Origin of the sequence: Streptomyces racemochromogenes, from assembly GCF_044129415.1 — a bacterium.
Lineage (GTDB): Bacteria > Actinomycetota > Actinomycetes > Streptomycetales > Streptomycetaceae > Streptomyces > Streptomyces racemochromogenes_A.
The window spans coordinates 1-41,509 of sequence record NZ_JBBDHD010000063.1; the positions used below are offsets into that span (position 1 = coordinate 1).

Below are 41,509 nucleotides of genomic sequence, written 5' to 3' on the forward strand. Positions count from 1 at the left end.
ATGACGACCTCCGCATCCCTGCCCGCACACCCCGCACGCCCGGCGTCCGGCGACTCCGTCACCGACAGGCTCGTCACAGCCGGTGACGGCGCTTTCGTGTGCCCGCCCAGTGACACGCGTCTCGCTCGGGTTGCGGCAGGGGGCTGTCCTGACCGGGCCGATCAGGAGATATCTTGATGTCGAGCAATGTTGCAGACGAGAGACGCAGACTGTGGAGCGGAGCATCCGGTGACTGACTCGACCATCATCTACACGCACACTGACGAGGCCCCGGCCCTCGCGACGTATTCCTTCCTGCCTGTGATCCAGGCCTACGCGTCGACGGCCGGTGTGAATGTCGAGACCCGTGACATCTCCCTGGCCGGTCGGATCATCGCCCTGTTCCCCGAGTACCTCGAAGAGGGGCAGCGCATCGCCGACGCCCTCGCCGAGCTCGGCGAGCTGGCGAAGACCCCCGAGGCCAACATCATCAAGCTGCCCAACATCTCGGCCTCGATCCCGCAGCTGAAGGCCGCGATCGCCGAGCTCCAGGGCCAGGGCTACGCCCTTCCGGACTACCCGGACGACCCGAAGACCGACGAGGAGCGCGACGTCCGCGCCCGCTACGACAAGGTCAAGGGCAGCGCCGTCAACCCGGTCCTGCGCGAGGGCAACTCCGACCGCCGCGCCCCCGCCTCGGTGAAGAACTACGCCAAGGCCCACCCGCACCGCATGGGCGCCTGGACCCCCGAGTCGAAGACGAACGTCGCCACCATGGGCGCCAACGACTTCCGCTCCACCGAGAAGTCCGCGGTCATCGCCGAGGCGGGCACGCTGCGCATCGAGCACGTCGCCGCCGACGGCGCCGTCACCGTGCTGCGCGAGTCCGTACCGGTCCTGGCCGGCGAGGTCGTCGACGCGTCCGTCATGCACGTCGACGCGCTGCGCACCTTCCTCAACGACCAGATCCAGCGCGCCAAGGCCGAGAACGTCCTGTTCTCCGTGCACCTCAAGGCCACGATGATGAAGGTCTCGGACCCGATCATCTTCGGCCACGTGGTCCGCGCCTTCTTCCCGAAGACCTTCGCCCGCTACGGCGAGACCCTGGCCGCCGCCGGCCTCTCCCCGAACGACGGCCTCGGCACCATCCTGAACGGCCTGGGCGCCCTCGCCGACGGCGACGCGATCAAGGCCTCCTTCGACGCCGAGCTCGCCGAGGGCCCGGCCCTCGCGATGGTCGACTCCGACAAGGGCATCACCAACCTGCACGTGCCGTCCGACGTCATCGTCGACGCCTCGATGCCGGCCATGATCCGCACCTCCGGCCACATGTGGGGCCCGGACGGCGCCGAGGCCGACACCCTCGCCGTCCTCCCGGACAGCAGCTACGCCGGCGTCTACCAGGCCGTCGTCGAGGACTGCCGCGCCCACGGCGCGTTCGACCCGGCCACCATGGGCTCGGTGCCGAACGTCGGCCTCATGGCCCAGAAGGCCGAGGAGTACGGCAGCCACGACAAGACCTTCGAGATCGCCGCCGCGGGCACCGTCCGCGTCGTCGACGCCGCGGGCAACGCGCTCATCGAGCAGGAGGTCGCCGCCGGCGACATCTTCCGCGCCTGCCAGACCAAGGACCTGCCGATCCAGGACTGGGTCAAGCTCGCCGTCACCCGCGCCCGCGCCACCGGCGCCCCGGCCGTGTTCTGGCTCGACGAGGACCGCGCCCACGACGCGCAGCTGATCGCCAAGGTCAAGACGTACCTGGCCGAGCACGACACCGAGGGTCTGACCATCGAGATCCTCTCCCCGGTCGAGGCCACCAAGTACTCCCTGGAGCGCATCCGCCGCGGCGAGGACACCATCTCGGTGACCGGCAACGTGCTGCGCGACTACCTGACCGACCTCTTCCCGATCCTGGAGCTGGGCACCAGCGCCAAGATGCTGTCGGTCGTCCCGCTCATGGCGGGCGGCGGCCTCTTCGAGACGGGCGCCGGCGGCTCCGCCCCCAAGCACGTCCAGCAGCTGGTCAAGGAGAACTACCTGCGCTGGGACTCGCTCGGCGAGTTCTTCGCGCTGGCCGCCTCCTTCGAGCACCTGTCCGCGACCACGGGCAACGCCCGCGCCCAGGTGCTGGCCGACACCCTCGACCGCGCCACCGGCACCTTCCTCAACGAGGACAAGTCGCCGACCCGTCGCCTCGGCGGCATCGACAACCGCGGCAGCCACTTCTACCTCGCCCTGTACTGGGCCCAGGAGCTGGCCGGCCAGAGCGACGACGCCCAGCTGGCCGCGGCCTTCGAGCCGCTCGCCAAGACGCTGGCCGAGCAGGAGGAGACCATCGTCTCCGAGCTCGTCGCCGTCCAGGGCTCCCCGGCCGACATCGGCGGCTACTACCAGCCCGACCCGGCCAAGGCCGCGGCCGTCATGCGTCCCTCCGCGACGCTGAACCAGGCGCTCGCGCTCCTGGGCTGACGCCCCCGGCGCCAGCAGTGACACGGGTCCGCCCCGGCCGGCACACCACGCCGGCCGGGGCGGACCGGTGTCCGCACCCCGGCTCAGAGCCGGTGCACCCGGCCCTCGCCGACGGCCAGGGGATGGCGGCCCGCCGCCAGGATGCGCACCCCGGGAGCCACCGAGAGCAGCCGCCGCAGCCAGGCCAGGGCCTCGGGGGAGAGCCGGTCGCTGTCGTCCAGCACCAGCAGCATGTCCCGCTCGGCGAGCCAGGAGGCGGCGCTCGCGGTGCCGCAGGGCAGGAAGGGCATCCCCGGCAGCCGGCCCAGCGCCGACACCAGGTCGTGCACCCCGCCACCCGCGGAGAGGCGGACCACGGCCGCGCCGTCGCAGAAGTTGGACGAGATCCGGCGCGCGATGTCGCGCACCAGCAGGCCGCGCGGCTCGCGGAAGCGGCCCGTGACGGTCAGCACCCGGCCGCGCCGGACGGCGGTGAGCAGCTGCGAGAGTTCGGCGGACGTGGCCGGGAGCGTCCCGGTCGCCCCGTCCGGTCGTACCGGTCCTGGTTCCCCCATCATCACGATGCCCCCCATTGCATGCGTGACCGGTGCGGCAGCAGGGATGGTTCCGGCCGCGTGTCGACGATTATGCGCCACTCCACCCGTATGGCCAGGGGAATGTCGTATTCCGTGGCGGTGGGGTTCAGCCGATGCCCTGCCGGTCCGGCTGGAGGGCGAACGCGGCGCGCTGCGGGCTCGCCGCCGTGGTGTGGACGGCCTCTTCGAGGAGGTCCCGATGGCGCCGCACGGGCTCGCGCCGGTTGGGTGGGGCGAGCCGCTCCAGATCGTCCAGACAGGCCGCGATCCGCCGGGTGACCTGCACCGAGCCGAGACCGTAGTCCCGGACCTCGGTCAGGGCCAGGTCCAGCAGTTCCGGCCAGCAGGGAAGGGTCTCCACCAGCCGCACCGCGCCGTCGGCGTCCCTGTGGTACGCCCGCCCCAGGGGCTGGTGGGCGAAGGCGGTCAGCAGCACCTGGATCCGGTCCAGAGCCTGGACCGCCGTCGTCGGATCGTTGACCGCGGGGGACAGGGCGCGCGAGGCGATGTCGGCCAGCTGGCGGATCCCGAAGGCCAGGTCCTGCTCCGTGGTCCGCTCCACCCCCAGCTCCAAACCCGCCTGGAGGTCCCCGTCCGACGGCGCGGGCCCCCCGGTGACCCGGAACAGGGGGGCGTGCGGAACGAGGTAGTCCCCGATCCGGGGGACGAGGTGGAGGACGAGCCCGTCCCGCCCGGCCAGCGCGACCAGCCGGGGCACGTCCACGGCCTGGAGGACGCCGGGCCGCCAGACGTGCGCGACCGGCGTGCCGCCCGCCTCCGCGCCCCGCTCGCCGGCCTCCCCGTCCCCGGCCCGCGCGGGCCCCGCGCTGTCCCGGATCAGGCGCAGGCTCTCCCGGCACACCCGGTCCATCACGTACGTGACCCTCATCAGCCGGATGGTGGAGTGCACGTAGACGACGAACAGGGCCAGGCTCAGCAGCAACAAGCCCATGGCGAGCGAGGCGCCCAGGGAGGGCACGACGGCGTCCGCGCCGCCGGTGGACGGTCCGTATTCCTGCTGCACGCGCAGGGTGTACAGGAACGTGCAGAGGAAGGTTCCCAGGGTCAGCTTCGTGACCCGGCTCTCGACGTAGAAGCTCAGCACCCGCGGCGAGAACCGGCCCGCGGCCATCTGGACCGCCACCAGGCTGATCGAGAAGACCACACCGGTGAAGGTCAGCATCGCCGAACCGACCGCGGCCGCAGCCGTCCTGGCCGCCGATCCGAAGTCCGCCGCCGTCCGCAGGAACCACAGGCCGGACAGGTCCACGTCGGACCGGCCGTCGAGGTCGTGGACGAAGGAGTCGGCCCGCACCGCCAGGGAGGCCAGCGTCCAGCCGGTCAGCAGCCCCGCGAACGGAACGAACAGGAAGGAGTTGCGCATGCGTGTGCGCAGCCGCGGGAACACCCCTCGGCGGCGCCGCACCACGGTCATCGGCATGCACGCCAAGTTAGCCCCGGCAAAGCGGTCTTCGTCGTTCCGCCGGTCCGCGTGACGTACGCGCCGCGGCCCGCCCGGGCGAACGGTTGTCCGTACCGCGGACATCGGCTCTACTGCTGTCCAGCCCCCGCAGGGGCGGGTACCGGGGAGGGACTCACGATGACAGCGGACCGGCGGACCAACGGGCGCGCGCGCACGCCCTCCTCGCACCGGCGCCGCCCGCGGTGGCGGGGCGGCAGGACGTTACCCGTGCTGCTGCTCTCGGTGTTCCTGCTGCTCGGCGCCGGCGCCGCCACCGGCATCGCCTGGGACCCCTTCCCCCGGGACGCCCCCGGGTCACTCCCGTCCGCCGCCCCCTCCGGCGAGCCCGCCTCCGGCGCCCTCCCCTTCGACCTGCCCGGCCCGGCCGTGCTGCGCTCCGGCGAAGCGGGCCGGAAGCTGGTGTTCGCCCACTACTTCCCCCCGTACCCGCTCTCCCTGGACAACGCGGCCGCCGACGCCGACTACTACACCCGCAACTACCTCGACCCCGCCGGCGAGGGCGGCAAGCACCAGCGCTACGGCGGACTGCTGCGCGACCGCCCCCTGCCCGTCCCGCCCCGGGGCGGCGACTGGGAGTACGCCAACCTCCAGCAGGAGGTGCGCACCGCACGCGCCGCGGGCATCGACGGCTTCACCCTCGACCTGCTCTCCCTCTCCGGCAAGAACTGGGAACGGGCCCGCCAACTGCTGCGGGCGGCCCACGAGGTGGACCCCGGCTTCCGGATCATGCTGATGCCCGACATGACCGCCCTGGACACCGAGGACCCCGCCGTGCTCGCGGACGCCGTCGCCACCCTCGCCGCGTCACCGGCCGCCCACCGGCTCGCCGACGGCCGCCTCGTCCTCTCCCCGTTCAAGGCCGAGCAGAAGGACCCCGCATGGTGGACCGGGGTCCTCGACGCCCTCGGGACCCGGCACGGGATCCGGACCGCCTTCGTCCCGCTCTTCCTCGACTTCGACGCCCACGCCGCGGCCTTCGCACCGATCAGCCACGGCTTCTCCGCCTGGGGCAGCCGCAGCTACGCCGGCCAGGAGGGCGCCACCGCCGACGTCCGGCGCGCCCATGCCCTCGGCAGGATCTGGATGCAGCCGGTGTCCGTCCAGGACGCCCGCCCCAACCAGGGGGTCTACGACGAGGCCGGCAACACCGCCACCCTGCGCGCCACATGGACCCACGCCATCGACGACGGCGCCGACTGGGTCCAGCTGACCACCTGGAACGACTACTCCGAGGGCAGCCAGTTCGCGCCGTCCCTGCACAACGGCCACGCCTACCTGGACCTCAGCTCGTACTACCTGACCCGCTTCAAGACCGGCGCCTGGCCGGCCATCGTCCGCGACACCCTGTACCTCACCGCCCGCACCCAGTTCGCCGACGCCGACCCGACCGGCTCCCAGTCCCTGCTCATGTCCCTGCGCAAGGGCAGCGCCGCCGCCCGGGACACGGTGGAGGTCCTCGGCTTCCTGACCCGGCCCGGGACCGTCCGCACCGCCGTCGGCCGCACCGCGGGGGAGTACGGGGCCCCCGCCGGCCTCCACTCCCGGCTGCTCCCGCTGGGGCCCGGCGTCAGCTCCGCACGGCTGGTCCGCGACGGCAGGGCCACGGCGGAGGTGGAACTGCCGTACCCGGCCGACCGCACGGTGCCGGTGCAGGACCTCCAGTACTACGCCGCGACCAGCGGCCGGGCGCAGTAGCCCGGCCCGGCCCACGAGGGGCAGACGCGGGGAAAACGGGCGCGGCACGGGCGCAGCCAGGCCAATCCCGCCCAAGCGGCCCTTTCCCCGCGCCCCGCGCGCGGCGCATCCTGCCCGGAGCCGGCCCACGAGGCCCGGCGCGCCCGCCCGTCCCCGACCCGGAGGCCCCCGTGACCGACCCGACCGCCCCCTCCGCCTTCCCCGGCGGCCCCGGCCTCTTCCGGCTGGACCCCGCCGTTGCGCACCTCAACCACGGCTCGTACGGGGCGGTTCCGCTGCCCGTCCAGGAGGCCCAGGAAGCCCTGCGCGCCCAGGCGCACGCCGACCCCGACGCCTTCTTCAACGGGGTCTCCGAACGGCTCGCCGCCGCCCGCGGCCGGATCGCGGCACGTCTGGGGGCGGACCCGGACGGCCTCTCCTTCATCTCCAACGCCACCGAGGGCGCCAACCTCGCCCTCGACGCCATCCCCCTCGCCGAAGGCGACGAGATCCTCGTCACCGACCACGGCTACGGCACCGTCGTCGAGGCCGCCGCCCGCCGGGCCAAGGTCACCACCGTGGCCCTGGACCCCCGCCTCCCCGACGAGGACGCCGTACGGGAGGCCGTGCTGGCCGGAGTGACGCCCCGCACCAGAGTGGCCGTGCTCGACCACGTCAGCTCGCCCACCGCCCGCCTCATCGCGGGACCCCGCCTGCTCGCCGACCTCGCCGACCGCGGGATCACCACCGTCGTCGACGGCGCCCACACCCCCGGCATGCTGGCCGAGCCGATCGCAGCCGGCGCCGACTTCTGGTTCGGGAACCTGCACAAGTGGGGCTACGCCCCCTCCGGCAGCGGCATCCTCGCCGTGGCCCCCGCGCACCGCGCCCGGGTCCGCTCCCTCAGCCCGTCCTGGGAGGACCACCGCGGCTTCCCGCTCTCCGTCGAGTACCGCGCCACCTTCGACTACACCGGCTGGCTGGCCGCCCCCGAGGGCCTCGACCTCCTCGAACGCCTCGGCGCCGACCGGGTCCGGGCCCACAACAGCGCACTGGCCGGCTACGGGGCCGACCTGCTCGCCCGGATCCCCGGGATGACCCCGCTGCCGCACACCCCCGGCCTGGCCCTGCGCTCCCTCCTGCTGCCGCCCGGGGTGGCCGGGACCCGGGAGGCGGCCACGGCACTGCGCGAGGAACTCGCCGCGAAGCTCCGTATCCGGGTGCTGGTCTGGCCCTGGCCGGGCGGCGGCGGGCTGCGCGTCTGCGGACAGGTCTACAACCGGCCCGAGGAGTACGAACGCCTCGCCGCGGCCCTGCCCGCCTACCTGCGCTGACCCGCCGGCGCCGTCACGGCCGGCGCAGCAGGTAGGTGTCCATGATCCAGCCCTTGCGGGCCCGGGCCTCGGTGCGCAGCTCCTCGATGCGGCCGGACACCTCCGACAGCTTCCCCGACACCAGGATCTCGTCCGGGGTGCCCACGTAGGCGCCCCAGTAGATGAACAGGTCCTGGTCGAGGTGGGCGGTGAACGCGTGCCGCGCGTCCAGCATCACCACCACGTCGTCCACGTCCTGCGGCCAGCCCTCCGCCAGCCGCCGGCCCGTGGTGATCTGGACCGGGCGCCCCACCCGGTTCAGGTTGGTGCGGTGGCGCGCCAGCAGCGCCGACACGCTGCTGATGCCCGGCACCACCTCGTGCTCGAAGGCCACCCGGCCGCGCTCCAGCACCTCGTCGAGGATCGCGAGCGTGGAGTCGTACAGGGAGGGGTCGCCCCACACCAGGAACGCCCCGGTCTCGCCCTCCGCCAGGTCCTCGGCGATGAACCGCTCGAAGATCTCGGCCCGGGCGCTGCGCCAGCCGTCCACGGTCGGGGCGTAGTCGGCCGGGGTCCGGTCGCGGTCCGGGTCGCGGCCCTCCACCAGACGGTGGCCGGGCCGGGCGTGCGCCTCCAGCATGCCGCGCCGCAGCCCCGTCAGGTCCGCCTTCTCCTCCCCCTTCTCCAGGATGAGGAATGCGTCCGCCGCGCCGATCGCCCGGACCGCCTGGAGGGTCAGGTGGTCCGGGTCGCCCGCGCCTATACCGATCACTGAGAACTTCTTCACCGGGCTATTGTGCCCACCATGCGTGTCGCCCTGTTCGTCACCTGCGTCAACGACGCCCTGTACCCCCGTACGGGGATCGCCGTCGTCCGCCTGCTGGAGCGGCTCGGCGTCGACGTGGACTTCCCGGCGGCCCAGAGCTGCTGCGGCCAGCCGCAGTACAACACCGGCTACCGGCGCGAGGCCGAACCGCTGCTGCGCCGCACCGCCCGCGCCTTCGCCGGCTACGACCACGTCGTCACCCCCTCCGGCTCCTGCGCCGCGATGGTCCGCGCGCACTACCCGCGCATCGCCCGCCTCGCCGCCCGGGAGGGGCGGGGGAGCGGGCTGGAGCGGCTCGCGGAGGACCTCGTACCGCGCGTGTACGAACTGACCGAGTTCCTCGTCGACGTGCTCGGCGTGACCGACGTGGGCGCCTACTTCCCCCACACCGTCACCTACCACCCCTCCTGCCACGGCCTGCGCACCCTCGGGCTGGGCGAACGCCCCCGCAGGCTGCTGGCCGCCGTCAAGGGCCTGGAACTCGTCGAGCTGCCGGGCGCCGAGGAGTGCTGCGGCTTCGGGGGCACCTTCGCCGTCAAGAACCCCGACGTCTCCGCGGCCATGGGCGCCGACAAGGCCGCCGCCGCCCTGGCGTCCGGCGCCGGCGTCCTGTGCGGGGCCGACAACTCCTGCCTCACCCACCTCGACGGCATCCTCCGCCGCGCCGGCGCCCCCCTGCGCACCCTGCACCTCGCCGAGATCCTGGCATCGACCGAGGAAGACCCCCTGCGATGACGCACACGCCGCCGGGCATGCCGGCGTTCCCGCCCTTCCCGCCCTTTCCCGAGGCGGCCAGGGAGGCCGTACGGGACGACGTGCTGCGCGCCAACCTCCGCCGCGCCACCCACACCATCCGCGACCGGCGGGCCCGCGCGGTCACCGAACTCGCCGACTGGGACCGGCTGCGCGAGGCCGGCAAGGCCGTCAAGGACCACACGCTGCGCCACCTCGACCGCTACCTCCTCCAGCTGGAGGCCGCCGTCACCGCGGCCGGCGGCACCGTCCACTGGGCGGCCGACGCCCACGAGGCCAACCGGATCGTGACCGGCCTGGTCCTGGCCACCGGCGAACGCGAGGTCGTCAAGGTCAAGTCGATGGCCACGCAGGAGATCGGCCTCAACGAGGCCCTGGAGGCCGCCGGGATCGCCGCGTACGAGACCGACCTCGCCGAGCTCATCGTCCAGCTCGGCCACGACCGCCCCTCGCACATCCTCGTCCCCGCCATCCACCGCAACCGCGGCGAGATCCGCGACATCTTCCGCGCCGAGATGGGGGATTGGGGCCGCCCCGCCCCCGAGGACCTCGGCGACGACCCCCGCGAACTCGCCGAAGCCGCCCGCCTGCACCTGCGGGAGAAGTTCCTGCGCGCCAAGGTCGCCGTCTCCGGCGCCAACTTCATGGTCGCCGAGACCGGCACGATGGTCGTCCTCGAATCCGAGGGGAACGGCCGGATGTGCCTGACCCTGCCGGAGACGCTGATCTCGGTCGTCGGCATCGAGAAGGTCGTCCCCACCTTCCGCGACCTGGAGATCTTCCTCCAGACCCTGCCGCGCTCCTCCACGGCCGAGCGGATGAACCCGTACACCACCATGTGGACCGGCCTCGGACCGTCCGGGGGAACCGACGGCGACGGCCCGTCCGCCTTCCACCTCGTCCTCCTCGACAACGGCCGCACCGACACCCTCGCCGACGAGACCGGCCGCCAGGCCCTGCGCTGCATCCGCTGCTCCGCCTGCCTGAACGTGTGCCCCGTCTACGAACGCGCCGGAGGCCACGCCTACGGCTCCGTCTACCCCGGCCCCATCGGCGCCGTCCTCAGCCCCCAACTGCGCGGCACCGGCAGCGCCATCGACGCCACCCTGCCCTACGCCTCCACCCTCTGCGGGGCCTGCTACGAGGTCTGCCCCGTCGCCATCGACATCCCCGAGATCCTCGTCCACCTGCGCGAACGCGTGGCCCAGGGCGGCCCCGCGACCCGCGCCGGGATCCGCGTACGCCTGCGCCCCGCGGACGGCCACACCGCCGAACGGGCCGCCCTGCGCGCGGCCCGGCTCCTCCTGGACCACCCGGGCGCGCTCCGCGCGGGTGAACGCCTCCTGGCCCGCGCCCGCCGCCTGCGCCCCCGCCGGCTCCCCGGCCCGGGCCGCGCCTGGACCGACACCCGCGCACTGCCCGACATCCCCGCGGAACCCTTCCGCGACTGGTGGCGCCGAGAACGGGAGAACCGGACATGACCACGAGGGACCGCGTCCTCGCCCGCATCCGGCGGGCCACCGCCCAGGCCCCCGACGCCCCGCCCGTCCCCCGGGACTACCTCCGCGTCCACGCCACCCGCACCCCGGCCGAGACCACCGACCTGCTCGCCGCCCACCTCGCCGAGTACCGGGCGAAGGTCCACCGCACCGACGAGGCGGGACTCCCCGCCCTCCTCGCCCGCCTGCTCTCCGCCTCCCGCACCGTCCTGGTCCCCCCGGCCCTGCCCCCGCACTGGCTCTCGGCGTCCGACGCGACCCCCGTCCCCGACCACGCGGCCTCCACCCCGCACGAACTGGACGCCGTCTCCAGCGTGGTCACCGGCTGCGCCCTGGCCATCGCCGAGACCGGCACGATCGTCCTCGACGGCGGCCCCGACCAGGGCCGGCGCCGCATCACCCTGATCCCGGACCACCACGTCTGCGTGGTCCGGGTGCCGGCGCAGGTCGTGGACTCCGTCCCGCAGGCCCTCGACCGCCTCGACCCGGCCCGCCCCCTGACCTGGATCTCCGGCCCCTCCGCCACCAGCGACATCGAACTCGACCGGGTCGAGGGCGTACACGGCCCCCGCACCCTGGACGTGGTCCTCCTCGACACGCCCGCACAATGAGGGCATGCCCACCCACATCGCCCTCACCGCCCTCCTGGTCCGCGACTACGACGAGGCCGTCGACTTCTACACCCGCGCCCTCGGCTTCGAACTCGCCGAGGACACCCCCCGCCCCGACGGCTCCCGCTGGGTCGTCGTCCGCCCGCCCGGCGCGCAGGAGTCCGCGCTCCTCCTGGCCCGGGCCAAGGACGAGGCGCAGCGCTCGCGCATCGGCGACCAGACCGGCGGCCGGGTCGGCTTCTTCCTCTACACCGCCGACTTCGCCGCCGACCACGCCCGCATGACCGCCGAGGGCGTCCGCTTCCTGGAGGAGCCGCGCCACGAACCGTACGGCTCCGTCGCCGTCTTCGAAGACCTCTACGGAAACCGCTGGGACCTGCTACAGCCCGCCCCCGCCTAGCCTCGGCGCCTCGCGGACCGGGTCCACCGCGGCCCCGGCCCCGACCCGGTGGGCCAGCTCGTCGGCCCACCGGAGGAGCCCCGGCAGGTCCATCCCGTACGCCCGCTCCACCCCGCCGAGGGACGCCGCCCCGCGCCGCAGCAACCGCGCCCCGCCGACGGCGTTCCCCCGCGCGGCGTGCGTCAGGCCCACGGCGAGCTGCGCCAGCCCCCGCCACAGCGCGGCGTCCTCCTCCGGCCCGGACTTCCAGGCGTCCTCGAACACCTCGTGCGCGTGGAACGGCATCCCGGCGTCCAGCAGCCGCTGCGCCTCCGCGACCGTCTCCCCGGGCGACCGCACGACCCCCTCGGGCTGCCGCGCCACCCCCTCGGCCCCATGGGCCAGCGGCCGCCCCAGCCCGTCCCGGGGCCGCCCGCTCCGGGCCCGCCCCGCACCATCCCGATCCCGCTCCCGACCGTCCACCCGCCCATCCTCCACCGCCCCGCTCACCCGTGCACACGCACCCCTCAACGTGGGGTAATGTTCTGCATGTGCCCGGCGCACGGAGGGGAAACCCCAGGTCGCAGGGTCGCAAGCAGTACAACGGGACGTGGCGCAGCTTGGTAGCGCACTTGACTGGGGGTCAAGGGGTCGCAGGTTCAAATCCTGTCGTCCCGACCACGCGGAAACGCAGGTCGAAGGCCGTTCTCTCATCCATGAGAGGACGGCCTTTCGTGCGTCCTCCTGTGCCAACGAGGAGTTCGTCGAACGCTTCGGCGAGCAGTCTGCTCGGGCGGCCGGTGTACGGAGGCTCCCGGTCCCGTGTGTGCTCGGTGTGCCGGCTCTGCGCCGAGGGCGCCGACACGTCGACGGCCAGGACCGCCATTGCCCTGCCGCACGGCGCACGAGGGGCGCATGGGGAGGCGTAGGGCGCGTGGTTCTCGCCAGGAGCATGTGCTGTGAGCCGTCGCGTGCGCCGTGTGCCCGGAGCGCTTCCGCCGGGGGCGCGCCGTCTGTTCTCCCTTCGCGCCGTCCGGGCAGGGTTCGGGCGCCGGGGTACCGCCATGGGTCCGCCTGAACTCCCGCACGCCCCTACCGCAGACCTCACCCACCACCCACGAGGCCTGACGGCCGCCGGCGGCCGACGCCGGCGCCCGCCGAGCGGGTTCGGGCACCCCGGGGGTGGGCGGGTGGTCGCGGGGGCGCGGGCGTCAGGTCCGTGACGCCGTGAGGACGCGGTCCCGCGTGGTGCGGGCGCCGCGACCGGATTCCGCCGGGACGCGGGGTTCCCGGGCGGTGGTCGTCGCCTCCGTGTCCGTCAGGAGTGCGATGAGGTTCAGCCGGGCTCGGGCCACGCGGGAGCGGACCGTTCCGACCGGGCAGCCGATGGCAGTCGCGGCCTCCGCGTAGCCGAGGCCCAGGAGCTGGGTGAGGACGAAGGCTTCACGGCGCTCGCTGGGGATGGAGGCCATGAGTTCGGCGAGGGCGATCCCGTCCTCGAATCCGGGGATGCCGTAGGGCTGGGTCTGCTCGGCGGCGGTCTGCCAGTCCTGCTGGTCCGACAGGCGGGGGCGGGCGGCGGCGTGGCGGATGCTGTCCACGACCGTGCGGCGCGCGATGGACAGCAGCCAGGTCCTGGCGGAGGAGCGGCCCTCGAAGCGGGGAAGGGCGGCCAGCGCGCGCAGGAACACGTCCTGGGTGAGGTCGTCGGCGGCCTGGGTGTCGGCGCCGAGGTAGGCCACGTACCGCCAGACGTCGCGGTGCAGCGCACGGACGAAGCGGTCCGCCTTGACGGGATCGCCGTCGCGGGCGTCCAGGGCAAGCCGAGTCACCGCCTCCTCGGAGCCGGTGGTGGGCCGGGAGCCCTTCCGGTCGGCCGTGCGGGCATGGGTGGGCAGGGCAGGAGTCATCGCCACAAGGTCCTCATGGGTGAAGGAAGTCCGGCGCCGCGCACGGCGGGACCGGTGAAAGGGGTACGGCCTGCCGGAGGGCATGGCCGATGCCCGAGGCGCGGCGGCGTGGTGCCGTCAGCGTGCGCTCGGGGAGCCGGCTGTCACAGGACAGCGGGTCCCGTCGGCGGACCCCGTGAGGTGATGGCGTGGACGAGGAGGAGCTGCCGCAGCGCGTGGCGGTGCCGGGACCGGCGGACGCGGACGCGGGGAAGGTGCGGTGTGGTCGGGTTGAGAAGGCGGAAGAGGACCCACAGGGGGGTCCGGAGCCATCCCGCGACGGCATGCAGGAGGCGGAACGCCGCCTGCTCCGCGCAGGCGAGCCAGAGGCCGCACAGGACGGCGGCGAGCAGGTGGGCGGCCAGCATGCCCGTCGGGGACATGCCGGCCATGTCGTGGCCGGTGGCGGGCATGCCGACACCGGCCGTGGCGGAGGCCATGTCGTGCATGGCATGCATGCCGTGCATGCCGTGGGCGTCCGTCATCGAGGTGCCGGGTGGCGGCTGGGACACGAGCGTGCCGAGCCCCGCCTCGTTGACGATCTTCAGGGCTTCGTGGGTCGACAGGCCCGTTCCCGTGCCGTCGCCGCACGTCAGGTACGCGGCCCACTGCCGTGCGAACGAGTGGCCGGCGGCCGGCGACGGGTGGGTCAGCGACTGGGCCAGGGAGAACCCGGCGTGGAGTACGGCCTGGACGGCGACCGTCGTGCCGGTGACCGCGAGCAGTCCGCGTTCGCGCTCCGCCAGGGCCCAGGCCGCGGCGACCGTCCCGGCGAAGGCGGCGGGCATCGCCCACCAGGGGACGGCCACGCCCGACATGAGGATGTGGCCGGTGGCCGCGAGCAGCACACAGACGGCTGCGAACATCGCAGCCCTCGCGGCTCTGGAACAGTGGCCCGGCTTCATGGCGCGTTCATCTTCGCACCGGGTTTCCGGGCACGGCAGCGGGGTGCGCACTTCACGAAAAATCCTCGCCCTCGCCCTTGGTACGACTGGCTTCGGCCGGTTGTGGCGCACGGCACAGGAGGGGACGGGAACCGGAGCGCCGTGCCACCCGACTGCCTTCCCGGTCGGGCCACGCGTGCGACATCCGGAGAATGGGGGCTTCAGTGGCGGCAGCGCAAGACACCTCGGCGCCAACGGGGTTGGACGGTCGGGCGGGGCGGCGGCAGACCGCGCTCCTCACGTGCGCCATGGCGTTCTCGATGCTGCAGCTGTTCCTGCTGGGGGCGCTGGGCCCGCGTCTCGTGGCGGACATGGGCCTGTCGCCCGGCGTTCTCGGGCTGACGACGACGATCGGGTTCGCAGCGGCCGCCGTCCTGTCCCCGGTGGGCGGCCGGATCGTGGACCGCATCGGCCCAAGGCGCTCCCTGGTCCTCCTCCTGCTGCTCTCGACTGCCTCCCTGGCCCTGATCGCAGCCGCTCCGGGTACCGCCGTCCTGCTCGGCGCGGTCGCCCTGGGCGGAATACCGCAGGCGCTGGCCAACCCGGCCACCAACAAGGCCGTGCTGGCAGCCGTTCCGCCCGCCCAGCGGGGCGCCGTGACGGGCCTGAAGCAGTCGGGGGTGCAGCTGGGCGCGTTCGTGGCCGGCCTGCCGCTCGCCGCTCTCGCCGCCGGGCCGGGCTGGCGCGCCGCGGTCTGGACGGCTTCGGGCGCCGCGCTGTCGGCGGCTGCCTGGGCGCTGCGGTCACTGCCGGCCGACCCCGCGCCGTCCGCGGCCCCTCCTCCGGCATCGTGGGTTCCGCGCGGGATGGTGGCCCGGCTGGCCGTCTTCTCGCTCTTCCTCGGGGCCGGAATCGCCTCGGTCAACACCTACTTGGCGCTCTACGGCGTGCAACGGCTGGGGATGGATCCGATGGTGGCGGGCGCTCTGGTGGCGGTCCTCGGCGTGACGGGGATCGCCGGCCGGGTCGGTTGGTCCAAGGCGGCCGTTCCGGGGCGTGCCGAATGGCTGCCGGGGTGGCTGGCGTGGGGTGCGCTGGGGGCGGCGGTCCTGCTGGCAGCCGCCGAGTCGGCGGGCCCGCTGGTGTGGCTCGGCGCCGCGGCGGTGGGCGTGTTCGCCGTCTCCGGCAATGCCGTGTCCATGGTGCTGGTCGTGCAGCGCGCTGTGCCGGGACGGGCCGGGCAGGACTCCGCGCTGGTCGCCACGGGTTTCTTCGCCGGGTTCGCGATCGGTCCTTCGCTCTTCGGGCTGTTCGCGGAGCGCGGCCGGTACGGGACGGGCTGGCTCCTGGTCGGCGCGGAATTCGCCGTGGCCGGCGCCGTCGCGTTCGTCTGGGCGCGTCGGGACCGCCGGGACGGGAAGGGGCACGGCGCGTGAGCTCTGAGGACTGGGCCGGTCGGGCACGGGCTGCCACGATGGCCCGGATCGCGGTGACCCAGGCGGAGGTGGGCGTACGGTTCCCCCTGTACGCCGACCCCCGGAGCGGGACCTGGACGACCACCGGGCATGGGTCGTGGGCGGGCGGATTCTGGGCCGGGCTCCTGTGGCTGCGGGCGCGTGACACGGGGCACGAGGCCGACCGCCGCGCCGCCGCCGAGTGCACGGCCCGACTGGAGAGCCGGCTGCGGGCCGACACCGCGACCCGCGGCCTGGTCTTCTGGTACGGCACCGCTCTCGCCGAAGGCGACGCAGCAGCCTCCTTGCTGCGGCACCGGGCGGCGCGGGCCTGCCTTGCGGACTTCGACGCCAGGGCCGGGATCGTCCCCTGGGGCGGCGCCTTCGGCGGCCCCCGCATGCTGGCCCGCGTGGACGGCGTACCCGGGACGGTGCCCCTCCTGGCCTGTGCGGGTCCTGCCGGGGCGGCCGCCGCGGCCGCCCATCTGGACCGGCACCTCGACCTCTGCCTCGGCGGAGTGGGGGAGCGGCGGCCGCTTGCCTGGCGGTTCGGCGACGGGGACGGCACGTGGAGCCCGTGCGGGGAACCGCGGCCCGGATGGAGCCGTGGCCGGGCGTGGCTGCTCCTCGCGCTCGCCGATGCCCTCCTGCGCCCGGAAGTCGCCGCGCGCTGCTCGGTGCGTCTTGAGGCGGCAGTAGAGCGGCTCGTGGCGTGGGACGACATGGTGACCGGGCCGCCGGTCCCACCGGCCGAGGGCGCCGACCCGGACGGGCCGTCGGACACCTCGGCCGCGGCGATCACCGCGGTCGCCCTGCTGAAGCTCGGCCGGCTTCCCGGCGCGTGGACGCGCGCGTGCGCCCGCCGGGGCGTCGCGATCCTGAGCCGGCTCGCGGAAGCCCACCTCTCCCGCGAGGGGGACGGCCTTCCGGCCGGGATGCTGCTGGACGGCTGCTACGACGCGGGCAAGGGCCTGGCCGTACGCCACGAGCTGGTCTGGGGCGACTTCTTCCTGGCCCTGGGGCTGGCCTCGCTGGACGGGCTCGTCGACCTCACCCGGGTGTGACCGGCCGCGGACCGTAGGCGCGCAGGGTCCGCCGGGCGACGGAGGTGATGTGGAGCTCGTCCGGGCCGTCGAGGATGCGGGCCGTCCGCCCGCCGCGGAACAGCGCGGGCAGCGGCGTGTCCGGGCCGAGCCCGGCGGCGCCGTGGACCTGGATGGCGGAATCGGTGACCTGTTGGAGCAGCCGGGCGGCGGCCACCTTGGCGAGGCCGACCTCGGTACGGGCGTCCTGCCCGGCCGCGATGAGCGCCACCGCCTCGTGGACCAGGGGCCGTGTGCTCCGCAGCGCGAGCAGGGCGTCGAACACGTGCTGCTGTACGAGCTGGTGGTCGGCGAGCGGCCCTCGGGAGCCGCTGCGCGTGGCGGCCCGCTCGCACATGAGGTCGAAGGCGCGCTGGGCCTGGCCGAGCCAGCGCAGGGAGCGCAGGGTCCGGCCGAGGGCGAGCCGTTCGCCGGCGACGGCGAGTGCCCCGCCCTCTTCGCCGATCAGGTGGTCGCCGGGCACGACGACGCCGTCGAGTTCGATCTCGTATTGGCCCGCCGCCCCGAGGACGGGAAGCTCGCGGACGATCCGGAAGCCGGGGGAGCCGGTGGGGACGAGGACCAGGGAGAGGCCTTCACGGTCGCCCGGCGCCGCGCCGGTACGGGCGAGCACGGTGACGAGGTCGGCGGTCGCGGCCCCGGAGGTGAACCACTTGCGGCCGGTGATCCGCCGGCTGCCGTCCGTCTCGCGGTCGGCCCGGGTGCGGGTGAGGAAGGGGTCGGTTCCGGGTGCGTCGGCTTCGGTCATCGCGTAGCAGGTACGGATCCGGCCGGCGACCAGCGGCTCCAGGTACGTCTCGCGGACCCGGCTGCCGGCGTGCCGGGCCAGCATGGTGACGTCGAGCAGCGGGGCGGAGCCCAGGGCGGCCGGGCCGTGGTCGCTGGCGCCTTCGGCCTCCGCGAGCTGCGCGTACGCGGAGAACGGCAGTCCGCCGCCGCCCAGTTCGGCCGGCAGGGGCAGCGCCCACAACCGCTCGGCCCGGGCGAGGGCCTGGAGTTCCCGCAGGGCCGATGCGGCGGCCGGCCCGCCCGCGTCGAGGACCGGCTCCCGCGGGATCACCCGGGTGTGGATGAAGTGCTCCACCCGCCCCTTCAACTCCGCCAGCTCAGCGCTGGGTTGGCCGACCGTGTCGTGCGTCGTGCGTGAATCCGTCACCGTTTTCCTCCCGGTTCCCGGGAACTCGCGGGAACGTCTGTCCGACTGCCTGTTCGTGGAACTGGTCGGGCGCGGAGGCTCCCGAGTTCCCGCGTTCCGCGTTTTCCGCACGACCTGGGCGACGGCCACCGCCGCGCCGGGAGAGGACAGGCATGGCGTCACCGGCAACCTCGCAGACGGTCCGGCCACTCGACTCACTGCGCCTGGGCATCTCGGGCCCCCCGCAGATCACGACGGTCGCCGCACGGCACCTGCGGCTGCTCGGCGCGCACGACGAGCCCCCCGGGCAGCAGAGGGCGCCCGGTGCCGTCACGCTCACCGGCGGGGGGTACGACACCGCGCACGCGACCGTCGGCTGGGGCGACCCCGGAGCCGGTCTCGTCGACGAGGCCACGGTCCAGGCCGCCACCGGCGTCATGGCCGTCCACGGGCGGCGTGACGGCAGCCCGCGCGGACTCGCCGCCGACTACGCGGCGACGGCCACCGGTGTCCTGGCCGTTCAGGGGCTGCTCGCGGGGCTGGTGGGCCAGGCCCGCGGCACGGCCGCCGCCCCCGTCACCACCAGCGCGGCTCGCGCCGGGCTGCTCGCGGTCTCGCAGTACCTGGCCGCCGCCGGGGCGGACGAGGGCGAAGCCGCGGAACTCGCCCCCGGCGGACCGCCCTTCACCTCCGCCGAGGGAGTGCTCTTCGAGCTGGAGACGCTCGACCCGGGCGCCTGGGCCGCGTTCTGGCGGGCCCTGGAGGCGCCCGCCGACGCGATGCGGGCGGGCTGGCGGCCCTTCCAGTTCCGGTACGCCACCGCCTGCGCGCCGTTCCCGCAGGCCCTCCACACCGTCACCCGGACGCATCCCCTCGCCCGGATCCGGCAGGCCGCGGCCCTCTCGGGAGCCGAGGTGTGCGTCCTGCACACCCTCGCCGAACGGCACGCCGAAGCCGACGGCGCGCCGCCGTGGACTCTCCGGCCGTACGCGGCCGACCGGCCCCACCCGTCATCCCGGGCCCCCTCGGGCAGGCCGGCGCTCCCCGCCGAGGCGCTGCCGCTCGCCGGTGTGACGGTGCTGGAGGCGGGCCGTCGCATCCAGGCCCCGCTCGCCGCGCATCTGCTGGGCCTGCTGGGCGCCGAGGTCATCAGGATCGAGCCGCCGGGCGGGGATCCGCTGCGCGGCATGCCCCCGGCCTGTTCCGGAATCTCGGCGCGCTGGCTCGCCCTCAACCGGGGCAAGAAGGCCGTGGAGATCGACATCAAGTCCGAGGGCGACCGCCGCAGACTGCGGGAGATGACCGGCGGGGCGGACGTCTTCCTGCACAACTGGGCGCCGGGCAAGGCCGCCGAGCTCGGCCTCGACTCCGACGACCTGGCACGGGTCAATCCCGCGCTCGTGTACGCGTACACCGGCGGCTGGGCCGACCGGATCGCCGACGCCCCCATGGGAACCGACTTCATGGTCCAGGCCCGGACCGGGGTCGGCGAGGCCGTACGCCCCGAGGGCGAGAGCCCGGCCCCGTCCCTGATGACCCTGCTCGACGTGCTCGGGGGCCTGCACGGCGCCGAAGCGGTACTCGCCGGGCTGCTGCTGAGGGAGCGCACCGGTCGCGGAGCCCGCGTGGACTCCTCGCTCCTCGGCGCGGCCGACACCCTCACCGCTCCCGCCCTGGGGCGCGCGGCCCGAGGAGAGAACCCGCGCCTCCCGGCCGGCTTCCGGCACCCGCTGCCCACCGCCGACGGCTGGATCGCCCCCTGCGACGACAGCGCCCCGGCCGCGGCCGCCCACGACCTGCGCGACCTGAGCACCTCCGACGCCCTTGCCCGGCTGGGCTCGCACGGCCTGACCGCCACCGCGGTCACGACCGACCTGGCCGACCTGCACCACGACCCGCGCTTCGCCGGCTCGATCAGCCGTGACGCGCACGGTGCCCCCGCCGTTTCCGACCCCTGGAGCTTCGCATGACCGTCGACAGGCTCGAACTGCACGACCTGCTGCCCCGCGAACTCCGCCGCTCGTGGGTGGTCGACGGCACCTGCCCGGACCTCGACCTGTACAGCCTCTTCCGGGCCCGCCAGATCGCCAACCTGCACCACACGGCCGTCCTCGACGCCAAGGGCACGCTCTGCTACACCGCCCTGGACCGCAAGGTCCGATGTCTGGCCGCCGGCCTCAGAGGCCTGGGCATACGCCCGGGCGACGTGGTCGGCGTCCAACTGCCCAACCACCGCAGCGCCGTGATCGCCGACCTGGCGCTGGCCGCCCTCGGCGCCGTCGCCCTTCCCTTCCCCGTCGGCCGCGGCGTCCTGGAAGCCGAATGCCTGCTGCGCCGGGCGGAGGCCGTCGCCGTCATCGCCTCCGTCGCGCACAAGGACTTCCGGCACGCCGCCGACCTGCACGCGCTGTCGCGGACCATGCCCGCCCTGCGCCACGTCGTCGCCGTGGGCCCCGGGACCGCACCGGAGGGCACCGTGGCCTGGTCCGAGCTCCTGCGCTCCGACCCCGGGGCGTTCGTACCCGCCCGTCCCGACCCGGACGGCGCGGCCCGCATCCTCGTCTCTTCCGGCTCCGAGGCCGAGCCGAAGATGATCGCCTACTCGCACAACGCGCTCGCGGGCGGCCGCGGGAACTTCCTCGCCTCCCTCATTCCGGACGGCACCCCGCCCCGCTGCCTGTTCCTGGTCCCGCTGGCCTCCGCCTTCGGCTCGAACGGCACCGCGGTCACCCTCGCCCGGCACGGCGGCACCCTGGTCCTGCTCGACCGGTTCACACCCGACGCCGCCCTCACGGCCCTGCGCGAGCACGAGCCCACCCACGTCCTGGGCGTGCCGACCATGATCCGCATGATGCTCGAACGCCTCGACGCGACGGACGAACCGCTGCCGGCGCCGACCGCCCTGGTCCTCGGCGGCGCGCCCCTCGACGAGACCACGGCGGAGGCCGCGGCCAAGGCGTTCGGCTGCCCGGTCGTCAACCTCTACGGCTCCGCCGACGGCGTCAACTGCCACACCGGGCTCGCCCACACCGTCCCGCCGACGGACGGCGCGGGGGTCGTTGCCGGCCGTCCCGACCCGCGGGTCGCGGAGATCCGCATCGCCGACCCCGACACCCACGCGGCGCTGCCCGACGGGAACGTGGGGGAGATCATCTCGCGCGGGCCCATGACCCCGCTGTGCTACGTCGCCGCCCCCGATCTGGACGCCCGCTACCGCACGCCCGACGGCTGGGTCCGTACCGGCGACCTCGGCTACCTGGACCCCGACGGCGTCCTGCACGTGGTCGGCCGGCTCAAGGACATCGTCATCCGCGGCGGCGCCAACATCAGCCCCGCCGAGGTCGAGCGCGAGCTCAGCTCCCACCCCCGGGTCCGCGACGTCGTCTGCGTCGGCGTGCCCGACCCGCTGATGGGCGAACGCCTGGCGGCCTGCGTGGTCCCCCGCGGCGGGCGGCCCCCGACCCTCGACGAACTCGGCGCCCACCTGACCGGGCGCGGCCTGGAGCGCCAGAAGCACCCCGAACACCTCCTCGCCGTCGACGTGTTGCCCCTGACCCCGGCCGGCAAGCCCGACCGCGCCGCCCTCCGCGAACGGCTGACCGAGAACCGGCCGTCCGCCTCGGCGGCCGAGCCCGGACTCCCCCTCGCGCAGGCCGGCTGACGGGCTACGCGTCGACCCGACCACCCACCGCGACCAGACCAGGAGCACCTGATGAACCGAAGGGACCTATTCCGCGCCTCGACCGCGATCGGCGCCACCGGCGCGGTCGCGGGCCTCGCCGGAGCCCTACCGGCCGCAGCGGCGACCACCGCCACCGCGGCCGGACGGCCCTCCGCCCCCGCCGGCAGCCCGCTGCGCGTCCACATCGTCATGTTCGACGGAGTCGAGGAGCTCGACTTCGCCGCCCCGTACGAGGTCTTCTCGGCCGCCCGGTTCTTCACCGGGCGGCCGGTGGAGGTCCGCTACGTGACCACGTCCCGGCCCGGATTCGTACGCGCCTCGTACGGCTCGCGGATCGAGGTCGGCCACGCATGGGCCCCGGACGAGGCCGACGTGATCGTCGTACCGGGCGGCGGATACGCCCGCCGCGAGGACCCGGGCGTGTGGGCCGAGATCCGACGCGGCACCCTCCCGCGTGCCCTGCGGGCCGCACCCCGCGAGGGGCTCACCGTCAGCGCCCTGTGCACAGGGGTCATGCTGCTGTCCGCCGCCGGGCTGACCCGGGGGCGGCCCTGCACCACCCACCACAAGGCGCGCCCCGACCTCGAACAGCAGGGCGGGGTGGCGAAGAACGCGCGGGTCGTCGACGACGGCGACCTCGTCACCGCCGGAGGCATCACCTCCGGCCTGGAACTCGCCCTGTGGCTCGTACGCCGCGAACTCGGGGCGGACGCGGCGACGGGCGTGGAAGCCATGCTGGAGTACGAGGCCCGCGGCACGGTCTGGACCCGGTAGGCCCGGAACCGGGCGCAGGGGAACACCGGGGCGGGAGGGCGTGCGCGATGCCCTCCCGCCCCTTCTGCTCAGGCGGTCCGGAACCGGGTGCCGGGGCCGATGGAGGCGGGCCCCGTCGGTCAGGAGGCGCTCATGGCCTTCCTCACCTCGGCCGCCGCGTTGCGGTAGACCGGCAGCAGGTCGAGGTCCTCGCCGGGGTAGTTCACGATCCCGACCTGCCTGGCCCCGGAGTCGGGCAGCACCGTCCCGGTCGACATGTGGGCGTTGTCCAGGACCAGGGCCGGCTTCTTCGCGGAGAGCTCGGCGAGCTGCGCCGGGGTGACGGCCTCGGGGCCGTACGTGCCCACGGTGGTGGCGCCGGCGAGCCTGGCCGCCCAGGTGGTGAACACCTGGGTCACGACGTCGGGGCTCCTGCCGCCGGGCCACGCGGCCCGGAGGTCCTTGTTCAGCTTCGTGTACTCGGCATCAAAGGCTGTCTTCCACGCGGTCGCCGCGTCGGCCGTGCCGAAGAGCCCGCCCAGCTTGCCGACCTCGGCCCTGACCTTGTCGGGGTCGTTGTCGAGGTCGACCTCCACCAGCTTCGCCTTGGAGCCCGCAGCTTCCCTGATCTTCGCGGCGTACGGCTCGAAGGGCGCGTACAGCACGAAGTCGGCCTTGGCCACGGTGGCGAGGTCGGAGGGTTTGGGGTTGTAGTCGGGGGCGTGGTGGACGGACCGGGGAACGATGACCTTGACGTCCTCGGCGCCCGCGGCCTTCGCGAAGGCCCCTTCCCAGGCGGTGGTGACGACGACCACGGGCTTCTTCCCGGCCTTGGGGGCGCCGGAGCCGGCGGGGGACGCGGCGGCGTCGTCCTTGCCGCCACCGGTGCTGTCGGTGGTGTCGCCGCAGGCGGTGACGAGGGCCAGCATGACCGCGCTCAGTGCGAGGAGGGAAGGGATGCGGACGCGGGTGCGCGCCATGGGCTGGTTCTCCGTTCGGATATGAGAGGGACGGCGAGGACGAGCGCCCCCGCCGTCAGGACGAGGACCGGACCGGGTGGCCAGTCGAGCCACAGGGCCAGCAGGAACCCCGTCAGGTTCACGGTGACGCCGATGCCGATCGCCCAGAGGGTGATCGACTTCAGCGAGGTGCCCAGCCGGCGTGCGGCGAGGGCGGGCAGCAGGGTCAGGGCGTCGACGAGCAGGGCCCCGGTGAGCTTGATGGCCCCGGCGACCGCGACCGCGACGAGCACCAGGAGCGCAGCGGTGAGGGCCCTGACGGCGACGCCGGAGCACTGGGCGAGTTCACGGTCGTACAGGAGCAGGCCGATGTCGCGCCGCTTCCACCAGAACAGGCCCGGTACGAGCACGGCGAGCGCGCCCAGCACGAGGAGGTCGGGGGTGCCGACCGACAGGATCGACCCCCACAGGAGGGCGAAGGCCCCCGACGCGTTGACCCCCGACACCGCGAGCAGCAGCAGGGCCGCGGCGACGGCCAGGCTCATCAGCAGGCCCATCGCCCCGGACAGGCCGTCCGGGGTGCGGGCGAGGGGTGCCACGCCCGCACCGGCCAGGGCACAGGCGACGAGCGCGCACAGCACGGGGTCGAGCCCGGTGAGCAGGCCGAAGGCGATGCCGAGCAGGGCGACGTGCATCATCGCGAACCGCACCGGCATGATGTCGAGCCCCACGATGACGACCCCGATGACCGGCAGCCCGACCGCGGCGAGCAGCAGGGCCGCCCCGGCTCTCCGGACCGGGACCAGCTGGAGCAGCGCGCCGATGTCGGCGGTGGCGAGGGTGGTCACCGGACCTCCCGCAGCCGGCCCGCCGCCATCTCCAGGACCCGGTCGCAGCGGTCCGCCAGGGCCCGGTCGTGGGTCACGACGACGAGGGTCACGGGGAGCGAGGTCAGGACCTCGGCGGCCTCCGCCTGCCCGTCGAAGTCGAGGGCGGCGGTGGGCTCGTCGGCCAGCAGTACCTCGGCCCCGGCGGCCACGCAGCCGATGGCCCGGGCCAGGTACATGCGCTGCAGCTGCCCTCCGGACAGCGTGTGCAGCGGCCGCCCGGTCAACCGGCCCACGCCGAGCCGGTCCGCTGCCCCGGAGGCCTCGTCCGGCGCGGTGCTGCCGGCCAGCAACTCCTCACCGAGCAGCGGGAACCGGCCCGCGGCGGGCTTCTGCGGGATCCAGGCGCAGGCCCGACGCCGCCACGCCCACTCGGCGGGGGTACGGGTGTTCCGGCCGCCGACCAGGATCGAGCCCGTCACCTGCCGGTGCAGGCCGAGCACCGCGCGCAGCAATGTGGTCTTGCCCGAACCGTTGGTGCCGGTCAGTGCCACCCGCTCACCCGCGGCGACGTCCAGGTCCACCTCGGCGACGGCCTCCACCCGGCCGTGCCGGCAGGCGACTCCCCGCATCCGCACATCCAGCCCGCCCATCACTCGCCCTCCGGTCGTTCGCCACACAGCGGTAGTCGGACGGTGCGGGCGAGGAGTTCCCGGGCCCCGGCATCCTTTCGCGCCGATCTCCCTGGTGTGAGGGGGGCGGGACGTCAGGGCGCCCTCATTTTCATCCGCCGTACATGGAAAGGCGGTTCCGCTTCACCTACTGTCGTCGCCATGGCAGCAGCGATCCTCACGGTGCGCCGCCACGTCGGCCAAGGGCGTACGGCGAGCGCCCTGTGTACGGCCGCCCCGGCGCGCTGACCACGGCATCCCCACCCCGCGCCCCCGCCTGACTCCCGTCTCTTCCCCTTCACACCCGCAGGAGGCGGCGCGAAGCCTGGCCGTCCGGCTCGCCGCCGACCGCGTGGCCTGACCCACACCACAGAACCGCCGACCGGGCGCCCCCACCGCGAGGTACGGGCGCCCGGCCGCCCACCGTCCCGACGGAGCCGCCATGTCCGACTGCTGCACCCCCGGCCACGCCCACGCCCCCACGCTCACCCTCGCGCCGCCGCCCGCCGCGGCCCCGGCCTCCCGGGTGGCCCGGCAGCTGCTCACCCTGCCCGGTGGCCGCTTCCTCATGGGGACCGACGACCCGGAGGGCTTCCCGGCGGACGCCGAGGGGCCGATCCGCGAAGTGACCGTGGAACCCTTCCGGATCGCGGCCACGACCGTGACCAACGCCCAGTTCGCCACCTTCGCCAAGGCCACCGGCTACACGACGGAGGCCGAACGCTTCGGCTTCTCCTTCACCTTCGGGGCCTTCCTCGCCGACGAGGTCGCCGCGGTCTCCGCGCCCGTGGCGGCAGTCCCGTGGTGGCGGGCGGTGCAGGGGGCCGGCTGGCGCCATCCCGAAGGGCCCGGCTCGCATGTCACCGACCGGCAGAACCACCCCGTCGTCCATGTGTCCTGGAACGACGCCCAGGCGTACTGCGCCTGGTCCGGCACCCGCCTGCCCACCGAGGCCGAGTGGGAGTACGCGGCCCGCGGCGGCCTGGAGCAGCGCCGTTACCCCTGGGGCGACGAACTCATGCCCGGCGGCCGTCACATGTGCAACATCTGGCAGGGCGAGTTCCCGGTGCTCAACACCGGTGCCGACGGCTACGTCTCCACCGCTCCCGTGAACTCCTTCCGGCCCAACGGCTTCGGCCTCTACAACACGGTCGGCAACGTCTGGGAGTGGTGCGCGGACCGGTTCACCCCCGCCGAGGAGACCTCCCGCGCGATGCGCGGAGGCTCGTACCTCTGCCACGACTCCTACTGCAACCGCTACCGCGTCGCCGCGCGAAGCTCCAACACCCCCGACAGCTCGACCGGCAACATCGGGTTCCGCGTGGCCGCCGACCTCGCGTGAAGACGGCCCGTCGTCCGCATATCCGCCGTCAACCGCCGAAGGGGCCGTTCCGGAGTGATCCGAAACGGCCCCCGGCATCGCGGGCGCCCGAGGTCAGGACACGGTGACCCGGGCCAGGGCCCAGGTGGTGTGGTCGAAGGACGTGCGGTTGTTGGCGTCCTCGACCACCAGCCGCAGGACGTGGACGCCGCGCACGTCCAGGTCGACCCGGACGGGGCCGGTGGCCGCCGTGAGGGTGGGGGTGGTGAGGAGCAGGCGGTCGTCGCCGTAGACCTTGGCGCGGGTGGCGCCGACAGCGCTCTGCTTGGCGGAGAAGTCGTCGATGCCGACCAGGGACGTGAACCGTACGGCGCGCCCGCCGAGGTGGTAGGCGACGTCGCTGGGCGCGTGGACGCCCAGACCCTTGGGGTACGTCGTACCGCCGAAGGCGATCGGCGGGCCGTCTCCGGCGGCGTTCCTGCCGTTGGAGGCGTCGAGTTCCACCGGTCCCCAGCCGTTGGTGGCGCTGATCCAGGTGAGGTCGGAGAGGTAGGAGTCGCGCGCGGGGGCGGGGGGCGGGGGGCGGGGTCGGGACGGTGCCCGTCGCCGGGAAGCGGACCGGGCCCGCAGGGGTGAGGGCGGTGCCCTCCGCGGTGAGCTCCCACGTGGTCGCGGGAGCGGCGTCCACGGGCGGGGTGACCTGCCAGGAGGCGGTGAGCCGGGCGCCGACGGCGAGTCCCTCCGCCGTGGTCGGGGAGGCGGGGGCCACGGTCCATCCGGCCGGGGCGCGCAGGCCGAGCGCCGCGGTGGTCCAGGGCCGTGCGGACCCGTTGTCCAGGGTGGCGGTGACGGTGAACGCCTGGCCGGGGACGGCCAGACGGGGCAGCGTCAGGCGGGTCCCGAACGGCGTGCGCGGACAGGTGTCCTTCCAGGAGGAGCGCATCAGCGCCACCAGTTCCGTGGCCGTGGCCGGGTGCTTGTCGATGACGTCGTGGGCCTCGCCGAGGTCGGATGCCAGGTCGTACAGCTCCACCTGCCACTTGTCGTCGGGGAGGTCGTGGTCGCGTTCGGGGGCGAAGCGCACGGCCTTCCAGTTCTCCCGGCGGACCGCCTCGGCGAGCCAGGTGGCGCGCTTCTTGTCCTGGGCGTTGGCCCGGCTGGTGACCCCCAGCTCGTCGCGGAACCAGTACAGGTGCCCGTGGCGCGCCGCGTCGGCGCGGCCCGCGAGCAGGGGAGCGGCGGAGAGCCCGTCCACGTCGGTGGGGGCGGGGGCACCGCCGAGCTCGGCGAGGGTGGGCAGGACGTCGGTCAGGGGGGTGGGGCGGTCGCTGGTGCCCCGCTGGACCCGGCCGGGCCCCCAGGCGATGAGGGGGACGCGCACGCCGCCTTCGTAGAGGTTGCGCTTGTAGCCGCGCAGCGGACCGTTGGCGTCGAACAGGTCGGGGTTGACGCCGCCCTCCTCGTGGGGGCCGTTGTCGCTGGTGACGAGGACGACGGTGTCCTGCTCCAGGCCGAGGTCGCGGAGCCGGTCGATCACCTTGCCCACCAGCGAGTCGAAGTAACCGACCTGGGCCGCGTGGCCCTTGTCCGCAGCCGGCCAGCTCCGGTCCGCGTAGGCGCCGGTGTCGGGGATGTCGCTGGGGGCGTGCGGGACGTTCGGGGTGAGCAGGAGGAGGAACGGTTCGGCGGCGTGGGTGCCCATGAACTCCAGGGCGTGCTGTTCGAGGAGGTCTGGGGCGTACACCGCCTTGGCGCCGCCGGCGTTGGCGGGGATGGGCTCCTTGACCGCGTTGTGCCACAGGTACTCGGGGTAGTACTGGTGGGCGTGGCTGTGGTCGATGTAGCCGTAGAACTCCTCGAAGCCGCGGGCGGCCGGATGGCTGTCCTGGCCGGCGGCCTCCGGTCCGAAGCCCCACTTCCCGATCACGGCGGTCCGGTAGCCGCGCGCCCGGAGCACCTGGGCGAAGGTGGTGTCGGTGGCGGTGAGAGAGCCCTGGCCGCCGGACGAGGGGTTGGCGCGGACCGTGGAGTGGCCGGTGTGGAGTCCGGTCAGCAGGGAGCAGCGGGAGGGTGCGCAGACGGCGGCGGTGGAGTAGGCATCGGTGAACCGGAGGCCCTCCGCGGCGAGCCGGTCCAGGCGGGGGGTGGCGATCAGCTTCTGTCCGTAGGCGCCGAGCTCGCCGTAGCCGAGGTCGTCGGCGAGGACGACGACGATGTTCGGCAGCCGGGTGCCGGAGCCGTCCGCCGCGTCCGGGACCGCCACCGCGGACACCGCCTGCGCCGACCCGGCGGCGGTGGCGGTGACGGCCGTGAGACCGAGCGCCGCGGTCGATGCGGTGAGGAAGGTACGGCGGCTTGGCATGGGGGACTGCTCCTCGGGTGCGGGTACGACCGGGCCGGGTCGGGCCCGGCGTCTGCTGATCGTGCGCGGAGGAGCCGTTCGAGGACCATGCACGGAGCATGAAGAACGTGTGACAGCAGCCCACTTGAGGCCCTCGCGGGCAGGTCCGGGCGCCCGGGCGTACTCCCGTCGTTCCTCGGCAGGAGGAGGAACGCGTCCTCTTCTGCGCCGTCGCCGGCACCCGCTCATCGCGGGCGCGCTCCGCCTCCGGTGGATCCGCGCGAGCCGGGGTAGACTTGCAGAGTTATGCAATTCGGCAGTTTCGGAGATGTGCGGGGGTTGGGGCGTGGCGGGGTTCGCGGAGGCGGCGAGGGAGCGGGTCGGGGTGGCGCGGGCTCGCCTGGCGGCCGCGCGTGCGGTCGGTGACGCCGTCGAGGAGGCGCAGGCAGCCGAGGAACTGGAGGACGCGCTCCGGACGGCTCGCGATCACGGGGTGGACGCCGGCGCCGGAGCGGAGGGGCCGTGAGGAACATCCTGTCCCCCCGCCGGGCGGGGGCCCGGTGATGGCCCGGCGTCCCGGTGCGGAGGAGCGGGCCCGGTCGGCGGTGCGGGTCCGCCGGCACGCCTGGACGGTCCCTCTCGTGCCCGGGTCGGTCCGGGCCGCGCGCGAGCGGGCGGAGCGGTCCCTGGTGCTGTTCGGCCTCGCCGCCGGCTCCTCGCTGTGCGGAGCCGTACTGCTGGTCGTCAGCGAGCTGGTCGCCAATGCCGTGCGCCACGCCGCGCAGTCCCCGGACGCCGAGGTCGTCCTGACGATGACCGATCACCTCCTGGTGGTCGGCGTCGGGGATCTGGACCCCCGCCCGATGACCCTCCCCCACCGCTCCCCGGGCGAGGGCTTGCGGACGGTGGCCGAGCTCGCGCGTGCCCATGGCGGAGACGTACGGATCGAGCCCGCTTCCGACGGGCGCGGAAAGACCGTCGTGGTCCGCTTCGTCCTGCCGGAGGGCACCCCGTGAGAGGAGCGGTCGTGAGCGAGGAGCCCGGTGACGAGGCCGCGGCCGAGCACGAGAGGTGGCTGGAGAAGGGTGTCGCGCTGCGCGCCTTCTTCTACGTCTTCGGGACCCATGCGTTCGCCGGGTTCGTGTGGCTGCTGTTCTACCTGGGCCGGCACGCCCAGAAGTGAGCGGGCCGAAGGGGAAAGGGGGGCGGCCGCCGTCCGGGGTCCGACGGCGGTGTGCCCTCGGAGCCTTCCCTACCGCGGACCGGCGGCGCGCAGGTCGGCCAGGAGTTCGGCCTGGCCCTGCAGCACGCCGGAGAGGATGCTGCGGGCGACGCGCAGCAGTTCGGCGACTTCGGGGCTGGTGAGGCGGTAGTACACGGTGGAGCCCTCGCGGCGGGCGAGGACGAGGTTGGCCTTGCGCAGGACGGCGAGCTGCTGGGAGAGGCTGGCCGCTTCCACGCCGACCTCGGCCAGCATCTCGGCGACCGCGTGCTCGCGCTGGCTCAGCAGCTCCAGGACCCGGATGCGGACCGGGTGGCCGAGGGTTTTGAAGAACTCCGCCTTGAGCTGGTAGAGCGGCGCCTGCGCGTTGTCGGCGCCGCCCGCTTTGCCCGTCGCGCGTGTACTGCGCACCTGATCCACCCCACGCTCGTCATCACGGGGACGGCCCCTCCGTCCCCACACACCGTGTGCGACCTCCAGAATTGCAGATTCCTGCAATTCCCGGCCCCGGAGGGCCCCCACCCGGCTCGCGGCCGTCACCGGTCCGCCCCGTGGACGGGGCGGGAAGGGGTGGGGCCGCGCCCGCGGCTGCCTGCGGGCGCAGCAGCCCAAGTGGTTGACCGGCTCGGCTAGGAGGGGACGGTCCTTCGGGCGCCCGGCGACGTGGTGCCGGCCGGGCGGCGGCCCCGGCGGGCCCAGGACACCGCGAGGACCAGGGCGGCCGCGGACCCGTAGGCCAGAGCGCTCAGCGCCGGCTGGTAGTGGAGCGGGGGGCCGAGGAGGTAGACGGCCGCGCTCGCCAGGGCGACCCCCAGCCATTCCCGTCGTCCGTCGAGGGCGACGAGGGCCACCAGCAGCAGGGCGTACCACGAGTACCCGGGCGTCAGGAGCAGGAACGCCCACCCGGTCACCGTCAGGGCGCCGGCCCACGGACGCCCCGGGTCCCCCCGCCGCATCACGTACAGGGAGACGGCCGCGAGGACGGCGGCCAGCGCCGGGAACGCCCAGGAGTCGGGCAGGACCAGGCGCAGCAGCGCGTAGCGGGAGCCCGTCGAGGCGTCCCCGTACCCCTCCTCCTGGACGTACCCGCCGAGATAGCCGAAGACCGAGCCGTGCGAGAGGAGGACGTACGGGAGGTACGACAGGACGGCGAACGCCGCGGCCGGCAGCAGTACGGCGGCCGCCTCGCGCGGGCGCCGCACGCCCGACAGGGCGCCGGGCAGGACGACGGCCGGCATCAGCTTCGTGGCGACCGCGGCGCCGATCAGCGCGCCGCCCGCCGCGCGCCGGGCGAGTGCCCGCGAGGCGACGAGGCCGAGTCCGGCGACCGTGAGGAGCACGCCCAGGACGTCGACGTGGGCGTTGTTGACGGCCTCCAGGGCGACCGCGGGGCACCAGGCCCAGCAGGCGGCCCTGCGGAGGTCCTCGCCGCGCCGCCGCAGCACGGCCAGGAGCGCGCCCGTGACGCCGAGCGCGATCAGCGCGGCGCCGGTCTGCAGCGGCTTGTGCCGCGCGCCGCCGGGGGAGAGGCGGTCGACGGCCAGGAAGTACGCCTCCGCGACGGGCGGGTAGAGGGTGTGGACGGCCGGCCTGTTGATGCGGGTGCAGCGGCGGGTGCCGTCGGCCGACGGGATGCGGGCCAGGTCGGGGCCCGCGCAGCCGGACCCGGTGGGGAAGAGCCAGGGGTCGCGCAGCGGGGCGGTCGCCGGGTCCTGCGGGGCGTGGTCGTAGGGGGAGACGCCGGCGGCCTGGACGCGGCCGTCCCAGGCGTACCGGTAGGAGTCGGTGCTCGTCCGCGGCGCCGCCACCAGTCCGGACGCCGTGACGGCCACGGCACCCGCCATGACCACCGCCGCGACGAGGCGGGACGGGACGCTCCGCAGCGCGAGCAGGGCCACCGCGAACAGCACCCAGCAGGCCGCGTACCACCCGAACAGGCCGGCGCCGCCGCCGGAGCGGTGCCCGTACCGGAGGGTGAGGACGAGTCCGGCGGTGAGGGCGGCGAGAGCCAGGGCGGTGGCGGCGATCGCGGTACGAGGGGTGCGGGCCGTAAGGGGGTTCACCCGAGGCAGCCTTCCAGGAACCTGCCGTCCCGGGGCGCCAGGCGCCGCCGCCGTCCGCGTTTCGTAAGGTGTTCCGGGCCCCCGGGCGGACCCCGCCGGGGGTGTGATGGGGGCATGCGCCTCCCCCTTCCCCACGTGCCGCCCGTGACCTTCAGGGCGCGCCTGCACGACGCCCGTACCGCGACCGCGATCGGCCGCGTGCTCGGCCTGGCCATGGCCGTCTGCTTCGCGACCGGGCTACTGAGCCACTGGCTCCAGCATCCGCCGGGCTGGCTGGCCGACCGTCTGCCGAGCCGCCCGTACTGGGGCTACCGGGTCACCCAGGGCCTGCACGTGGCGTCCGGGACCGCCGCGGTCCCGCTGCTGCTCGCCAAGCTCTGGACGGTCTACCCGAGGCTGTTCGCCCGGCCGGTCCTGCGGTCGGTGCCGCACGCGCTGGAGAGGATCTCCGTGGCCGTGCTCGTCGCCGCCGGGCTGTTCGAGCTGTCCACCGGGCTGCTGAACACCTTCCAGTGGTACCCCTGGCCCTTCGCCTTCGTTCCCGTGCACTACGCCGTCGCCTGGCTCCTCATCGGCGCCCTGGTCCTGCACGTCGCCGTGCAATGGCCCGCGATCCGCGACCACTTCACGCTCCGTTCCCCCGGGACCCTGGCGCTGCCCGAGGCCGACGGGCCCGACCGGCGCCAGTTCCTCCTCGGTGTCTCCGCCGCGGTCGGGGCGGTGGCCGTGACCACGGCGGGGCAGTCCGTGACCGCGCTCGGCCCGCTGGACCTGTTCGGCCCGCGCAGCCCGGCCCACGGGCTCCAGGGACTGCCCGTGAACCGTACGGCCGCCGCCGCGCGCGTCACCCGCGCCTCGACGGCCGGCTGGCGGCTGACGGTGGACGGGCCCCGGCCGTTCACCCTGACCCTGGACGAGCTGCGGGCCATGCCCCAGCGCCGGGTGACGCTGCCCATCGCCTGCGTCGAGGGCTGGAGCATGTCCGCCCACTGGACCGGGGTACGGGTCCGCGACCTCCTCGAACGGGCGGGCGGCGGGCCCCGGTCGCGGGCCCGCGTGGTCTCCCTCGAAGCGGCGGGCGCCTACCGGGTCACGGAGCTGGGGCGCCGGTACGCGCAGGACCCGCTCACCCTGCTCGCGCTGCGCCTGAACGGCGAGGAGCTGTCCCTGGACCACGGGTACCCGGCGCGGATCATCGCCCCGAACCGGCCCGGCGTGCTGCAGACCAAGTGGGTCGGCCGGCTGGAGGTCGCGTGAGCGGCCCGCGATGCGTGACCGGCGGGTTCGGGCTGGCACTCGCCGGCTGGGGCGGATGGCTGCTGCTGCGGCAGCCCGAACCGTGGCGGATCGCCGTCTGGCTCGGGGGAGCGGTCCTGGTGCACGACGCCCTCGTCGCGCCGCTGGTGCTCGCGGCCGCCGCCCTCGCCGCGTCGGCCGGCCTGCGCCCGCGCGGCTTCCCGAGGGCGGTCCTGATCGTGGCGGGCTCCCTGACCGTGATCGCCCTGCCACCGCTGCTGCGTCCCGGCGGCGTGGCCAACCCCACCGTCCTGCCGCTCGACTACCCGCGCAACTGGCTCCTCGCCATGGCCGCCCTCGCCCTCGTCGCCCTCGGCCACGTGGCCGCCCGGGCCGCCCGGCGCCGACTGCGCCGCGCGCACCGCGAGGGCTGACCCGGACGCCCCGCGCAGGACGCCGCGGGGGCCCGTACGTACACGTACGGGCCCCCGCGGTCCGCCGAGCGGCAGCCGTCAGCGGGTGAGGTGGACGAAATGCCGGCCGGCCGCCTGCCAGGTGCCGTGCGGGGTCCAGCCCGCCCCCGGCGCCCCGGCGCACAGGGCCCGGGTGCCCAGCCGCGCCCACCGGAAGGAGGCGCCACGGCCGCCGTTGCCGTCCTCGACGTGGACGTCGACGCGTTCGTCGACGTCGGCGGCGGCCGTCTCCACCAGCAGGGAGCCGCCGGGAGCGGCCAGTTCGCGGGCCCGGCGCAGCAGGGCGGCCGGATCGCCCCCGATGCCGATGTTCCCGTCGATGAGCAGCACCGTGTCCCAGCGGCCCGCGCCGGGCAGCGGGTCGAAGACCGACCGGCACAGGGCGCTCCCGCCGGCCCGCACGGTCCGGGCCACCGCCTCGGGGGTGACGTCCACGCCGAGTGCGGTGCGACCGAGCCGGGCCAGGGCCGCGACCAGGCGGCCCGGTCCGCAGCCGATGTCGAGGACCCTGCCGGTGCAGCGCGCCAGGACGGTGTCGTCCGCCGCGTCGGGCTCCGCACACCACCGCTCGACCTCCAGCGGCAGCAGCCATCCGTCCTGACGGCGCAGGTAGAGCGGGCCGCGGCCCACGCGCAGGGCGTCGGCGTACGGGTCGGCCCGCCACGCACGCGCGGCGGGTTCGGTGAGCTGGGCGGTCATCGCGCCACCGCGCACAGCTTGGCGTGCAGGGCGGCGAAACGGGTCCCCGGGGCGGCCGCGGCCACCCGCGCGGCGTCGGCGGGGGTGTCCACGTCGCACAGCCCGGGCAGGTCCCGTACGGCCAGCCCCGCTCCGGTGAGCCGGCCGCGCTGCACGGCGCCGGTGTCCGGTACGGACATGGGCACGCCGAGCAGCAGCGCCGGATCGGGGCGGGCCAGGCCGAGCGCCCAGAACCCCCCGTCGTCCGCGGGCCCGAACCAGGCGTCCGTCCCGGTGAAGTCGAGACCGGGGGCCAGGAGGTCCGCGGTGACCTGCGGGGTGTCCATGCCGAGGAGCAGCGCGGGTCCGTCGGCCACCGCGAAGGCGGCGGCCAGCCGGACGTCCAGACCGCCGGCCGCCTGCGGAACGACCTCGATCCCCTCCGGGAGCCAGGGCCCCGGCTGCCCGTCGAGGACCAGGACGCGGCGCCGGGCCGGGGCGGCCACGACGGCGTCCAGGGTGTCCCGCAGCGCGGCGAGGGCCAGGGCGGCCGCCTGCCGCGGGGTGAACGCCGTGGTGAGGCGGGTCTTCACCCGGCCCGCGACGGGCGCCTTGGCGATGACGAGGAGCGTGCTCACGCGGAGATCCCCTCGGCCGGCGTCCGCCCGCTGCGGGGCGGCTCGGCCAGGACCCGGCGCATGTCGCGCACGGCCTGCCAGGTGCCCCGCCAGGTACCGGTCACCTTGGACTTCCCGGAACGGGGCAGGTAGGGGACGTCCGTCTCCGCCACCCGCCACCCCGCGTCGGAGGCCCGGACGACCATCTGGAGCGGGTAGCCGCTGCGCCGGTCGGTCAGGTCCAGGCCGAGCAGCGCCTCGCGCCGCGCGACCCGCATCGGCCCCAGGTCGTGCAGCCGCAGCCCGGTACGCCGGCGCAGCATCCGGGCCAGCGCGAGATTGCCCGCGCGGGCATGGGCCGGCCAGACCCCGCGCCTGCTCGGGCGGCGCCGGCCGAGCAGCAGGTCGGCCTCGCCGGCCGCGACGCGCCGCGCCATCGGGGCGAGCAGACCGGGGTCCATGGAGGCGTCGCAGTCGCAGAAGCAGACCAGCTCGGCGCGGGCCGCGAGCAGACCGGCGTGGCAGGCGGCCCCGAAGCCGCGCCGGGCCTCGTGCACGACGGTGGCGCCCAGGGAGCGGGCGATGTCGGCCGAGCCGTCGGCGGAACCGTTGTCGACGACGATGGCCCGCCAGCCCGACGGAACCCGCGCCAGAACCCAGGGCAGGGCTTCGGCCTCGTCGAGGCAGGGCAGTACGAGATCCGCGCGGAGCGGACCGGAAGCAGAAGGAGTCACCCTCCACACCGTAGGAACGGGACGGCCGGGACGGGCGCCCGAAGACCTTACGAAACGCGGACACCCCGGCCGCACGGCCGCCGACCGGGTCCGCGCGGGGGCGGCGCGATGTCACCCTTGGGGGCATGGCACCCCCTGACGCAGCCGTTCCCGGCCCCGCCCCCGACGACATCGGCGGCCGGGTCCTCGTGGTGGACGACGACCCGACCGTCTCCGAAGTCGTGGCCGGCTACCTGGAGGGGGCCGGGTTCGCCGTGGACCGCGCCGCCGACGGGCCGGCCGCCCTGGAGGCCGCCGCCCGGCACCGCCCGGACCTCGTCGTCCTCGACCTGATGCTGCCGGGCATGGACGGCCTGGAGGTCTGCCGCCGGCTGCGGGCCCGGGCCGACGGGAGGCCTCCCGTACCCGTGGTCATGCTCACCGCGCGCGGCGACGAGGAGGAGCGGATCCTGGGCCTGGAGGTGGGCGCGGACGACTACGTGACCAAACCCTTCAGCCCGCGCGAACTGGTCCTGCGCGTCAGGTCGGTCCTGCGCCGGGTGTCCCCGGCGGCCCCTGCCGACGCGCCGTGGCTCGCGGCAGGGGGCCTGGCGGTGGACCCCGCCGCCCGCCGGGCGACCAAGGACGGCGCCGAACTCCCCCTCACCCTGAGGGAATTCGACCTCCTCGCCTACTTCCTCCGGCACCCGGGGCAGGTCTGCGACCGGGAGCGGCTGATGCGTGAGGTCTGGGGCTGGGACTTCGGCGACCTCTCCACCGTCACCGTGCACGTCCGCAGGCTGCGCAGCAAGATCGAGGAGGACCCGGCCGATCCACGGCTGATCACCACGGTATGGGGCGCGGGCTACCGGTTCGACGCGGTCCCCCGCCCGTCCGGCCCCTCGGCGGCGGTCGCGGCCCGGGAGGAGGGCGGCGCCGGTGCGTGACCTCCTCCTGATCGCCCTGTACGCCTTCCTCGGCGCGGCGGCCGCCGGGCTGCTCGGCGCCGCCGCCCTGCGGATGCTGCGCCGGCGCAGCGTCGCCGCGTCCCTCACCGTCGTCGCGGCGGTCGCCGTGTCCGCGATGCTCGCCGGTACCCTCGCGGTGGCCTGGGCGATGTTCCTCTCCTCCCACGACCTCGCCGTGGTCACCACCGTCGCCGCGACGGCCGCCGCCGTCTCCCTCGGCACGGCCCTGCTGGTGGGGCGCCAGGTGGTGCTGCGCTGCCGCGAACTCGTCGGCGCGGCGCGGGACTTCGGGGAGCAGGGCACCTTCACGGCGCCCGCCGTGCCGGCCCCGGCCGAACTCGCGGCGCTCAGCCGCGAACTGGCCCTCACCAGCGAGCGCCTCGCGGCCTCGCGCGCACGCGAGCGCGCGCTGGAGACCTCCCGGCGCGAGCTCGTGGCCTGGATCTCGCACGACCTGCGGACCCCGCTGGCCGGCCTGCGCGCGATGTCGGAGGCCCTGGAGGACGGCATGGCGGCCGACCCGGCCCGCTACCACCGGCAGATGCGCGCCGAAGTGGAACGCCTCAACTCCATGGTCACCGACCTGTTCGAGCTCTCCCGCATCCACGCGGGCGCGCTCTGCCTCAGCCCGACCCGCATGTCCCTCCACGACCTGGTGGGCGACGCCCTGGCGGGCGCGGACGCCCTGGCCCGGGCGCACGGCGTGCGGCTGGCGGGCGGGGGTGTCGCCGCGCTCCCGGTGGAGGTCGACGGCAAGGAGATGACCCGGGTGCTGTCCAACCTGCTGGTCAACGCCATCCGCCACACCCCGGCCGACGGCACCGTCGCCATCGCCGCCGAACGCCGCGCCGACGCGGTGGTCCTGACCGTCACCGACGCCTGCGGAGGCATTCCCGAGGAGGACCTGCCCCGGGTCTTCGACACCGGCTGGCGGGGCAGCCGGGCGCGTACCCCGCCCTCGGGGGCGGGGCTGGGCCTGGCCATCGTCCGGGGCATCGTCGAGGCCCACTCCGGCCACGCCGACGTCCACAACGTCCCCGGCGGCTGCCGCTTCGTCCTGACCCTCCCGTCCACCCCGTAAACCGCCCCCCGCCCCCCGGCGGCGACCGGCCCTGGCAGGACCGCCCAGCCCGGCGTACCGCACCCCCGAACGGCAACCGCCCCACACGCCGGAAACCCGCAACCTCGCGGCAGAACCGGCGCCCCTGGCCGGGACCCCGCGGCCTCTGGTCGGGACCCCGCGGCCCGTGGTCGGGACCCCGCGGCCCGTGGTCGGGACCCCGCGGTCCCGGCGGGAACCTGTGGCCCCGGCGGGAGCCTGCGGCCCCGGGTGGGACCCCGCGGTCCCGGCGGGAGCCTGCGGCCTCGGGTGGGAGCCTGCGGCCTCGGGTGGGACCCCGCGGTCCCGGGGGAAACCTGTGGCCTCGGGTGGGAACCCGCGGCCCTCGGCGGGACCCCATGGGGTCCGGCGGGAATCCGCAGCCCTGGCGGAAACCGTGCGCCCAGGAACGGAAGCCGTGGCCGCAGGGCCGGAACCCGTGCCCGGGGCCGAATGTGGCCTCAGGGCCGGAATCCGTGGCCCGTCGTGAACCGGCCCCGCGCGGCGGGAATCCGTGCTCCCGGGCGGGGATCCGTGCTCCCGGGCGGGGATCCGTGCTCCCGGGCCGGGATCCGTGCTCCCCGGCCGGAACCTGGGGTTCTCGGCCGGAATCCCCGGCCCCCGGCCGGACCCCGCGACCCTTGGCAGGCATATCCGCGACCCCGCGGGAGCCCGTGGCTCCGGGCCCTTCCCCCGTGGCCCCGGGGCCGGGACGCGTGGCCTTGGTGGGGCGGGTCCCGCGCGGCGGGAATCCGCGCTCCCGGGCGGGGATCCGCACCCCGGGCCGGAGGCCTTGGCCTCCGGTGGGGATCCGGGCCGCCGGCCGGACCCATGGCCCGGCGCGGGAGTGCGCGGGGCAGCGGCCGGGCTGGGGCGTGGTGTGGGCGTCAGGCGGCGGGGGCCGCCGACGTCCGCTGGCCCGCACGGGCGAACTCGGCCATCCCGCGGGCGAAACCCACCCGCGGGCGCCAGCCCAGTTCGTCGCGCAGCCGGGCCGAGTCGGCGGTGATGTGCCGTACGTCGCCCAGCCGGTACTCGCCCGTGACCACCGGCTCCGGTCCGCCGTGCGCTGAGGCGAGCGCGGAGGCCATCTCCCCCACCGTGTGCGGCTCCCCGCTGCCGGTGTTGTACGCCACCAGCCCTCCGGACGGCATGCCGCCGACGGCCTCCAGCGCCGCCACGTTCGCCGCGGCCACATCCGTCACGTGGACGAAGTCCCGTCGCTGCGCCCCGTCCTCGAAGACGCGGGGGGCCTCGCCCCTGGCCAGCGCCGAGCGGAAGAACGAGGCCACCCCGGCGTAGGGGGTGTCGCGCGGCATCCCCGGCCCGTACACGTTGTGGTAGCGCAGCGACACCGCACGGCCCTGCGTACAACGGGCCCAGGACGCCGTCAGGTGCTCCTGGGCCAGCTTCGTCGTCGCGTACACGTTCCTCGGGTCCGCCGGGGCGTCCTCCCCGACCAGACCGGGGGCGAGCTCGGCGCCGCAGTCGGGGCACCGCGGTTCGAACCGGCCCGCGGCGAGGTCCTCCGCCCTGCGGGGTCCAGGACGTACGGTGCCGTGCCGCCCGCAGGTGTACCGCCCCTCCCCGTAGACGACCATCGACCCGGCGAGGACCACCTCCCTGACTCCCGCCGCGGCGGTCTGCGCCAGCAGCACCGCCGTTCCGAGGTCGTTGCAGCCGACGTAGTCCGGGGCGTCCGCGAACTCCTTCCCCAGGCCGACCATCGCCGCCTGGTGGCACACCGCGTCCACCCCGCGCAGCGCCGCCCGGACGGCGTCGGCGTCCCGGACGTCGGCGCGCACGAACTCCGCGTCGGGCAGCGGCGGGGTGCCGGGGTGGGCGGCCGGGAGCAGGGCGTCGAGGACCACGGGCTCGTGCCCCCGGTCCTTGAGGGCGGTGACGATGTGGGAGCCGATGAAACCCGCTCCTCCGGTGACGAGTACGCGCATGCCGAGGACGCTACGCAGGACGCCGCCCCCCGGGGACCCGCGACGCGTGCACGTAAGACTTCCGTCATGAGAAGGCCGGCCCGGCCCGCGCCCGGGCGGGATCCGGAAGGGACGGCCGGCGCGCGAGAATGGGGGCGTGTACGCCCACCACGGCCCCTCCGCCCGCCGCCTCCTGGTCGCCGCCCTGATCCCGTTGGCCGCCGACGCGGCTGCGCAGCGGGCGTGGCTGAGGTCGTTCCCCATCGCCACGGACGACCTGATGTACGACTTCGACAACGCCCTGCCGGTCTTCGCCCATCAAGAGTCGGACGAGATGGACGCCGCAGCCGTGATGGGGGAGCTCCGCCTGATCGGGGATCACTTCCGGGAGATGTGCGGTGAACGGCCGGCTGACCCCTGGACGTACGAGGCCCTGGCCACCGATCCGGCCTGGGCGGCGGTACGGGACCTGGCGCGCGCGGTCCTCTTCGTCCTCACCGGCGACCGCACCCTCCCCATGCCCGAGATCGACGTCATCCCCGCAGTCTCCGACACGGCGGCCCCGCTGCCGGTCGACCACAGCGCCCCGTAGACCGTCTCTTCCGGATCGTGGTCCGCCAGCCACCGCAGGGAGGCGCCTCCAGACAGGCGCCCCACCGGCTCCCCGCCCCCGCGCCGATGCACAGCACCGGACGATGCGGGCTTGACCGCCAAGATCCGGGAGAAACGGCTAGGCCGGTCGGCCCAGGCCGGGCTGCGCGTCGCCGGGGGTGTACCTACCGTGACCGGATGAGCCTCAGTACGTCAGCGCGCGGATCCCTCTGCCGCGCGGCCGCCCTGGCCGCCGGTGTGGGCCTCGTCCTCACGCCCCCGTCCGCCGGTGCGGCGGCCCGGGCCGAGCCGGCCCCGCCCCGGGCGGAGGCCCCGCCGGACCCCGCCCTGCTGCACCGGCCCGGCGTGCAGCTGCGGGCCCGCCCGGGCGCCCCCGCCCTGCCCGACGACCTCTCCGCGCTGTCCTGGCTGGTGGCGGACGCCGGCAGCGGTGAGGTGCTCGCGGCCCACAACGCCCACCTGGGGCTGCCGCCGGCCAGCACCATGAAGACGCTCTTCGCGGTGACGGCCCTGCCCCGCCTGCCGCGCACCGGCACCCACACCGTCACCGACGCCGAACTCGCCGACGTCGGCGAGGGGAGCAGCCTGGTCGGCCTCGACGCCGGGCTCACCTACCGGATCCCCGACCTGTGGCGCGGCGTCTTCCTCAGCTCCGGCAACGACGCCGTCCACGTCCTCGCCGCCATGAACGGCGGCTGGGCGCGGACGGCCGCCCAGATGGAGGCCAAGGCCCGCGCCCTGGGCGCCACCGACACCCACGTCGTCTCCCCGGACGGCTACGACGCCGAAGGCCAGGTGTCCTCCGCCTTCGACCTCGCCGTCTTCGGCCGCGCCGGCCTCACCGACCCCGACTTCGCCCGCTACGCGGCACTCACCGACGCCCCGTTCCCCGGGGACACGGACGCCGCGGGCCGGCCCAGCTGGACGTACGACATCGAGAACACCAACCGGCTGCTCACCGGCGAGGACGGCGTCGGCCGCTACCCGGGCATCATCGGCATCAAGAACGGCTACACCTCCGACGCCGGATACACGCTGGTCACGGCCGCACGACGCGACGGCCGCACCCTCCTGGCCACCGTCATGAACCCCCAGCGGGGCGGCGCCTCCGCGGTGTACGAGGAGGCGCGGTCCCTGCTGGACTGGGGCTTCGCCGCCGCCGGCCGGGTGACCCCGGTCGGATCGCTCCAACCGCCGCCGCCACCGCCGCGTCCGGCCGCCGCGGCCGGCGGACCCCCCGCGGCCGCCGCCCCGGCG

General features: G+C 75.1%; 39 protein-coding genes, 1 tRNA gene and 1 pseudogene. 23 read left to right on the forward strand and 18 right to left on the reverse strand.

Annotated features, from left to right (window positions below):
- The first annotated feature begins 228 nt into the window (after nucleotides 1-228).
- Nucleotides 229-2,448, forward strand: a complete 2,220-nt coding sequence (locus WDV06_RS22390) for an NADP-dependent isocitrate dehydrogenase (RefSeq protein ID WP_395511551.1) — start codon at nucleotides 229-231, stop codon at nucleotides 2,446-2,448.
- Between the two features lie 83 nt (nucleotides 2,449-2,531).
- Here the strand turns inward: WDV06_RS22390 and WDV06_RS22395 are convergent, their stop codons facing one another.
- Nucleotides 2,532-3,005: a hypothetical protein gene (locus WDV06_RS22395; RefSeq protein ID WP_395511552.1), complete on the reverse strand. Its 474-nt coding sequence runs from the start codon at nucleotides 3,003-3,005 to the stop codon at nucleotides 2,532-2,534.
- A gap of 124 nt (nucleotides 3,006-3,129) precedes the next feature.
- A complete protein-coding gene (locus WDV06_RS22400) occupies nucleotides 3,130-4,464 on the reverse strand; it encodes a DUF2254 domain-containing protein (protein WP_395511553.1) in 1,335 nt (444 codons plus the stop codon).
- Between the two features lie 249 nt (nucleotides 4,465-4,713).
- On the opposite strand from WDV06_RS22400, the gene WDV06_RS22405 reads away from it, so the two are divergent.
- Entirely contained in the window at nucleotides 4,714-6,201 is a 1,488-nt protein-coding gene (locus tag WDV06_RS22405; protein WP_395511554.1) for a glycoside hydrolase family 71 protein, read from the forward strand.
- Between the two features lie 170 nt (nucleotides 6,202-6,371).
- Complete coding sequence (locus tag WDV06_RS22410) at nucleotides 6,372-7,514, forward strand: aminotransferase class V-fold PLP-dependent enzyme (RefSeq protein WP_395511555.1); 1,143 nt, start codon at nucleotides 6,372-6,374, stop codon at nucleotides 7,512-7,514.
- Between the two features lie 13 nt (nucleotides 7,515-7,527).
- Here WDV06_RS22410 and cobF read toward each other — a convergent pair whose 3' ends face one another.
- Nucleotides 7,528-8,280 carry a precorrin-6A synthase (deacetylating) gene (gene cobF / locus WDV06_RS22415; protein ID WP_395511556.1) on the reverse strand — a complete coding sequence of 251 codons (753 nt, stop codon included), beginning with the start codon at nucleotides 8,278-8,280 and terminating at the stop codon, nucleotides 7,528-7,530.
- 18 nt (nucleotides 8,281-8,298) lie between these two features.
- Between cobF and WDV06_RS22420 the strand changes: the two genes are divergently transcribed.
- From WDV06_RS22420 to WDV06_RS22435, 4 genes are read left to right on the forward strand one after another with little or no spacing between them, the layout of a single operon-like run.
- Entirely contained in the window at nucleotides 8,299-9,054 is a 756-nt protein-coding gene (locus WDV06_RS22420; protein ID WP_395511557.1) for a (Fe-S)-binding protein, read from the forward strand.
- Nucleotides 9,051-10,553 carry a lactate utilization protein B gene (locus WDV06_RS22425; protein WP_395511558.1) on the forward strand — a complete coding sequence of 501 codons (1,503 nt, stop codon included), beginning with the start codon at nucleotides 9,051-9,053 and terminating at the stop codon, nucleotides 10,551-10,553. The genes WDV06_RS22420 and WDV06_RS22425 overlap by 4 nt, the downstream gene beginning before the upstream one ends.
- On the forward strand, nucleotides 10,550-11,182 hold the full coding sequence (locus WDV06_RS22430; RefSeq protein ID WP_395511559.1) for a LutC/YkgG family protein: 633 nt from the start codon (nucleotides 10,550-10,552) through the stop codon (nucleotides 11,180-11,182). The genes WDV06_RS22425 and WDV06_RS22430 overlap by 4 nt, the downstream gene beginning before the upstream one ends.
- A gap of 4 nt (nucleotides 11,183-11,186) precedes the next feature.
- Nucleotides 11,187-11,582: a VOC family protein gene (locus WDV06_RS22435; RefSeq protein WP_395511560.1), complete on the forward strand. Its 396-nt coding sequence runs from the start codon at nucleotides 11,187-11,189 to the stop codon at nucleotides 11,580-11,582.
- Here WDV06_RS22435 and WDV06_RS22440 read toward each other — a convergent pair.
- A complete protein-coding gene (locus WDV06_RS22440; RefSeq protein ID WP_395511561.1) occupies nucleotides 11,562-11,921 on the reverse strand; it encodes a DUF309 domain-containing protein in 360 nt (119 codons plus the stop codon). The genes WDV06_RS22435 and WDV06_RS22440 overlap by 21 nt on opposite strands.
- A gap of 244 nt (nucleotides 11,922-12,165) precedes the next feature.
- On the opposite strand from WDV06_RS22440, the gene WDV06_RS22445 reads away from it, so the two are divergent.
- A tRNA-Pro gene (locus WDV06_RS22445) sits at nucleotides 12,166-12,242 on the forward strand.
- Nucleotides 12,243-12,772: 530 nt separating this feature from the next.
- Here WDV06_RS22445 and WDV06_RS22450 read toward each other — a convergent pair.
- Together WDV06_RS22450 and WDV06_RS22455 are read right to left on the reverse strand one after the other, a co-directional pair.
- Complete coding sequence (locus tag WDV06_RS22450; RefSeq protein WP_395511562.1) at nucleotides 12,773-13,471, reverse strand: sigma-70 family RNA polymerase sigma factor; 699 nt, start codon at nucleotides 13,469-13,471, stop codon at nucleotides 12,773-12,775.
- Between the two features lie 143 nt (nucleotides 13,472-13,614).
- Nucleotides 13,615-14,376, reverse strand: a complete 762-nt coding sequence (locus tag WDV06_RS22455) for a hypothetical protein (RefSeq protein ID WP_395511563.1) — start codon at nucleotides 14,374-14,376, stop codon at nucleotides 13,615-13,617.
- Nucleotides 14,377-14,702: 326 nt separating this feature from the next.
- Between WDV06_RS22455 and WDV06_RS22460 the strand changes: the two genes are divergently transcribed.
- Nucleotides 14,703-15,830 carry an MFS transporter gene (locus WDV06_RS22460; protein ID WP_395511564.1) on the forward strand — a complete coding sequence of 376 codons (1,128 nt, stop codon included), beginning with the start codon at nucleotides 14,703-14,705 and terminating at the stop codon, nucleotides 15,828-15,830.
- Nucleotides 15,827-16,912: a sugar ABC transporter permease gene (locus WDV06_RS22465; RefSeq protein ID WP_395511565.1), complete on the forward strand. Its 1,086-nt coding sequence runs from the start codon at nucleotides 15,827-15,829 to the stop codon at nucleotides 16,910-16,912. Before WDV06_RS22460 ends, WDV06_RS22465 begins: the two co-directional genes overlap by 4 nt.
- On the opposite strand, the gene WDV06_RS22470 is transcribed toward WDV06_RS22465, so the two are convergent.
- On the reverse strand, nucleotides 16,899-18,023 hold the full coding sequence (locus WDV06_RS22470) for an acyl-CoA dehydrogenase family protein (RefSeq protein WP_395511588.1): 1,125 nt from the start codon (nucleotides 18,021-18,023) through the stop codon (nucleotides 16,899-16,901). The two genes, WDV06_RS22465 and WDV06_RS22470, sit on opposite strands and share 14 nt — an antisense overlap.
- Before the next feature lie 236 nt (nucleotides 18,024-18,259).
- On the opposite strand from WDV06_RS22470, the gene WDV06_RS22475 reads away from it, so the two are divergent.
- From WDV06_RS22475 to WDV06_RS22485, 3 genes are read left to right on the forward strand one after another with little or no spacing between them, the layout of a single operon-like run.
- Nucleotides 18,260-20,056, forward strand: coding sequence for a CoA transferase (locus tag WDV06_RS22475; RefSeq protein ID WP_395511566.1), 1,797 nt, complete (start codon nucleotides 18,260-18,262; stop codon nucleotides 20,054-20,056).
- A complete protein-coding gene (locus WDV06_RS22480) occupies nucleotides 20,053-21,747 on the forward strand; it encodes a class I adenylate-forming enzyme family protein (protein WP_395511567.1) in 1,695 nt (564 codons plus the stop codon). Before WDV06_RS22475 ends, WDV06_RS22480 begins: the two co-directional genes overlap by 4 nt.
- Nucleotides 21,748-21,798: 51 nt before the next feature.
- Nucleotides 21,799-22,542, forward strand: coding sequence for a DJ-1/PfpI family protein (locus WDV06_RS22485; RefSeq protein WP_395511568.1), 744 nt, complete (start codon nucleotides 21,799-21,801; stop codon nucleotides 22,540-22,542).
- Between the two features lie 119 nt (nucleotides 22,543-22,661).
- Here the strand turns inward: WDV06_RS22485 and WDV06_RS22490 are convergent, their stop codons facing one another.
- The 3 genes from WDV06_RS22490 to WDV06_RS22500 are packed head-to-tail and all read right to left on the reverse strand — an operon-like array spanning nucleotide 22,662 to nucleotide 24,960.
- Entirely contained in the window at nucleotides 22,662-23,501 is an 840-nt protein-coding gene (locus tag WDV06_RS22490; RefSeq protein WP_395511569.1) for a metal ABC transporter substrate-binding protein, read from the reverse strand.
- Complete coding sequence (locus WDV06_RS22495) at nucleotides 23,459-24,328, reverse strand: metal ABC transporter permease (RefSeq protein WP_395511570.1); 870 nt, start codon at nucleotides 24,326-24,328, stop codon at nucleotides 23,459-23,461. Before WDV06_RS22495 ends, WDV06_RS22490 begins: the two co-directional genes overlap by 43 nt.
- On the reverse strand, nucleotides 24,325-24,960 hold the full coding sequence (locus WDV06_RS22500) for an ATP-binding cassette domain-containing protein (RefSeq protein ID WP_395511571.1): 636 nt from the start codon (nucleotides 24,958-24,960) through the stop codon (nucleotides 24,325-24,327). Before WDV06_RS22500 ends, WDV06_RS22495 begins: the two co-directional genes overlap by 4 nt.
- A 460-nt stretch (nucleotides 24,961-25,420) precedes the next feature.
- On the opposite strand from WDV06_RS22500, the gene WDV06_RS22505 reads away from it, so the two are divergent.
- On the forward strand, nucleotides 25,421-26,320 hold the full coding sequence (locus tag WDV06_RS22505; RefSeq protein ID WP_395511572.1) for a formylglycine-generating enzyme family protein: 900 nt from the start codon (nucleotides 25,421-25,423) through the stop codon (nucleotides 26,318-26,320).
- 93 nt (nucleotides 26,321-26,413) lie between these two features.
- Here the strand turns inward: WDV06_RS22505 and WDV06_RS22510 are convergent, their stop codons facing one another.
- Nucleotides 26,414-26,803, reverse strand: a complete 390-nt coding sequence (locus WDV06_RS22510; RefSeq protein ID WP_395511589.1) for an NPCBM/NEW2 domain-containing protein — start codon at nucleotides 26,801-26,803, stop codon at nucleotides 26,414-26,416.
- A 223-nt stretch (nucleotides 26,804-27,026) separates the two neighbouring features.
- A pseudogene (locus WDV06_RS22515) lies at nucleotides 27,027-28,889 on the reverse strand (sulfatase-like hydrolase/transferase); the annotation flags it as partial.
- Between the two features lie 136 nt (nucleotides 28,890-29,025).
- On the opposite strand from WDV06_RS22515, the gene WDV06_RS22520 reads away from it, so the two are divergent.
- From WDV06_RS22520 to WDV06_RS22530, 3 genes are read left to right on the forward strand one after another with little or no spacing between them, the layout of a single operon-like run.
- A complete protein-coding gene (locus WDV06_RS22520; RefSeq protein ID WP_395511573.1) occupies nucleotides 29,026-29,166 on the forward strand; it encodes a hypothetical protein in 141 nt (46 codons plus the stop codon).
- 37 nt (nucleotides 29,167-29,203) lie between these two features.
- Nucleotides 29,204-29,656, forward strand: a complete 453-nt coding sequence (locus WDV06_RS22525; protein ID WP_395511574.1) for an ATP-binding protein — start codon at nucleotides 29,204-29,206, stop codon at nucleotides 29,654-29,656.
- Nucleotides 29,657-29,667: 11 nt separating this feature from the next.
- Nucleotides 29,668-29,823, forward strand: coding sequence for a DUF6126 family protein (locus WDV06_RS22530; RefSeq protein ID WP_395511575.1), 156 nt, complete (start codon nucleotides 29,668-29,670; stop codon nucleotides 29,821-29,823).
- Between the two features lie 69 nt (nucleotides 29,824-29,892).
- Here WDV06_RS22530 and WDV06_RS22535 read toward each other — a convergent pair whose 3' ends face one another.
- Nucleotides 29,893-30,273 carry an ArsR/SmtB family transcription factor gene (locus WDV06_RS22535; protein WP_395511576.1) on the reverse strand — a complete coding sequence of 127 codons (381 nt, stop codon included), beginning with the start codon at nucleotides 30,271-30,273 and terminating at the stop codon, nucleotides 29,893-29,895.
- Nucleotides 30,274-30,491: 218 nt separating this feature from the next.
- Complete coding sequence (locus WDV06_RS22540; protein ID WP_395511577.1) at nucleotides 30,492-31,925, reverse strand: glycosyltransferase 87 family protein; 1,434 nt, start codon at nucleotides 31,923-31,925, stop codon at nucleotides 30,492-30,494.
- 114 nt (nucleotides 31,926-32,039) lie between these two features.
- Between WDV06_RS22540 and WDV06_RS22545 the strand changes: the two genes are divergently transcribed.
- On the forward strand, nucleotides 32,040-33,182 hold the full coding sequence (locus WDV06_RS22545) for a molybdopterin-dependent oxidoreductase (protein WP_395511578.1): 1,143 nt from the start codon (nucleotides 32,040-32,042) through the stop codon (nucleotides 33,180-33,182).
- The gene (locus tag WDV06_RS22550) at nucleotides 33,179-33,595 is read left to right on the forward strand and encodes a hypothetical protein (protein ID WP_395511579.1); all 417 of its coding nucleotides are present in this window, start codon (nucleotides 33,179-33,181) and stop codon (nucleotides 33,593-33,595) included. The genes WDV06_RS22545 and WDV06_RS22550 overlap by 4 nt, the downstream gene beginning before the upstream one ends.
- Nucleotides 33,596-33,673: 78 nt before the next feature.
- On the opposite strand, the gene WDV06_RS22555 is transcribed toward WDV06_RS22550, so the two are convergent.
- From WDV06_RS22555 to WDV06_RS22565, 3 genes are read right to left on the reverse strand one after another with little or no spacing between them, the layout of a single operon-like run.
- A complete protein-coding gene (locus WDV06_RS22555; protein WP_395511580.1) occupies nucleotides 33,674-34,333 on the reverse strand; it encodes a class I SAM-dependent methyltransferase in 660 nt (219 codons plus the stop codon).
- Nucleotides 34,330-34,950 carry a TIGR04282 family arsenosugar biosynthesis glycosyltransferase gene (locus WDV06_RS22560; RefSeq protein WP_395511581.1) on the reverse strand — a complete coding sequence of 207 codons (621 nt, stop codon included), beginning with the start codon at nucleotides 34,948-34,950 and terminating at the stop codon, nucleotides 34,330-34,332. The genes WDV06_RS22555 and WDV06_RS22560 overlap by 4 nt, the downstream gene beginning before the upstream one ends.
- A complete protein-coding gene (locus WDV06_RS22565; RefSeq protein WP_395511582.1) occupies nucleotides 34,947-35,663 on the reverse strand; it encodes a glycosyltransferase family 2 protein in 717 nt (238 codons plus the stop codon). The genes WDV06_RS22560 and WDV06_RS22565 overlap by 4 nt, the downstream gene beginning before the upstream one ends.
- A gap of 125 nt (nucleotides 35,664-35,788) precedes the next feature.
- On the opposite strand from WDV06_RS22565, the gene WDV06_RS22570 reads away from it, so the two are divergent.
- Complete coding sequence (locus WDV06_RS22570; RefSeq protein WP_395511583.1) at nucleotides 35,789-36,589, forward strand: response regulator transcription factor; 801 nt, start codon at nucleotides 35,789-35,791, stop codon at nucleotides 36,587-36,589.
- Entirely contained in the window at nucleotides 36,582-37,691 is a 1,110-nt protein-coding gene (locus WDV06_RS22575; RefSeq protein ID WP_395511584.1) for a sensor histidine kinase, read from the forward strand. Before WDV06_RS22570 ends, WDV06_RS22575 begins: the two co-directional genes overlap by 8 nt.
- A gap of 905 nt (nucleotides 37,692-38,596) precedes the next feature.
- Here the strand turns inward: WDV06_RS22575 and WDV06_RS22580 are convergent.
- A complete protein-coding gene (locus WDV06_RS22580; RefSeq protein WP_395511585.1) occupies nucleotides 38,597-39,661 on the reverse strand; it encodes an NAD-dependent epimerase/dehydratase family protein in 1,065 nt (354 codons plus the stop codon).
- A 136-nt stretch (nucleotides 39,662-39,797) separates the two neighbouring features.
- Between WDV06_RS22580 and WDV06_RS22585 the strand changes: the two genes are divergently transcribed.
- Nucleotides 39,798-40,232: a hypothetical protein gene (locus WDV06_RS22585; protein ID WP_395511586.1), complete on the forward strand. Its 435-nt coding sequence runs from the start codon at nucleotides 39,798-39,800 to the stop codon at nucleotides 40,230-40,232.
- Between the two features lie 197 nt (nucleotides 40,233-40,429).
- Nucleotides 40,430-41,509: D-alanyl-D-alanine carboxypeptidase family protein (locus WDV06_RS22590; RefSeq protein ID WP_395511587.1), on the forward strand; the 1,080-nt coding region annotated here is incomplete at its 3' end.

Bases quoted from the DNA above. Each gene is read 5' to 3' on its own strand.
- WDV06_RS22460 (WP_395511564.1), top strand. From the start codon at position 14,703: ATGGCGTTCTCGATGCTGCAGCTGTTCCTGCTGGGGGCGCTGGGCCCG.
- WDV06_RS22485 (WP_395511568.1), top strand. From the start codon at position 21,799: ATGAACCGAAGGGACCTATTCCGCGCCTCGACCGCGATCGGCGCCACC.
- WDV06_RS22430 (WP_395511559.1), top strand. From the start codon at position 10,550: ATGACCACGAGGGACCGCGTCCTCGCCCGCATCCGGCGGGCCACCGCC.
- WDV06_RS22420 (WP_395511557.1), top strand. From the start codon at position 8,299: ATGCGTGTCGCCCTGTTCGTCACCTGCGTCAACGACGCCCTGTACCCC.
- WDV06_RS22435 (WP_395511560.1), top strand. From the start codon at position 11,187: ATGCCCACCCACATCGCCCTCACCGCCCTCCTGGTCCGCGACTACGAC.
- WDV06_RS22480 (WP_395511567.1), top strand. From the start codon at position 20,053: ATGACCGTCGACAGGCTCGAACTGCACGACCTGCTGCCCCGCGAACTC.
- WDV06_RS22555 (WP_395511580.1), bottom strand. From the start codon at position 34,333: ATGACCGCCCAGCTCACCGAACCCGCCGCGCGTGCGTGGCGGGCCGAC.
- WDV06_RS22490 (WP_395511569.1), bottom strand. From the start codon at position 23,501: ATGGCGCGCACCCGCGTCCGCATCCCTTCCCTCCTCGCACTGAGCGCG.
- WDV06_RS22475 (WP_395511566.1), top strand. From the start codon at position 18,260: ATGGCGTCACCGGCAACCTCGCAGACGGTCCGGCCACTCGACTCACTG.
- WDV06_RS22395 (WP_395511552.1), bottom strand. From the start codon at position 3,005: ATGATGGGGGAACCAGGACCGGTACGACCGGACGGGGCGACCGGGACG.
- WDV06_RS22545 (WP_395511578.1), top strand. From the start codon at position 32,040: ATGCGCCTCCCCCTTCCCCACGTGCCGCCCGTGACCTTCAGGGCGCGC.
- WDV06_RS22400 (WP_395511553.1), bottom strand. From the start codon at position 4,464: ATGCCGATGACCGTGGTGCGGCGCCGCCGAGGGGTGTTCCCGCGGCTG.
- WDV06_RS22505 (WP_395511572.1), top strand. From the start codon at position 25,421: ATGTCCGACTGCTGCACCCCCGGCCACGCCCACGCCCCCACGCTCACC.
- WDV06_RS22450 (WP_395511562.1), bottom strand. From the start codon at position 13,471: ATGACTCCTGCCCTGCCCACCCATGCCCGCACGGCCGACCGGAAGGGC.
- WDV06_RS22525 (WP_395511574.1), top strand. From the start codon at position 29,204: ATGGCCCGGCGTCCCGGTGCGGAGGAGCGGGCCCGGTCGGCGGTGCGG.
- WDV06_RS22455 (WP_395511563.1), bottom strand. From the start codon at position 14,376: ATGTTCGCAGCCGTCTGTGTGCTGCTCGCGGCCACCGGCCACATCCTC.
- WDV06_RS22425 (WP_395511558.1), top strand. From the start codon at position 9,051: ATGACGCACACGCCGCCGGGCATGCCGGCGTTCCCGCCCTTCCCGCCC.
- WDV06_RS22500 (WP_395511571.1), bottom strand. From the start codon at position 24,960: ATGGGCGGGCTGGATGTGCGGATGCGGGGAGTCGCCTGCCGGCACGGC.
- WDV06_RS22570 (WP_395511583.1), top strand. From the start codon at position 35,789: ATGGCACCCCCTGACGCAGCCGTTCCCGGCCCCGCCCCCGACGACATC.
- WDV06_RS22580 (WP_395511585.1), bottom strand. From the start codon at position 39,661: ATGCGCGTACTCGTCACCGGAGGAGCGGGTTTCATCGGCTCCCACATC.